The organism is Halobiforma nitratireducens JCM 10879 (genome assembly GCF_000337895.1).
Classification (GTDB): Archaea; Halobacteriota; Halobacteria; order Halobacteriales; family Natrialbaceae; genus Natronobacterium; species Natronobacterium nitratireducens.
The window spans coordinates 1-45701 of the sequence record NZ_AOMA01000182.1 but is presented as its reverse complement, the minus strand read 5'-3'; the positions used below and the strand labels follow the sequence as shown (position 1 = coordinate 45701).

Genomic DNA, 45701 nt, shown 5'->3' with positions numbered 1-45701 from the left:
CATCGGGTCGGAACCGCTCCCACGGCTGGAGCGTGATCTCTGCGGCGACCTCCGGCGTGGAGATCGCCTCGAGGAAGGAGTAATCCTCCCGCAGCTCCCGGTATTCGGGCAGGTATCGCCCGGCCTGGCGCATCATCCACACCGGGGGGCGTTCGGTGGGTTCGCCCCGTGCAGCCTTGCGGAACAGGTCGTTCATGCCCGCCCGTAAGCGAGGGGGTGGCCTAATAGTTGTGAAACCCACCGCGGTGGCCCTGCGGTGGGGCGACGAGCCTCGGACAGCCGTCGGTGGGTGCATATGTAGCCCCTACTTATTACTATCTGGTTACGCTGGTACGGCTGTAAAATACAGCCAGATTATATAGGTGGGGCCGGACACGTTCGTGGTGGAGACGATATCGCCACTGTGACCGGTGACGGAATCACCGACCCGCGGGAACGGGACGGATGTTTTTTGAGAGTGGCCGCGTACCCAGGCGTATGGGCTCGTACGAAACGCGGACGGTCGGACTGCTACGGCGGATACTCTGCAGTTCGATCCACGGCTATCTCGCGCTGGTTTTCGGCCTCGCGTCGATCGGACTGGTGTTTGGCTACGCGTCCGATTCGATGTACGGCGTCAGCCACGGGATCAACCTCATCGCATACTGGCACGTCCCGCTCGCGCTGGTCGGTGGACTCGCGTTGACGGTGACGTTCCTCGGCTGTGTCCTCTATCTCCTCACCGGCACGCGCTTCTGGGAACAGCTCGCCCACGGCTCCGCCGAACTCGGCTTCGTGTTCGCGACGCTAACGCTCGTCACCGGCAGCGCGTGGGGACGGGTCATCTGGAACACCTGGTGGGACTGGTCGGACATCCGGCTCGTCACGTTCCTGTTCGTCTGGTTCATCTACGCCGGCTACCTGATCATCTACTCGAGTGGCGGTGGAGCGGGCCGGGTCTCCCGGCTCGCGTCCGTCTACGGCGTCGTCGGGTTCATCACCGTCCCGATCTCCTACGCGTCGACGCGGCTGTGGACCGCTCGCCTCCACGCGCCGTCGATCGGCAACCCGGACGCGGAGGCCGCCATCACGGCCTCGGTCCTGTTCGTGTCGATGATCGGCGTCCTGTTTCTCTATCTGTACCTCCTGGGTGCCAGGGTTCGCCTGCACGAGCTGGCGACTCGCGTCGACTCGCTGAAAAACCGCACGCGGACGGAAACCTACAAACCGACGGAGGGTCAGTGATCAGCCATGGACTACCTGCTACTGTTCGCGTACGGCACGGTGTTCGGAGCCCTCGTCATCTACGTGTTCTACCTGCGAAACCGGCTCTCGGAGCTCGAACAGCGACTCGAGGACGTGACGACCGATCACGACTCGAGTCGACAGGACTGAGACCGGTTGCTAGCGATTTCTCGGTGCAACCGCGACCTGGAGTGGACCCACCGGAACTAACGTACAGGACACGAGACCGACGACGATTCGTCGGTTCTGCAACGGCGACGTCTCTTCCGATTACGTCGGTGAACCGTACCCCAGTCGACGGGACGGTCGTCGATCGGAGGCCTCGAGACGGCGGAGACGGCGGAGACGGCGGGACGGCGACGAGCTGTCACTCGCGTCTGAGGGTTCGCTGTGCCCACCCGGTCGCACCGTCCGGGAACGGGTCCGATCGTTCCTCCGGCTGGACAGTTCCTTCGCCGTCGACCGTTCGTGCGTACACGTCGTAGCTGTCCGGATCGCCGTCTTCCGGCTCGATCTCGTATAGCCACTGGCGCGTCGTGTCCGGCTCCGGAAGTGGGTCGCTCATCGTCGCGTCCTCCCAGCTGTCGCCGCCGTCGATCGACACTTCGACCGACTCGACGCCGCGAGCCCCAGCGTAGGCGTGCCCGACCAGCTGAATGCGACCGTCCTCGAGGCGGTTGATCCGGTCGACCTTGGTGACCGCGTTCACCGCTCCCATGCCGTGCCAGCCGCGTTCTTCCCAGTAGCCGCCTTCTTCGTCGTCGATGATCTCGATGTCCGTGAGCCACTTGACGTGGAGTTTGCCCCACCGGTCGGGGACGAGCAACCGCACGGGGTAGCCGTGACCGGCGGGAAGCTCCATCCCGTTCATCCCGAACGCGAGCACGGACTCCTCCAGGTCAGCGAGTGGGACCGAGTAGAAGTAGTCGTCGGCCCCCTCCAGCATCGCGTACGCTCCCTCGTCTTCGATGCCGGCGTCCTCGAGGATATCCGTCATCCGAACGCCGGTCCAGACGGCGGTGTCGAGCTCTTCACCGTCGATATCGTCGCTCAGACACCGGATCGCCTTGTATCGGTTGACGGTCTCGTACCCCCGGACATCGTCGTAGTCGAGTTCGAGTTCCTCCTCGACGAGCCCCGATACCGAGAGTGTCCAGGCGTCGGCGTCGATCGACGGTGGGCTCGGGTTGATATCGACCTGGTAGAACTCGCCGATCGCGGAGATCATGGGCTTGATGCCGTCCGCGTCCAGCCCGGCGTCGTGGGCCTCCGAGACCAGATGCTCCGCCTCGAGTCGGGTCGCACGCTCCTGTAGTTCCCGTTCGGTCCGCTGGGTCTGCTCCCGGCGGACGAGCCCGAGTCCGTGCGCGACGACGTTGTACCCGGCGACCACCGCGACCGCCTGAACGACCGACCGACGGTCGGGGCTCACGTCGGTGGTGTCACGACCCGAGGCCGACAGCAGATCGAACCCCGCAACAACGGCAGCGCCGACGATCGCCGGGAGCACGACGGCGCGTGCGACGCCGACGACCGGATAGGCCACCAGGAAGACGAGCACGGCCGAGACCGCAACGCCGACCGGCTCCCGTGAGGAGGGGCCCGCTCTCGTGCCCAGTCGATAGCCAGCAAGCGCCACCGCACCGACGATCACGGACAACAGCCCCCCGGAAAAGAGGAGACTCAACTCGAGTGCGAGGTCACCGAACCGTTGGATTATCGCGGAGACGAACCAGCCCGGCAACACCTCGAGGACGAGCCGGTTGAACGCGGAAACGAGGAACCGCTCGGAGGTCGCGTAGATACCGAACGACGTCGCGACCGCCGAGATACCTGCAGCAAGCAGCGTTACGACCGCGACGAGCCGGCGATCGGTCATCGGCGGACCACCCGAACCGACGGTCCCGTTCGAGCTGTCCGAACCGATCGGTCGACGCCGGGGATGGCTCCTCGAGCGGTCGTCGGTACGTCGATCCCGTCTGTCATGGCCAGTACTCGGGGACCCGCGTAATTAAAAACCCGCCTCGTTATCCCAGATCGGGAATCGATGGTATCGAATCGGAAAGAAAATATTTGCTCCCGGAAACCGATAGTTCGGTTTCAAAAATCGGTGGGGACGGCGTTCGGGTCGTTAGTTCTCGTCGTACTGGTCGTACCCGTCCTCGTCGTCTTCTCCGGTGTCGTCTTCACCGTCGGTCTCGTTCAGGTCGGTCTCGGCGTGTGCCCCGTGGAGGTCGGGCGTCTCGTTTTTCTCGGTCTCGGGGTGATCCTCGGGATGTTCGCCCTCGTGGGCCCGGACCGTCAGGTCGTCGGCCTCGAGTTCGTCGCCGTCGAAGTGTCCTTCGGCGACGACGACCCGGCCGTCGGACATGGTCTCGGGCATCTCGCCGTCGTAGGTTACCGACTTGGTGTAGTTACCGTCCGCGACGTCGAACGTAATCGGGCCGCTGTCGTCGACGCCGACCGCCTGCCCCTCGAGTTTGACGACGGTGTCGTCGTGCTCGTCGGATTCCGCGAGGTCGGTCGGGGTGACGAACTGGGCAGCCGACCCCATCGTCGTAGTCGCTAGGATCGCCAGGAGGACGACGATGCCGACGCCACCGACCACTACCTTTACATTCCGATCCATTACATGTCTCTTCCGGTCGTTGTTACATCAAACCTTCGCCAGTCACGACGCGGTAGGAACGTCGGTGGCGACGGCGTTCCGACGCGGTCGGATCGACCGGTCGGTATATTACTCTGTCGTCCGAACGACCGGTATGCGCGTGCCAGTGTCTCGACGACGATTCGTCGCGGCCGGGACGGGGACGATACTGGCGTCGGTCGGCCTCGCCGGCTGTCTCGACGGGGACGAGCCGACTGAAACCGACTCGACGCCGACCGATCCCGAAGGATCGGCTTCGGGGACGGCCCAGGACCAGCGCCAGAACCAGACCCACTGGGAGTGGTCGGGTTCGCTCCCGCTCGAGTCGGCCGTCCAGTACCACGACCCGAACTGTGGTTGTTGTGGCGAGTACGTAAGCTACCTCGAGAGCCACGGGATAGACGTTCGCGTCGAGTACCCCGACGACCTCGCCGCGACCAAGACGGAACTGGGCGTTCCGACCGACGTTCGGAGCTGTCACACGCTCGTGCTCGGCGAGGAAGACGACGCCGACTACCTCGTCGAAGGTCACGTCCCGCTCGAGGCGGTCGAAACGCTCCTGGAAGACGACCCGGACGTGCGAGGGATCGCAGCACCCGGAATGCCGAGACACTCCCCAGGGATGGGGCCCCGGGGGGACGAGCCGCTACAGATCTACGCGTTCGACGAGGACGGCGGCGAGGAGTATACGACCGTGTGATCGTCGCGGCGTCGGTAGCCCGTTTCTCAGTACAGCGCCGAGAGGAAGACTCGATCGAGCTCGAACAGCAGGGCGACCCCCGTCACGAGCAGGACGACGCCGACCGCACGTCGAACGACGTCCCGTCGCCCGAGCACGCCGAGGTGATCAGCGACAGATCGACCCGCGAGTTTGCCGCCGTAAGCGACGCCCAGCAGCGGGATCGCGAACCCGACGCCGTAGACGAACAGGAACGCGCCGCTCTCGACGGCAGCTCCGGTCGTCGCGGCGTACGCGAGGACGGCCCCCAGTACGGGACCGACGCAGGGAAGCCAGATCACGCCCAGCAAGAGGCCAAGCGAGAACGCCGACGCCAGGGGATGGCGCTGCTCGTCGAGCGCGCCGACGCGTTCGGTGGCGGTACTCGAGAGCCGCGAGGCGTAGCGTGAGTAGGCGCGATGCAGATCGTCGTCGACCATCACCGCACCGAAAGCGACGATGGCCAGAAACGCCGGTGCGCGCAGCGTGTCGGGCGAGAAGGACCCGAGCGCGCCGACGAGAACGCCCAGCGCGGTAAAGGAAAGCAGGCTTCCCGAGACGATCGCAACGGGCCGGAGCCGATGGCCCACGCTGCCCGACAGCAGCGGCGGGAGCAAAGGGAGACAACACGGCGTCAGAATCGTGGCCGCACCCGCGAGGAGAACGACTGACAGCGTCGGAAGCTCCATCGGGCGACAGTACGGAATTACAATGCTTAAGTCATGCGTCCGCCAAGCGTCGGGCAATGGCTTTCGTCTCCGTCTCCGGCGTGACAAAACGGTTCGGCACCCACGTCGGCGTCGATGACGTCTCTTTCGATCTCGAGGCCGGCGAGACGGCCGTCCTCTTCGGGGCCAACGGCGCGGGGAAGACGACGCTCATCCGGATGCTCGCGTCGCTGTCCCGTCCGACGGAAGGAGACATCGAGATCGGCTCCGAGCCGCTTGGCAGCGGCAACGCGGCGGTTCGCTCCCGGCTCGGCGTCGTCGCCCACGAGACGATGCTCTACGAGGAACTGACGGCACGTGAGAACCTCCGGCTGCACGCCCGACTGCACGGCGTCGACGCCGCCGTCTGTGACGAGCTCCTCGAGACCGTCGGGCTCGCTTCCCGCGGGGGCGAACGGGTCGCCGGCTTCTCGCATGGCATGAGCAAACGCGTCTCGCTTGCGCGTGCGCTCGTTCACGATCCCGATCTCCTGCTTTTCGACGAGCCCTACACCGGGCTCGACCAGACGTCACTGAAACGTGTCGCCGCGGTCCTCGAGGACCTCGAGGACCGGACCGTACTGGCCGCGACCCACGACCTCGAGCGGGGATACCGACTGGCGGATCGGGTGCTTTTCGTGAACGACGGTCGGCTCGTCGGCGACCTCGAGACGACGGCGTTCGACGACGCGGCAGAGGTACTCGAGGAGTACGAACGGCGCTGTACGGGCGGAGAGCCACGAGCGGTGACGAGTGGGAGGGCGGTCCCGACGCGGTCGACGGTTGCGGGGACGGGAACCGAACGCGCGAGCGGAACCAACACTGACGATCCAGGAGGATCGAACGACGGATGACCGGGATCGGGGACTACCTCCGGGTCGTCTACACGATCGCTCGCAAGGACCTGCTCGTCGAATCCCGTAGCAAGCAGACCACGAACGCCGCGTTCGTCTTCGCCTTGCTCATCATCGTCGTCTTCTCGTTCGTCTTCGGTGAGGAGGTCGGCTCCCGTGACGTCCTCGCGCGTGGTGCGCTGTGGCTCGCCGTCGTCTTCGGCGGCGCGGTCGGGATGAGCCACGCCGTCGCACTCGAGGGGAAAAACGAGGCCATCGCCGGCCTCCTGCTCGCGCCGGTCGATCGATCGGCGATCTATCTCGGGAAAGTTGCCAGCTCGACGGTGTTTATCACCGGGATCGGCCTGTTGAGCCTCGGGTTCGTCGTCGTCTTTCTCGATTACGCGTTCGATATGGCGACGTTGGCGACGGTGTTGCTGGTCGTCCCGCTGGCCGCGCTCGGGTTCAGTGCGGTCGGCGTGTTGCTGTCGATCCTCATGCTCCACTCCCAGTTGCAAGAGTCGTTGTTGCCGGTCTTGCTCGTGCCGCTGGTGATCCCGATCATCCTCTCGGGGACGGCCCTGACCGAACCGGGACTCTCGGAGGGGATGACGTCGGCATGGTTCCGAATCCTGCTCACCTACGACCTGCTCGTCCTCGTCGCGGGCTGGATGACCTTCGAGTACGTCGTCGAGGAGTGAGGGAAGAGGAAACCGGCTCTCGTTACCGGTCGCGTCGACTATCCGCCAGCGTCAGCGCCGTCATCCCGACGAGCATCAACGCGACACCCAGCCAGATCTGATTGGCAAGCGGATACGTGTCGATAGTGATCGACGCGCCGCGTTCGTCGATCGACCCGACGACGTACGTGTCGCCGGTAATCCCGCGCTCGATGACGGCGTCGTTGGTGTTCATCTCCGAACGGAGATACTCCTGTTCGGCGATCGTCCCCTCGGCGACGCGCTCGCCAGCCTCGTAGACTGCCACGTCGAGTTCGTGGGAGGTCATCCGTGGCGTGTGCACGTCTCGTGGCGGCTCCGACACCGAACCCATGTTGTCCGCATCGGTGTAGACGAACGCCTCGGCGTCGGCGGCCGCCGTCTCACCCTCGAAGACCGTCCCCCGAGCGATTACTTCCGTGCCTTCCTCGAACAGCGACTCGTCGGCACCTGCCAGCCAGACGCTCGAGTCCTCGAGCCGGGCAATCGTCGTGCCCTCGACCGAATCGATGGCAGTTATCTCCCCCCTGACGAGCGAGGCGTCCTCGTCGACGGTCAGTACCTCCTCGGGGCTGCGAGCGGCCTCCTCGATGGTCGGTACCTCGGCCGTCTCGTAGTTAGTCACGTGGACTTCGTACTCGCCGTCGGGAGTCTCTTCGACGATCGGCTCGGGGTTGTTCCCGGCGTCGTCGATCCCGACGACTGCGACCGACGCCGACGTCGCAAAGAGGTAGACGAAGGAGATGGCGACGATCAACACCGCCCCGCCGACGTGGATAAGGACGATCCCCGTCTCGCGGATCTTGAACGCCCGCGAGGGGACGCCACGAATCCGGTCGACGTACCGCCAAATCCAGCTCCCCGCGAAGAACGCGGTCGGTGGGACGATCGAGAGGACGCTGGCCGAGCCGACGATCCGGTAGACGAGCGGATCGTGGGCGGCAGGGTCGCTCAGATACCAGTTCGCCGACGGGGCGACAAACGCCGCGACGAGGGTCGCGACGGCGACGGCCGCGGTCGCGCCGATCGCGAGCTTACGCCGCCGGAGATCGAGCAGGGCGTACAGCCCGCCCGCGAGCAGCCCCAGTACCACGACGGGGTAGCTCCAGAGGTTGTAGTGGTCCTGGCCGACGCTGACCTCGACGCCGGTCGCAGCGTTTCGCAACACGGGGAAAGACAGCCCCCAGACCGAGATGAACGCGAGGACGGCAAAGGCGAGCACAGCGCCGTGGTAGACCGTCCGTCGGCTCAGCCACGGCTCGTCGGCAGCGCGTGACCTCTCCTCGGCCTCGAGGAACCAGTAGCCAAAGGGCAAGAGGATCGCCGCCGTCCCGGTGACCCCGAGCAGGAACAGGATGCCGGTCCCGATCCCACCCGCCGCAAACGAGTGGACGCTCCGGAAGACCCCGCTGCGGACGACCGTCGTCGCGAAGATGACCAGCGGAAAGATGATCGCCGCCGACGCCGGCGCGAAGATCGGGTACTCGCCGGTCTTGGCGTAGCGGTTGATCGAGTGTAGGGAGGCAGTCAGGGCGAGCCACGGGATCAAGACGGCGGTTTCGACGGGGTCCCACGACCAGAAACCGCCCCAGCCGAGGACGCCGTAGGCCCAGATGCCACCGAAGACGATCGCCGCGGTCAACAACAGCCACGAGACACGCAGCCACTGGCGCATGCTCCCGAGCCACTCGTCGAAGACGCTTCCCTCACCACGGAACAGCGAGACGAAGTGTGTGATCCCCAGTGCGAACGGGACGATCAACAGCGCGTACGCGGCGAAGGTGATCGGCGGGTGGATCGCCATCCAGGGATCGACCAGCAGCGGGTTCAGGCCGTCACCGTCCGGCGGCACGAACCCGGCAGGTGTGTCCGGGAACGCGACCTCGATTGGGGTGAAGGGGCTCTGGGCGACCAGCATCGTCGCGAAGACGGCGACGATCCCCAGCGAGATCGACTGGGCGAGGTTCGCTCCACGACCCCGGAACCGACTCGAGTACACGGTCCACGTGGCGACGACGGCAGTCAGGGTCGCCCAGAGGAGAATCGATCCCTCGTGGTTCGCGTACGGGCCCGTCAGGCGGTACAGCAGCGAGAGGTAGTCCGCCGAGTTTTGCCAGACGTACGCGTTGGTGTAGTCGCCGACGACGAACTGGTAGGTGAGGTACGTGTGAGCGACGACCAGCGAAAGCGTCGACGTTCCGGCCGCGACAAGCGTCACGGGGCGGAGGTCGTCGGTTCGATAGACGTAGCCGTACAACAGGAGGATGGCCGCGAGACTACTTGCGAACGCTGCAATCGCGATCAGCAGCGTTCCAGGTGTGAGTGTGTTCGGAATCATTGGTTCTGACAGTCAATCGGTCCCGACTTCCTATGCCGAATCAACCCCGGCCCGGAGCTCCTCCAGGAACCGGTCCTCCTCGACGTAGCCGCCGAGCCGTGACAGTTCGTCGCCGTCGGCGGTCATGATGACGTGCTGTGGCGGGTAGGCGGCCTCGTGTTCGGCAGCGAGCGATGCGCCTGGTCCTGGCTCGTCGAGGTTGATCGCGAGGAGCACGTACTCGTCGAGTTCGTCACGTATCTCGTCGTTCTGGTAGTGGTTGTCGTCGTACTCCTGACAGTAGGTACACCAGGTCGTCCAGTAGTAGACGAGCACGGGTTTGTCCTGCTCCTCGGCGACCGCGATCGCCTCGTCGGGGTCCTCGTGCCACTCGATCCCGCCCTGGTAGGTGTAGTCGTGATCGCTGAGAACCGGGGCTGCGTTCATCGAGTAGTAGCCAAACCCCAGTACGGCGATGAGCACGGCTATCGTGAGGAGTTTCCGGGGGGTCATTCGTCGGACGTATCGTCGTTCGGATCGATCGCTGAAAGAGTTATCGCTACTTCCCAAAAAAGGGACGACGAGCGCCTATTCGTTGAGTCGTCGCGTGTAGCCAACGAGCGCCGCAGCGGTCGCGATCGCAAGCGCGATGACTGCCGCGCCGATCGTCATACCGGGGATGCCGTCGTCTGCGTCGTCATCTCCGACTTCGTCGGCGTCCTCGTCGCGTTCTTCCTCGATGTCCTCGAATTCGGCGTCAGCGTCCATCGGGATCATCGATTCACCGCTCGGGTTCGGCAGTCGCGGCATCTCCTGGTCGGGGTACTCCCCGGTCAGGCTCGTGAGGAAGGCGGCGATGTCCTCGACTTCCTCGTCGGATGGATCTTCGTCGAGGTTACAGGCCGCCATCACGCGGATGGACTCCTCGAGGGTCGGCACCTGGCCGGTGTGCATGTACGGCGCGGTGTGTTCGACGTTGCGCAACGTCGGCACCTTGTACATGAACTCGTCGGCCTCGTCGTCAGTGACGCCCGCACGACCCGGGTTCTCCATCAGGTCGTACTCCTCGATGTACTCCTCACACTGTGGGTTGTCATCGAAGGTCGGGTGAGGCTGGTAGACGCCCTCACCGGACTCGGGTTCGTCCCACTGACCGCTGAACATCGGTCCGGAGTGACAGCTCTGACAGCCGAGTTCCTGGAACGACTCCATGCCGTCGAGTTGCTGATCAGTCATCGCGTCAGCGTCGCCCTCGACGTACTGGTCGTAGGAACTGTTCGGCGTCACGAGCGTGCGCTCGTAGGCCGCGATCGCATCGACGGTGTTCTCGAGGGTCACGAGATCCTCGGGATCGTCACCGTCGACTTCGTCACCGTAGACGTCTTCGTACTGCTCGACGTAGCCGTCGACCGCTCGGACGCGGTCGAGGGCTGCCTCGTGGTCGGGCATGCCCATCTCGACGTCGGCGACGATCGGCCCTTCGGCCTGCTCTGCGAGTGTGTCGGCACGGCCGTCCCAGAACTGGGTGTGGTGGAACCCGGAGTTCCAGACGGTCGGCGACGCGACCGGGCCGGTCTCACCGTGGACACCCATCGCGACGGGGCGGCTGTCGTCACCGCCTTCCATCACGTTGTGACAGGTGTTACACGAGATGGTCCCCGTCTCGGAAATACGGGGATCGAAGTAGAGTTGTTCGCCGAGCTCGATTTTCTCTTCAGTGTCGTCTTCACGTTCGATGTACTCGTAGCCCGGGTGTGATTCCTCGGTCGGAGGCTCTACCGGGAGGTCCTCCGCCTCGTCGTCCTCTTCGTCGTCTTCCTGAACCTGCGGGGCGACATCGCCCTCGATCACCGGTTCAGCGCTTTGCTCTTCCGTGGCATCCGCCGCAGCCACAGCCCCTGCACCAACGATCGCCAAGAGACTGACGGCTACGACTAGTAGCAGCTGTCGACTATACCCCATGCGGGTTCGATTTTTGCCGGCCACAGTATAAATATTCGGGGGGTTCCCATCGGCGTAGAACCCCAGCTGATTGGACAGTGAAGGAGATTTCGATGTTTTCGGTCATATGACGGGTGTTTAAATACTACGCCAGGGAAAACCGCGCGAGTGTCTCGGCCCTCGAGATTCGGGGCGCGAACGACCCAGAGAAAGCTTTAGGAACCGGTCGCCCGAAACGTCGGACATCGTGGCACCAGTCAACCGGACCGTCGGAGCCGTGCTCGTCGTCTGCGGTCTCGTCTTGCTCGCCGGCTGTGCCGGCGGCATCGGTTTCCTCGGGGACGATAGCGAAGGAACCGGCGTCGACGTCGACGCGCTCGAGGCAAACGTCGAGGCCGTCGAGAGCTACCACGTCGAAGTAGAACGGACGCTACAGGCAGCGATGGTCAACGAGACGACGACGATCGACGGTGCCGTCGACGTCACGGACCGGCAGGCCCACCTGACGATGGCGACCGAAACCCACGTCGGGGCCGATCCGCGAACGACCGAAACCGAGCAGTACGTCCTCGAAGACGTACGGTACACGAGCGACGGCGACGGCTGGGAGCGAACGGCGGACGGCACCTGGGAGGACACACATCGGCTCGGATCGGCGACCGACGCGTTCGAAAACGCGACGCTCGAACCGATCCGGTCCGAAACCGTCGACGGGGTCGAAACGACGATGTACGAACTCGATGTCCCCGAGGACCGCGAGACCGACCTCGCGGGAATCGATGAGTCGGGACACGTAGGGACCTCCCTCGAAGAATTCGTCTACTACGTCCTGATCGACACGGAGACGGACACTCTCTACGGAACCGACATGCGGATGGAGGTAAGCCAGGGCGGCGAGCCGGCAATCGTGACCGTCGAGACGACGTTTACCGACCACGACGAGGTCGAGGTATCGATCCCCGAGGAAGTAACTGCCGAGACCGACGGGGCGGCCGGGGACGGCGCTGACTGATCCGGGACCGCGGGCTGTCCGAGTGCGTTACCCGTCGGAATCGGTCGCCGACTCGTTTGTCGCCGGCTCGTCCGATCCGAGCCCGTCCTCCGGGAGTTCACCAGCCTCTTCTCGCTGCTGGGCCTGGTCGAACCGATCTTCGGAGAGCATCGCGGAGATAGACGGCGCGTCTAGCAGGTCCACCATCGCGAGCGGTTCACCCTCGACGAGCATGGTCCCCTCGCGCTCGACCGTATCGAGCACCGTCGCACCGACTTCGTCGATCCGGGTACTCGCGTCGTCGACCGCCGCCTCGATCAACTCCCGTTCGCGCTCCGCGAGTTGCCGCTCGGCCTCTTCTCGATCCAGTTCTCCCTCCTCGAGTGCGCTCGAAACCTCCTGCTGGGCCTCCCAGAGCCCGTCGGGGTCCGGTTGCACGATCAGCGTCACCGTGCGGGTTTCGCCGCTCGAGGCGGTCGCGGACGGTTCGTCGGCCGACGGGCCGTCACCGTCGTCGGCGTCACTGCCCAAATCCATACAGCCCGCGAGTCCCGCAGCACCGACGCCGCTTAGCGCGAGGAAGCGACGGCGGTTGGTGCTGCCGGAGCTGGGGTCGGAGTCGAGGTCGACACCAGCCACTCCGTCGAGGTCGCTATCCGAAGTCATCGTCCCGGCGTTCGGGCGTCACGGAAAAAACGTTCGTGGTTCTTCCACCGTTACGGTAATCGACCGTCACTCCCACTCGAACGGAGGTCACGCCTCGTCCGACGGCACCGCGTCGCTCGCGACGGCCGCTGCCATGCGGTCGCAGGCGACGAGCAGCCCACCGACGACGATTCCGATACCTGCACCGACGACGGTGCCTCCGACGACGATTCGTCCGACTGCGACCGTCCCAGTGTCGGTCGATCCGGGGCCCGACGCGACGAACCCGAGCACCAGTACCACGGTCAGATACACCAGCGCGATTCCAGCGCCCGCGCCGGCGGTCCAGCCGATGGTCCCCACCGAGCGTCGTGCCCGCGCGTCGGCGGAGTCGCCGCCAGGAGAAGCGACGACCTCGAGGTCCGCCGCCGCGACCAGCGCCAGCAGCCACAGGTAGCCAAACAGGAGCCCCGCCGTCGGCGTGTCGGTCCCGAGCAACGCCTCGGCGAGTCCGCCGTAGACGTGCCCGACGAGGACAGCCGAGACGACGACAAGCACGAGTGCCGACGTAGCGGTCGCCGTGACCTCGAGTGTACGCCAGCTAGAGGCCACGTGCGATCACCCCCGCGAGGACGACGACGGCGGCGAGACACCATCCCGTACCGGCGTACAGCCACCGGAGCCGGTCGTCGTCGGCATCGACGGCACACACCTCCAACCGCTCGTAGCGAACGACGGCGAACGTTCGGACAATCGAGCCGAGGACGAGAACGAGGAGGACGCCGAGTTTGAGCGTCAGCGCCGTCCCTCGAGTCGTCGTCGCGTCGGGAACGCCGAACGCGACGAGGTTACCCAGTCCGGTGAACACGAGCAGGCCTGCCGTTCCCCAGAACAACCCCTCGAACCACGACAACAGCGTCACCGAGACGTCGTCGGCGACGCGAAACGCCAGCCACAGCACGACGGACCCACCGAGCGCCATCGACGCGGCGAGAACGTGCAACGTCCGGACCAAGAGGTACTCCGAAACGGCCATTCGAGCGTGACGTTCGTGGGCCGACGACAAGTACGTGAGGTTTCCCGGCCCAGCGGACAACCACTCACCCACGGTTCTGGCGGACGGGTGGATACCGTTCGTAGACCGCGGGACGGTCACGTTCGATCGTACCGAACCGTTCGACACCAAAGTTCCGTACACTCCCGACGTTACAGGATCACCCAGTCACGACCGTTCGATCGAGTCGCTCGATTGCGACGAGAGGCTCGAACAGGTCTCAACGCACCGGTCCGACCTCGGACGATCTGACTGGCCGGCTTTCGACAGGCATACCAGTAACTATTCAGATGTACGCACCGACGTTCGAACAAGGGGTAGTCTATGGCGAAGAAAAGTGCCGACGACGCAAGCGAACTCTGTGGGTCTGTTTGCCTCCAGTTGTGCCTGCCGGACGACGAGTCCGCGGCGGACTTCCTCCGGCTGTTGGGTCGGAACGACACGGACGCTCGGGTAGAGTCGATCATCGAGACCGACGGCCCCGGTAACGCCGTCGTGCCGGTCGACCTCGGAGCCCTGACCGAGAAGCAACGCGAGATGATGGTCTTGGCCCTCGAGACCGGATACTACGAGCGCCCTCGTCGAACGAATCTCACGGAGTTAGCCGCCGAAACGGGGCTCTCGAAGTCGGGCGTCTCCGAGCGGCTAAACGCCGCAGAACGGAACCTCGTTCGCGAAACGTTCGGCCGGTTCGTCGAGACCGAGGTCTCGCCTCCGTGAATCGACGGGCGAGACGACGGACGATACCGAGCCACAGTCGTGAGAAAGACTGTTCTTGTGGTTCTGGACCGCGTCGACATCGTCAGCCCCGCCTGCCGCCGACGAGTCTCCCTCCACGACACACGGTCCGAACCTGGCTCGAGTGTGCCAGCCAGAAACTCGCCGGTTCGACTGTGATCCGTCCTGCCTCGCCCTGATTCTCGGATGGTCCCTTCGACTTTGCGTTTCGCTCCGTCTCGCCACTGGCGCTTGTTGTGGGATCGGCGGATTTCCAACATGCACGTTCATTTCTTTCCTCCTTCGCTCCGATTCGATAACTGGTCAGATTTTCTCCGCTGTCTACTTTGCTCCTCGCTTTCACCTACGAATCGCGATTAATCTCTTGCTCTCTGAACCGCCGATCCAAGAACCGAACTATCCGTAAACCTTCGTTTCCACAAACTCTTCGGCGAGAGGGCGGACGAACCTTCAGCTCTCGAGGGTACAGTTCGAAGGGACAAACGGCGACGAGCGAAACGACCCGAATCGCGACGAAGCGACAACGGCTGTCGTCCGACGGCGGTTAGTAGAACTCCCGGACGAGATCCATCGCGTCGTCGGGTGCACCTTCGGGGATTTCGGACATATCCTCGGTGACGCCGTGTTTCTCGTGGTACGGGACGGAGTTCTCGTCCTGGTACATCACGCCCTGATACTCCTTGTCGCTGTCGAGGATGACTTCCTTGGCAGCCTCGTAGTCGGTCGGGTCGTGGCCCTCTTCCTCGAGGTCGACGAGGTTGTCGCGGAAGTAGTCGTAGGTGTCGACATCGTTGAACGTGACACAGGGGCTGAAGACGTTGACGAAGCCGAACCCGTCGTGTTCGATGGCTTCCTGGACGATCTCCTGATGGCGCAGTGCGTCGGAGGCAAACGACTGGGCGATGAAGGACGCACCGGAAGCAAGCGCCAGGGCCAGCGGGTTGACCGGCGGCTGCTTAGGCCCTTCGGGCGTCGTCGAGGTCTCGAAGTCCGAGCGCGAGGTCGGCGAGGCCTGACCCTTGGTCAACCCGTAGATGCGGTTGTCCATGACGACGTAGGACATGTCGACGTTTCGCCGGACGGCGTGGACGAAGTGGCCGGCACCGATCGAGTAGCCGTCACCGTCGCCGCCGGCGACCATGACCTCGATGTCGGGACGAGCCATCTTGACGCCGGTGCCGACCGGCAGAGCGCGACCGTGGACGCCATGCAGCGCGTAGCTGTGCATGTAGGTCCCAATCTTGCCCGAACAGCCGATCCCAGCGACCACGAACGTGTTGTCGGGATCGTTGCCGGTTTCGGCCAGCGCTTTCATCATGCCGTTCATCGTCCCGAAGTCGCCGCATCCGGGACACCAGGTCGGCTGCTTGTCGGATTTGAAGTCGGTGAATCGAACGTCGGAGCTCATTGTGCAGACACCTCCACGGAGAGTTGTTCGGAAATCTCTTCGGCGAGTTCGTCCGCTTTGAAGCGGACGCCCGTGTACTTGTTAATGCGTTTCACACGGGTAAGTGCATCGTGTTCGAGGAGATCGGCGAACTGTCCGGTCGCGTTCGCCTCGACCACGATGACCTCGTTTGCCGCCTCGATCTCGTCGCTTAGGTCGGGACGCGGGAAGATGTACGGCACCGAGATGACGCGGACGTCTTCTTCGAGGTAGTCCAGTGCCTCGACGAGTGCGCCTTCGTTGGACCCCCAGGAGATGACGAGGTTGTCGGCGTCTTCGTCGCCGAACTCGCGGTAGTCCCAGTCCTCCCGTTTTTCCGCCGTCTCGACCTTTCGGAACCGTTTGTCGACCTGCTGGACGCGCTCGTCCTGGTCTTCGGTTCGCCGACCCAGTTCGTCGTGCTCGAGGCCGGTGCTCATGTGTGCACCTTCTTCCGTTCCCGGGATGGCACGCGGGCTGATGCCGTCGTCGGTGACGGCGTGAGCGCGGAACCGACCCTGGGCGTCGAGCCACTCGTCGACTTCGTCGTCGTCGTCGACGAGCTTGCCGCGGTCGATCTCGACTTCGTCCATGTCGAACGCTTCCGGCGGGAACGTCTGCTCGGTGACCGACATCGCGAGGTCGGAGACGAGGAAGACCGGCGTCTGATACTTCTCGGCGAGGTTGAACGCCTCGACGGTCTTCCAGAAGCACTCGGTGATCGAGGTGGGGGCGACGACGAACCGTGGCACTTCGCCGTGGCCACCGTACAGCGCCATGTTGAGGTCGCCTTGCTCCTGTTTGGTCGGCATCCCCGTGGAGGGACCGGAACGCTGCACGTCGGTGATGACAAGCGGCGTCTCGCTCTGGGCGACGAGCCCGAACGTCTCGGTCATCAGGTCGACCCCGGCACCCGAGGTCGCAGTCATCGCGCGGGCACCGCCCCGGGCAGCGCCAAGCGCCATGTTGATCGCGGAGAGTTCGTCCTCGGCCTGGACGACGTGACCGCCGTAGTCCTCGATCCGGCCGGTCAGATACTCCATGATGGAGGTTGCGGGCGTGATCGGGTAGCCGGCGTAGAACCGACAGCCAGCGGCGAGTGCTCCCATCCCGATCGCCTCGTTCCCGTTCAGGAGAACGTAGTCCTCGTCGGTCGTCTCGAGGTCGTAGCCGAGATCGACATCGTAGTTCTCGCGGACGTACTCCTGTCCCATGCGGGCGGCTTCCTTGTTGTTCTCGACGATCTTCGAGCCCTTGCCGCCGAAGCGCTTCTCGAGGGACTCGTCGAGATACTCGACATCGAAGCCGGTGATCTCACACGCCGCGCCGAGCGCGACGGTGTTGCGCATGATCGCGCCGCCGGCCTCCTCCGCGATGGACTTCAGCGGGACGTCGACACCCGTCACGCCGTCGGGAATATCGGCCTCCCAGGAGCGTTCGCCGTCGTAGATGACGGCACTTCCCTCGTGGAGTTCGTCGACGTTTTCGTCGATGGTTCGCTGGGTAAGCGCGACCAGGATGTCGAGTCGGTCCACGACGCTCTGGACCTGGTCGACCGACGTTCGAATCTTGTAGGCCGTGTACCCGCCACGGATTCGAGACGCGAAGTCTTTCGAGGTGAACACGTGCCGTCCGGCGCGGGAAAGCGCCTGGGCGAAAATCTTGCCAGTGGAGTCGATACCGTCCCCGGCCTCGCCTCCGATCGCCCAGTTGAGGTCCTCAGCCATGTTATCGAGAGGCTTGCCTCCACCCGCTAAAAAGGCTTCTGAAAGCCTATCCCCCTCCTCCCCGGTACTCGCGGTCGAGTCAAAGTTCACGTCTCGGCGCGGATCGAAGCCAGAACGGAACGCCTTTTCAGTTCCCTAGCCAACCGAACGACATGGAGATAGCCGGAACGCCAGTTACCGTCGAATCCGTACGCGAGGTCGGACCGGACACGGTCGCCCTCGAACTCGAGACGCCCGCGGAGTTCGACGCCCTTCCTGGGCAGTTCGTTCTGTTGCGGGCCGTGCCTGGTGGTGACGAAGACGAAAACGAAGCCGACGACGACACCGATGTCGTCGAGCGCCACTACACGCTCTCGTCGCCGTCGGTCGACGAGACGTTCGAACTCACGGTCGGCGTCGATCCAGACGGTGACCTCTCACCCTGGCTCGCGGCCCTCGAGGGCGGCGAGACGGTCCACGTCGACGGCCCCTACGGAGCGATCACGTACGAGCGTGACCGGGACGTCGTCGCCGTCGCGGGCGGTCCGGGCGTCGGCCCCGCGGTCTCGATCGCCGAAGCGGCACAGGACGCCGGTTACGACGCGACCGTCGTCTACCAGGACGACGAGCCCGCCCACGGGGAGCGACTCGAGGCGCTCGAGGAGGCCGGAGCCACAGTCTACGTCCTCGACGGTGACACAGAGGACGACCTGGCCGACGCGATCGACCGCCATCTCGAGGACGGACAGCTCTACGCGTTCGGGTTCGAGGACTTCGTCACGTTCGTCACTGCGGCGATCGAAGACGCCGGCGGCGATCCGGACGAGGCGTCGATCGAGAACTTCGGATAGCCCGGTTCCCTGCTCATACTGCCGGACAAAACAATGCCCCACACCGATCGCACTCGAGACGCCGTTGCGAAATACGACGGTCGTCGAGACGCGATTGGATGTGTACTGACTGTTGTCCAGTAGTATCAGCCGTCGAAAACGACGGCCGCCGCGCCGCAGTCGGGACACGTCTCTCGCTCGTCGGGGAACCCGGCATCACACTCGAGACAGCGATACTCGAGGTCGGCGTCAGGGGCCGTTTCCCCGTCGCTTTCGCCATCGGTTTTGTTGTCGGGTTCGGCCTCGGCTCTGTCTTCGGCATCGACCGTCTCCTCGCGTGCAGCCTCGGCCTCCTGCTTTACTCGCTCGACTTTCTCACCGAGGCGTTCGAACAGGCTCATACGTCGCTCCTGGGTGAGAGCCGTGATAAGGCTTGCCACCGCTTTCACCGAGTGGGCCGAGAGCCGTGAGAACATGGCGTCACGATCCGTGGGCACCTGGCCCACGGAACCCTTATGCGTGGGTGTCACCTCCCTTTAGAAGCAATGGCGAAAGGTAACGTTGATTTCTTCAACGACACAGGCGGTTACGGTTTCATTTCGACGGACGACGCGGACGACGACGTTTTCTTCCACATGGAGGACGTCGGTGGCCCGGACCTCGAAGAAGGACAGGACGTCGAGTTTAGCATCGAACAGGCCCCCAAGGGTCCCCGGGCGACCAACGTCACCCGACTGTAGCTCGGATCGAGTAGTTCGTTTCGAGTCGTTTTCTTCACTGGCGGTACGAGGCGGATGCCCGACCCTCGAGGTTGGAGAGCAAGCCGACACTTGACGAAACTGATCACGCTCGATGGCAATACTGACGCCCATATCGCACGAAAATGTCTAGTAGGTCATATCCGTGATTGCCAATCACGGATGGACGACCCACCACGACGCACTGTCAACATCAAACTCGATGGTCCCGAAGAGCGTCGTGGCGACCTCCATCAACCCAAGGTTCAACTTTGTCGAGTGGAGTCCCCGTCCTCGAGGAGCAACGAGCAAAGCGAGTGAGTAGCGTCAACGAGAGCGGAGCTCTCGTTCGCACAGCAGACCGCTTCGCGTTCCGAGGACGCAGTAGGGCGGAGAGGAAACGATACCTCGAACTGGTAAGGAACGTCAGCATTACTGGAGTATATCCATCGCGGGCAGAAGTCGCGGTGGATGGGCCACCAGTCAACTGGCCCTCAACTCAGGGGCTTGAACGTGAACGGTGAGGACACGCCATCCGAACGGGGTACCGTCTCAGTGCTCGACCAGTTCCAGCAGAATTCCGCCCGTGTCTTTGGGATGGAGAAACGCCACTGTATGTCCCCACGCACCCGACCGCGGCGTCTCGTCGATGAGCGCCACGTCGTGCTCGCGGGCCGTCTCGAGTGCGCTCTCGATGTCGTCAGTCGCCAGTGCAAGGTGGTGAATCCCCGCACCGTTGTCCTCGAGATACCGCGAAATCGTCCCCTCCGTGATCGGCTCGAGCAGTTCGAAGTAGCCGTCGCCGCAATCGAGAAAGACGACACGCATCCCGTCGAACACCTCTTCGTGGACGGTCTCGAGGCCGAACAGGTCACCGTACAGCTCGGCGAGTTCCGTGGCATCCTCGGTCGCGATGCCGGCGTGGTCGAAGTGCATGGTCGTTCATTCGGAGATGGGTCCTAAATACCGTGGGGTCGTTCGTCGACAGCAGGCTCGACCCGGGCCGCTCCGATCACCGACGGCAGCGCCGAAGTGATGGCAGAAGACTGGCGGCGGCTCCGATAGCGACGCGGCGTCCTCACCGCTCAGCGAAGCCCAAGCGTCGCCGCCAGTCGGTCCCAGACACCGTCCCCGAGGTCGGCGACAGCTGCCATCTCCTCCGCGGTGAGTTCGAAGTCGAACACCGCCGCGTTGGCTTCGATGTGTGCCAGGGTCGCGGTCTTCGGAATCGCCGCGACGGCCGGCTGCTGGACCAGCCAGCGCAACGCGACCTGCGCGGCCGACTTGTCGTAGCGGTCGCCGATCTCCGCGAGCCTGTCGTCGCCGGGGACGGCCCCCTCCGCCAGCGGACTGTACGCAGTCAGGCACACGTCGCGGCCGGCACAGTACTCGAGCAGCTCGCCTTGCTGGTGGTATGGGTGGTACTTCACCTGGTTCGCTACGATCGGGGTCTCGGAGATGTCGCGTGCTCGTTCGAGACCGCCGACCTCGAAGTTACTGACGCCGATGTGATCGACGACGCCCTCCGACTGGAGGTCGTTCATCGCACCGAGAGTCTCCTCGAGCGGCGCACGATCACTCGGCGCGTGCAACAGGAGCAGATCGACGGTCGCGACCCCGAGGCGGTCGAGGCTGGCCCGAGTCGAGGAGAGCACGTCCTCGCGGGCCGCGTTATCGGGGTGAACCTTCGTGACGACGAACACGTCATCACGGTCGACATCGCTTTCGGCGATCGCCTCCCCGACGGCCGTCTCGTTGTCGTACATCTGGGCGGTGTCGATATGGCGGTAGCCGACCTCGAGGGCGGTTTCGACGGCACGTTTACAGTCGTTACCGGTTATTCGTGCCGTTCCGAAGCCGAGCTTCGGGATTTCGGGGCCATCAGTGGGGACGGTTACCGCCGGCTCGTCCGGTCCCAGTACCATGCCGGGTGACTGGACCTCCGTCGGCTTGAACTCACGGGTAATCGCCACGCGACCGAGCACGGCCGCCCGTTCGGGTGGACCTTGGACGGCGAGGAACATTTGTTTCGTTTGGGAGGTAGAGTGTTCCTCGAGTCGGGACCATTTCAGTCCCACCACCCCCGGAAGTTCACGCCGTCGTTCGAACTGCGGGCAACCCCGTCCCGTCGTCATCAGTAGTAGCAATCATTTTATAATTGCGCTCGATTATACTATTGCCTATACTTATAGCACCGGTGCTGCCACTTACCAATATCTGCATAGAATATTCTGAGTCGACATTTGGAGAAATCTATCGGCCGATATCGGCCACTACTGATTTACGTCTTTCTCGGCAAACTGTCGTAGGAAGCATGACTAAATCTGAAACTGATGTGTTTTCGCGCCGATCGCTGCTTTCGGCTGGGGGAGCAGTTGCCGGTGCGGGGCTGCTTGCGGGCTGTTCCTCTGTCGAGAACTCGAGCGCGGACGGGGGTGACTCGCTCGAGGTCGTAGTCGGGTCGAAGAACTTCACCGAATCGATCCTCCTGAGCTACATGGCGTACGAGCTACTCGACGCGAACACCGACGCCAGCGTGGTCGACGAGACGAACTACGGCAACAACGCGGAGACGTGGGGCGCGTTCGAGGACGGCACCATCGACTTCTACTGGGACTACACCGGGACGCTGTGGCTCACGAACCCACCACAGAACGACGAGCCAGTTATCGGTCAGGAAGAACAGTACGAAGCCGTCAAAGAGGAGGCAGAGGCCGAACACGACCTCGAGGTGCTCGATATGGCTCCGTTCGAAAACACCTGGGCGCTCGTCACCCATCAGGAGACGATCGACGAGACCGGGATCGAGACGCTCAGCGATCTCGCGGCGTACGTCGACGACGGTAACTACGATCTGTCGGTCGCCGTGGAAGACGACTTCTACGGGCGAAACGACGGCTGGCCCGGGTTGGTCGATCACTACGACTTCGACGACGAAGCGCTCGCGGAGTGGGAGCAAGCAGACGGCGTCGTCGTCGTCAACGTCGGCCTGACCTACGACGAAGTCGAACTCGGTACCGCCGACATCGGTGTCGCCTACAGTACGAACGCACAACTCGCGACCTACGACCTCGAACTACTCGAGGACGACGAATACTTCTGGCCGGCGTATAACCCGATTCCGGTGATTTCCGAGGAGAAGAGTTCGCCGGACGTTCGGGACGAGCTAAACCGAATCGGCCCGGCCATCGGCGGTCCCGGAACGATGCAGGAACTGAACGCACGAGTCGACGTCGACGGCGAAGACCCCCAAGACGTCGCGACCTCGTTTCTCACCGAACAGGGGCTGATCTGAGCGATGAGCGACGAGAACGACTCCGCCGATGGCGGAACCGGCTCCGATGGCGTCGTCGATCGTATCCGGGCGTCGTACCTCGCAAAGTTCGCACTCGCGCTGTTGGTGATCATCGTCGTCATCAGCATCGCGGGCGTCTACGTCCACGGCGACGCGGCAAACACGCTCGACAGAGACGTCGAGGAGGGGCTGACCGTCGAGGCGGAGGCCGATGCCGCGCAGTTGGGCGAGTGGATCGAGAGCAACGAGTTGCCGACGCGGCTGATCTCCGACCATCCCTCGTTCGCTGAAGACCCAGACGCAGTCCAGGAGTATCTCGTCGGAGAGCAAGAATCACATCTCCCCGACCGCGTCGAGACGGTTCGTCTCGTCAACACTATCGACGAGGTCACCCTCGCAAGCACCGACGACTCCCAGATCGGCGAGAGCGTCAGCGACGAACCGTGGATCACACAGACGGCGTTCAGCGGCTACGACGACGTCGTCACCTCTGAGCCGTACACCGACGATGACGGCTCGACCGTCATCACGTTCATGAGTCCCGTCCCGCAGGAGCCGGGCTGGGTCCTCGTGATGACCGTCGACGCATCGGCGGTCGACGAGAACTTCGACAGTTCGGTCGAGGAGACGTTTACCGAGGTAATTCGGGCAACCGGCGGCTCCACGCAGGTCCTGTTCTCGAATCACGCCGACGCTGGCGACGGCGAACTCGGGTCGTACGTCCCCAACGCGACCCAGCGGGACATCCCGGAGCTCAGAGACGGCCTCGATGGAAACAGTGGCTTCCTCGAGGAGGCGACGAAACAGTCCGAACTCGAGGACGAACACGTCGCGGCGTACGCTCCAGTCGAGGGAAGCGACTGGGTCGTCATCACGCACGCGCCAAGCGAGAACGCCTACCAGCTAAGCAGCGACATCCAGCGTGGAATCTTGCTGTTCATCGGTCTCGCACTCGTCGGCGTCGTCTTCGTCGGCGGGACTATCGGCCGGAACACGGCGAAATCGATCACCACGCTGTCGGAGCAAGCCGAGCGGATCAGAGCCGGCGAGTACGACGTCGTCCTCGAGTCCGATCGACGGGACGAACTCGGCACGCTCTATCACTCGATCGACGACATGCGAGCATCGATGGTCGAGCAGATCGAGGAGTCCGAAGAGGCACGAAAGCGGGCCGAGCGCAAGACCGAGGAGGCCGAGCAAGCAAAAGAGACCGCAGAAGCGGCCCAGGAAGAGGCCGAAGCGGCTCGTCAGTCGGCCGAGGAACTCCTCGAACACCTCCAGACGAAAGCCAACGCGTACCGCGATGCGATGGAGGCGGCTGCAAACGGTGACCTGACCAGACGTGTCGATCCGAAGAGTCAGAACGAAGCGATGGAAGAGATCGGCACCGCGTACAACGAGATGATCGCCGAAATCGATCGCATGATCGACGAGGTAAGCGAGTTCGCCGAGGCGGTCGCCGCAGAGAGCCAGGACGTGACGGCCGGAAGCCAGGAAGTCCGTGACGCGAGCGAGCGAGTCGCCGAGTCGGTTCAGGAAATCTCAGAGGGGGCATCACAGCAACACGACGCACTCCAAAGCGCCGCCAACGAACTGAGCGATCTGTCGGCGACGACCGAGGAGATCGCCGCCTCCTCCGACGAGGTTGCGGACCTCGGAAAGCAGACGTCCGATGCGGCCGAATCCGGCCAGGAAGCGGCCTCGAAGGCTGCCTCGGCGATGGACGAGATCGACGAGAGTTCCGAGTTAGCCGTCTCGGAGATTCGCGACCTGGAGACCGAGGTCGCCCACATCGACGAGTTGATCAGTCAGATATCGACTATCGCGGACGATACGAGTCTCCTCGCGCTCAATGCGAACGTCCAGGCCGCCCGCGCCGAAGGGAACAGCAACGCCGGTCGCGGCTTCAGCGTCGTCGCACAGGAAGTCAAAGAGCTCTCGGGCGACGCGAAGGAAGCTGCCGACGAGATCGAACAGCGACTGGAGCGGATCAGGGCTCAGACCGAGACGTCGGTCGAGACCGTCGAGATGACGAGCGAACGGATCGACGACGCGATCGACCAGGTCGACGACGCAGTCGAAGAACTCGACCGGATCACACAGTACGCCGACGAGACGAACGTCGGCATTCAAGAGATTTCCGACGCGACGGACGATCAGGCCGCCTCGCTCGAAGAGGTCTCCTCGATGGTCGACGAGACCGCGACCATCAGCGAGGAAACGACGGCCGAGGCGGAGAACGTCGCTGCTGCCGCCGAAGAGCAGACGAGTTCGATGGCGAGCGTCTCCGACCGGACCAGGCAACTCGCCACGCAGGCGTCCGAACTCTCGGAACGGTTCGACGACCTCGAGACGACCGGGTCCGACACGGAGTGAGCCGGTTGCGGTAGCTTTCCCGGCGCAACCGCCATCGCCCGCCACCGCGGTTGCGTTTGAAACGACCGACAGTGATCCGTTCGCGGAGACAGGGCGGGTTCCGTGGCCTCTTCGGCCTTCGGGAATCGATCCGATCGGACTGGAGAACCGAACTCGAGGAGAAGACGGCGTGCTGGGCTGTTCCTACATCGCGCTCCCGGGCTGGTACTCGCCGAACTCCTCGCGAAGGACGCCACAGATCTCCCCGACCGTCGCGTACGCTTTCACGGCGTCGACGATGTACGGCATCAGGTTGTCGTCGCCGCGGGCCGCGTCCCGCAGTGCCTCGAGCGTGGCGTCGACGGCCTCGTCGTCGCGCTCTTCGCGGACGGACTCGAGGTGATCGATCTGGCGTCGTTCGTCCTCTTCGGTGACTTCCTGGACGTCCATCTCGGGTTCTTCGTCTTCCATCTCGAACTCGTTGACGCCGACGATGATGCGCTCTTTCTCTTCGATCTCCTTCTGGCGGTCGAAGGCGGTGTCCTGGATCTGTCGCTGGACCCACTGCTGTTCGACGGCCGCGAGCATGCCGCCGCGGGACTCGACTTCGTCTAAGATTTCGTAGGCTTCCTCCTCGACCTCGTCGGTCAGGGATTCGACGTAGTAGCTACCTGCCAGCGGGTCGATGGTGTCGGCTGCGCCCGATTCGTGGGCGAGGATCTGCTGGGTTCGGAGCGCGGTCCGGACGGATTCCTCGGTCGGCAGCGAGAGGGCCTCGTCTTTCCCGTTCGTGTGGAGCGACTGGGTGCCACCGAGTACCGCGGCCAGAGCCTGGTAGGCGACCCGGACGACGTTGTTCTCGATCTGCTGGGCGGTCAGCATCGAGCCGGCTGTCTGGGTGTGGAACTTGAGCTGTTTCGACTTGGGATCGTCGGCGTCGAACCGCTCTTCCATGATGTCGTGCCACATTCGACGGGCTGCGCGGAACTTCGCGACTTCCTCGAAGATGTTGTTGTGGCCGTTGAAAAAGAACGAGAGCTGGGGCGCGAACTCGTCGACATCGAGCCCGGCGTCGATCGCGGCCTCGACGTACTCGATGCCGTTGCCCAGCGTGAAAGCCAGCTCCTGGGCGGCCGTCGAGCCGGCCTCGCGGATGTGATAGCCCGAGATGGAGATCGTGTTGAACTTCGGAGTCTCAGCCGCGCAGAACTCGAAGATGTCCGTGATGATCCGCATGGACGGCTCCGGTGGGTAGATATAGGTGTTCCGGGCGATGTACTCCTTCAGGAGGTCGTTCTGGATCGTCCCACGGAGTTCCTCGCGGTCGACGCCCTGCTTGTCACCGACGGCGATGTACATCGCCAGCAGGACGGACGCGGGTGCGTTGATCGTCATCGAGGTCGAGACCTGGTCCAGCGGAATGCCGTCGAAGACGGTCTCCATGTCGTCCAGTGAATCGATGGCGACGCCTGCTTTCCCGACCTCGCCGGCGGCCATCTCGTCGTCCGAATCGTACCCCATCTGAGTCGGCAGGTCGAACGCCATCGAGAGCCCGGTCTGTCCCTGATCGAGCAGGTAGTGGTACCGTTCGTTGGTGTCTTCAGGCGTCGAGAACCCGGCGTACTGGCGCATCGTCCACAGCCGGCCCCGGTACCCCGTGGAGTACACCCCACGCGTATACGGTGGCTCGCCCGGATTCCCCAGGTCCTCCTCGTAGTCGAGGGCCCCGACGTCGTCAGGCGTGTAGAGCCGATCGACTTCCTGGCCGCCCGTATCCGTCGTGAACGTTTCGTTCCGTTCGCCGAAACGCTCGAGGACGGGCTCGACCTCCTCCTCGTGCCACTCCTCCTTACTGGCACGGATCTCCTCGAGTTCGTCGGAATCGAACATTATGATTACCGTGGACGGGAGGCGGCTTGAAGCTTGATGAACGCATCAGGCTTGCCCGCCTCCTGTAGTAGCCACTGCAAGCCAGTGGGCACCTGCTCGCCAGACGGATCGGCGATCAGTGTACAAATCGTTGCAGTTGTTACTATAGCGGAGGTGCCGTAACCGCGAGTCAGCGACTCAGTCGAATCGCTCGAGCGCGATAGCCCAGATAAAATACGGATAGTGACACGCCCATCCGAGCGGTGACTACCGTCCCGTATCGTACTTGTACGTCGCCGAATCGGAATCGATCCCGAAATCCTCGGCCGACTCCTCGTTCGATACCTCGTCTCGCCCTTCCGGCGCGCGCTTGAACGCCGCCCGGAGCCGGTCGGGCATCCGGAACCGATCCACCTCGAGGGCATACGGCACCGCCTCGGAATCGACGCCGTCACGCTTGGCCGACAGTCGGGTTTCCAGCGTGACCGGCAGGGCGGACTCCTCAATTCGGCGGAAGCCAAACTGTGCGAGGTAGCTCCCCTCCCCCGTGAGCGCGTAGACGGTGTCGAATCCTTCGTCGCTCGCGTACTCGATCAGTCGTTCGACGACGTGAGCGCCGACGCCCTGGCCACGCCACCCCTCGAGAACGCCGATGCTGGTGAGTTCACAGACCTCGTCCCGGTCGTCGTCCTCGGCCTTGTGGATGCGGATCCGACCGAACCCGGCCTTTTCGCCCGACTCCTCGTCGACCGCGAGGACGTAGTCCCGGGACCGGAAGGCCGTATCGTCGAGCCCCATCGACTCGATGTGATCGAGCAGCCAGACCTCGTCCCTGTTTTTCGCGTCCCGGACGTACATGGGTCGACGTAGGAGCCGTGCGGTCAAAAGGATTTGTGGGTTCTCGCCGCCGTATCGACGGTTCCCGTCCCGAATCGGCCGTCGAACCGTCGCCTCGCGTGTCTCGCCCGAGCGGGCGATCGTCGGGCCGTCTGGACCCCCGCTATCGAGTGGGTCGGTAGTTCACCGACGGTGGCTCCCTTCGCCGGCTCTCGAACGTTTACAAGTATGGGGTGAGTGCCGACGATATGGTCGATACAGTCGACGATCCACTCGAGGAGCTCGCGAACCTCCCGACCGTCGCCCACCCCGTCGTCTCCCCGGACGGGGACGAGGTCGCCCTCTACTACGATATCACTGGCCGGAACGAACTCCACGTACTGGACGCCGAGACGGGCGATCTCGAGCAGTGGTCCGACGGCGAAGTCCCCCGAAACGCCCGCTGGCATCTCCACTGGGGGGCGGACGGCGACCGCGTCTACTTCCACCGCGACGAGGGCGGCGACGAACAGAACGACGTCTACGCGCTCACTCGAGACGGCGAGGTCGAGTCCGTCGTCGAGATGGAGGGGCAGGTCGCGGTCCAAGACGTGGGCGAGGACGTTCTGCTCGTGGGCTCGAACCGGGACGGCCAGATGAACGTCTTCCGGCACGACCTCGAGGGCGGTGAGACGACGAAAGTGACCGACTACGAGCGTGCGGTGTGGACCTCTACACTCTCGCCGTCGGGTGACCGGATCGCGTACGCGACCAACGAGACCGACGACTTCGACAACCGCGACGTCTACGTCGCGAACGCCGACGGCTCCGACCCCCAAAACCTCGAGATCGGCGAGGTCGGTGCCGAAGCGGAGCCGGTCGACTGGGGACCGGATGGTGATCGATTACTCGTAAGCGACAACACACCGGACCTCGGGCGTGTTGGGGTCTACGACCTCTCGGACGACGCAGTCACCTGGCTCGGCGACGGCGAGTACGAGGAGTCGCCCGTGACGGTTCTACCGGACGGCGAACGCGTCCTCGCGCTTCGAATCCGGGACGCTGTCTCCGTTCCGATCCTGTACGACATAGAGAGCGGCGAGAGCCGAGAGCTCGACCTCCCCGAGGGCGTGACGACGTTCGGTCGAATCGGCCCGAACGAGGTCTGTCTCGACGGGAATCGACTGCTGCTCCAGCACACCGCGCCGACGAAGCGACCCGAACTGCTGGTGTACGACCTCGAGAGCGAGGGGCCACGCGCCTCGAATAGTCGAGCGGGGAGCGAAGCGACCCGCGAGAGCGACGACCACGAGACGCTGCTCGAGGCCGAGTACGGTCCCTTCGACCGGAACGACTTCGCCGACGCCGAGTACTTCACCGTCGACTCCGACGGCGTCCCCGAGACGTCCGCGGAGGCCGTCGATCACGACCCCGCCGACGAACTCGAGATCGGCTGTCTGCTGTACGACTCTGGCGAGCGGCCGTCGCCGCTCGTCGTCGTCCCCCACGGAGGACCGCGAGCCCGCGACGACAAGGCGTTTAACCTCTATACGCAGGTACTCGCCTCACAGGGGTTCTCGGTGCTGAAGGTCAACTACCGGGGCTCGACCGGCCGCGGTCGCGAGTTCGTCGAACGGCTGATCGAGGACTGGGGCGGTGCCGAACAGGGCGATGTCGCCACAGCAGTCGAACACGTCCTCGAGACGCGCGACTGGATCGACGAGGACCGCGTCGTCGTCTTCGGTGGCTCGTACGGCGGCTACTCCGCGTACTGGCAACTCGTCCAGTATCCCGACCTCTACGACGCCGGCATCGCCTGGATCGGGCTGACCGACCTCGAGGAGATGTACGAGACGACGATGCCCCACTACCGCGTCGAACTCATGGAGAAGTATCTCGGGACGCCCGAGGAGAACCCCGACCTCTACGAGGAGCGGTCGCCGATCACCTACGCCGAGAACCTCTCGGTACCGCTGCTGATGGTCCACGGCGTCAACGACAGCCGCGTCCCCGTCTCCCAGGCACGGCTGTTCCGGGATCGACTCGAGGAACTGGGCTACGAGGGCGGCGAAGGGAACGACTTCGAGTACGAGGAACTCGGCGAGGAAGGCCACGCCTCCACCGACCAGGACCAGAAGCTCCGAACCTTCCGGCTCCTGTCCGACTTCCTCGAGCGCAGAGTCGGCACGGAGAGCGCGGCGGCCGACGCTGACGACTGATCGTCGCGCTTTTCGCCGTTTTCGGGCTCGGGTTTCCAGTCTCGCGCAGCGACCGGAGCGCAGTCGTCTGGGGTGGCGACGAACAGCGGTTCAGGATCGATCGATCGGAGACGGGCAGTGACGAGCACAGACGAGTTCGACCGGCACGACCACCACTCGCTCGAGTCGAGTCCGGAGAACCTCGAAACCGCCACGAGTGAGAGTCGTGCTCACCTCGAGCGGCCGGCTATCGACCAGCGTCGGAAAGACCTCGCTGAGCCGCCCGTAGAGGAACGAACTGGGACTGTTCGCTGCTGCCGATGGCGCGATAACACAGAGTCTCCCCGCTGGGGCAAGCACCCGACGGACTTCCTCGAGGACGGCCACCCGGTGCTCGTCGTCGAACAGCTCGAGGGTGAAACTGACGAGCACGGCGTCGAAACTATCGGAATCGAACGGTAACGCTACCGCGTCGCCACAGACGACCGCGGTTGTCCCGTCTACGCCACCGCGCTCTCGAGCGAGACGGCACATCCGTTCTGCAACGTCGATACCGACGACGCCGCCGTCGGAGCCGACGGCGTTGCCCAGCGTGGCCAGTCCACGGCCGGTTCCACAGCCGATATCGAGCACGCGATCGTCCGCGGCGACCTCGAGGAGGTCGATACCCTGCCGTCGGAGACGACTGTGGAAGGGATCGACGAAGGAGTCGTAGTACCGACTGAGCGCGTTGTACCACGCTCTGCTCTCCTGTGAATCGTGAGTCCGTCTTTCCATTACTGGTCCGTTCGCTCGCCGGATCGGCTGGAGCGTCTCCGGAAGAGGATGAGGATGAGGAAGACGATGCCACCGGTAAGCAACCCACCGAGAAGCAACACGAGAACGATTAGGGAGGTGGGGATGGCGACGTTGGCGACCAGCACCGACGGTGCCACGCGAGGGCTGTTGATCGAGGGCATCAGCTATCCGTTCAGATGCATTGTACTTATACGCGCCTGATAGTTGGTTCGGTAGCAGCCAGGGGAGGGGCTGTCGTAGCGCACGTCTCGTTCCGACAACCGAGACACTGACCTGCCCCGGCTGTAGATCGTGGGTCGTCCCAGCGGCCGGTCGGAGAACCCGGTGAGGCCGGCCTGTGACCGCTTACTGGTCCCGTTACTGATCTCGTTTGGACTCTCGCTTTTCATCGAGGACGGTAACAGTCACTTCCCGTGAAGCGGGTCCGATCACGACCTCGGAGCCTGCGTACTCGAACCGAACGGTGACGGGGGCTGGTGACTCGAGGAGGGGGATCAGTGCCTCTGTATCGACGGCCTCGTACAGCGGTGGGAGAGCTGTCGGGTCGTAGCCTTCATGCGCCGCGATTCGATCGAGTGCCGTGACGAGTGTCGGGTGCATGGGTGGGGGCTTCAGTTACCGTGCTCTGTTGAATAGCGGTGTTGTCGTGGATCGTCGTCATATGAGCCGACATATGCGCTGCTCACGGCAGCGGTCTCAAATCGGCGTACTTCGCCTCGGCTCAGAGGGCGGTATTCAACACGGCACGTTAGCCAACCCTCCACTATCTCACAAGGCGTCATCAGTGGGGCCAATCTGAAGCCGGGGGTTCTGCTATGGATGAGAGCGTTATGTTATGGGGTGCGAAGAATGTCTAACTTGAATATGATCAATGGTCCAAAATATCAGTAGATTATCCCACTCAAAGCACGTTTGGGCTACTAATTTTAGCCTCAATAGTTATTGGAGCTGAACTTCATCTATATGACAAATCACTAAATGCGGAAGTAAATTCAGAAGGATATTCTGTCCATAAGTTATTCCCGAATTGTCGCCTAATGTATTGTCATGAAGCGCCGAACCGTTCTTTCGTCTACTGTCACTGGCTTTTGTCTCGTTGGGGTAGGTTATCTCTCGAACAATGATGAAGGTGGCTGTCCCGATAACGAAGCCGTAGAGATAGACTTAGAGGATGAATTATCCTATGTAGAATACAATCTCGACAAATTCCATAATGAGTCTCGCGGAATATATTTGATTACTGAAACTGACGATATTGACACCTATACAGACGATGATGTGTTGAACAGCGAAGATAGACAGTGGATCGAAGAGACCGATTTCTCGGAAAGTGTTGTTCTTGCACTACAGGTTATTTCATCGCGTGAATCCAGTGAGCCGTTAATTCACGGCGTGGAGCGAGAGTATCGAATAGAACAAGGAGAAGGCCGCAGTGATGAGACCTTTCATGTATATTCGTGTATTGCTCGCTCGGGAGATACTGACGACTCAGAGATATATGCTCGGCTGCTTCGCGTTCCTCACGGAGGGGAACCGCCAGATTCTGCTGGACTCACGCATTGGGAAGACAGTTCATTTTTCGAATCATAGATTCGCGCCTCGTACTCCGTTGCGGTTTTATTCGCTGATAGTTGAGCGTCGTCGATCACGAATCGAATCAGCACGCTGACAACGAGACGACCGCCGCAGCGACGACTCCCGTCGAGTCGATTGCAGGTCCGGTGTTCCTGCTCTCGGGCGGCGCGGATCGGATATAGGACTCCGCGAAACTCCACGAGATCGCTGCCGAGCGACTCGATCACCACGACTGTGACTACGAGCACCTGGTATATCCGGACGCAGGGCATGCTATCAGTACACCGTCTCTGTCGACGTCCAACCGCGAGCAGTCGCGACAGTTCGTCGTGGGCGGTACGGCGGACGGCGACGCCAGGGCGGACAGCAACCACTGGCCGCGCGTTCTCGAGACGCTCGAGTCGCTCCGGACGTGAGGTGTCCGCTTCGTATCTGTCGCGCCCGATGCGTTACGTTTAGCAGGTAGTTTGTGATAGCGATCGGAGATACTGATCGTCTCTGCACCACCTGCTCGTCTTGCAGTTATCGTCCGTCCGGCAGTCAAAAGGAGACTGTGCGAACCGTTCGATGACAGCTCGACGTGGGAACCGGAGACCGAGCGTGCTGTACCAACTACTGTTAAGGGACCCCACGTTCCATCGAACCAGTATGCTCCACGCCACTGGGCCGTTGCTCACCGTCGACGTCGGTGAGCGGACGGCGACCGAAACCGAGATCGACGAGCTGCTCGAGCGCTACGTCGGAGGGCGAGCCCTCGCGACGGCGCTCGCCCACGAGCGGATCCCGTTCGACGCCGATCCCTTCGGTCCCGAAAACCGGGCCTACCTCTCGACGGGACCGCTCCAGCAGTCCCAGATGTCGTTTACCGGTCGGATGAACATGACCGGCCTCTCGCCGCTAACCGACGGCTTGGCCTCGACCAACGCCGGTGGCTACCTCTCGCGGAACTTCGTCGAGACAGGTATCAGCGTCCTCGAGGTCGTCGGCGAGAGCGACGAACTGCTCGCCGTCCACGTCACCGACTCGGGCGTCGAGTTCGAGGCGGTCCCCGAACTCGAGGAGGCGACGGTACCGGAAGTGTCCGACTACGTGGAAGACGAGCACGACCTCGGTCCCGAGAACTGCATCGCGATCGGCCCGGCAGGCGAGAACCTGGTTCGGTTCGCGTCCGTGATGACTTTCGACTCGCGGGCGTTCGGTCGCGGCGGACTCGGTGCGATCCTGGGGGCGAAAAACGTCAAGTGTGTCACGTTCGAGGGCGATGCCGCGCCCGAACTCGAGGTCGAGATTCCGGACCCACCGGAGTCCGACATCCACCGGGAGGCGGCCACCTCGGACGACCGGATGCGACGGCAGGGGACCACCGGCGGCACGGAGTTTATCAACGACAACTTCTCCCTGCCGACGCGGTACTTCCGGGACGACGAGTTCGAGCACGCCGAGAACATCGGCGGCGACGCCGTCGAAGCGAAGAAGTACAAGAAGGGGGCCTGTTCGGCCTGTGCCTACGCCTGCAAACTGCCGACCAGAGACGAAGAGACGGGCATCGAGACGGAAGGCCCCGAGTTCGAGACCGTCTACTCGTTTGGTTCGATGCAGGGGGTCGACGACATCGTCGACGTGATGAAAAGCAACGAACTCTGTGACACTCTCGGCATGGACACCATCTCCGCAGGGGTCACGGTGGCGGCCTATCTCGACAGCGAAGAGGAGTTCGGGAACGCCGACCTCGCCCACGAAATCACCGAAAAGATCGCTTACCGCGAGGGGATCGGCGACCTCCTCGCCGAGGGCGTCGACCGCTGTCACGACGAGCTCGGCGTCGACAATTTGACGGTCAAGGGCATGGAGTTCGCCGCCCACGACGGGCGGGCCCTCCACGGCCAGGGCCTCTCCTATGCCGTCGCGAACCGCGGTGCTGACCACATGTACGGCGGGATGCTCTCTCTGGAGTACAGCGGCGAACTCGACCCACAGGGGACGCTTGGCAAGGCTGAGACGCTCGTCGAACAGGAAAACCACAACGCGTTCCGTGACACCGGCGTAGTCTGTTCGTTCGGTGGCGACTACGTCACCGAGGAGCGCCTCGAGACGCTCTTTTCAGCCGACTACGACGACCTGCTCGCGGTCGGCGCGAAGACGGTCGAACTCGAGCGACACTTCAACAACCAGCGTGGCTTCGACGAGGCCGACGATCGGCTTCCGTACGAGATTCCCGATCTCGACGAGGCACTCACGGAGTACTACGAGGCGCGTGGCTGGAACGACGACGGGACCGTCCCCGAGGAACCGAGACTCGAGGCGACTCCGGCGGACGACTGATCCCGCGGACCGTTTCAGCCGCCGTACACCGACGGAATCATCCGCACCACGGACTCCTCGTCGAGTTCCGTTTCGAGCCCCTCGAGGTGACCGACGTTCCGTTCGTCGACGGTGACGACCGTATCGCCCGCCAGCCCGTCACCGCTTTCGTCGAGGAGTTCGCCCTCGAGAGCGGGGTACGTCGCCTCGAGCTCTGCGAGGAGGTCGCCGGCCGTAACCGAGTCGGCGTCGATTTCGTAGGAGACGGTTTTGTCGCCGACGGCGTCCCGGAACGGTCCGAAGAAGAGACACTCGAGTTGCACGGTCGGCCGACGGTTCGACACGAACGGTCTTGTAGCCGACGGTTCGAGAGCGTCGGTCCAGCTCTCGACGCCCTCGAGTGCCCAGCAGACGGCCGCTTTCGCCGCTATCGTTATCGACCCCCATCGCCCTCGAGGAACGGGCCGGACGCCGGTTCCGTGGGCGACTCGAGTTCGCTTTCGGTGAGCCGTGCCGCCGTCTCACGGGCGATTTCCGCGGTGAAGTACGGATCGCGCTCCCCGCCGAAGACGAGCGTCGGCCGGCTCGAAGATGCAGGCTCTTCCGGTCGCTGGCCCGGAGCCGAGCCTGCAGGTCCCCGTCTTTTGCCGCCGAGCGTAGTAGTCACCAGCCGTTCGTTCATGTCAGACGCTCCCGAATCCGGTTCCGGTTCCGGTTCCGGTTCCGATTTCGATCCCGATCCCGACCCCGATCACGACCCCGGTCCCGGTCGTGACACCCCCCAGCCCGAATCCCTCTGGCTGGCGACGACGCCGACGACCGAGTACGAGCCGTTCGAGGGCGGTCTCGAGGTCGATGTGGCCGTCGTCGGCGGTGGCATCACTGGCCTCACCACAGCGATCGAACTGAAAGAGGCCGGTCGCGACGTGGCGCTGCTCGAGTCGGACCGCATCGTCGAGAGCACGACCGGCCACACGACGGCGAATCTCACGTCCCAGCACGGCTTGTTCTACGACTCGCTTTGCTCGCGGTTCGACGACCAGCGGGCACAGCAGTACGCAGACGCCAACGAGGCCGCGATCGACGAGGTCGAGCGGCGGATCGACGAGCACGGGATCGACTGTGATTTCCGGCGAACGGCTGCGTACACGTACGCGGCCGCGAGCGACGACCTCGAGGACGTTCGCGACGAGGTCGATGCGGCCCGCGGGCTCGGGCTGCCGGCCTCGTACGTCGAGGAAACGCCGTTGCCGTACGACGTTCCGGGCGCGGTCCGGTTCGACGAACAGGCGGCGTTCCATCCGCGAAAGTACTTGCTTTCGATCGCCGAACAGGTCGACGGTGACGGCAGCCACGTCTTCGAGAAGACCCGCGCGCTCGACATCGATCCGGGGGCACCCTGTCGCGTCGAGACGAACCGTGGTGAGGTCGTCGCCGACGATGTCGTCGTCGCCACACATTTCCCGTTTTTCGACCGGGCCGGCTACTTCTCGCGAATGCACCCCAAGCGTGCCTACCTACTCGCGGTCCGGATCGACGGGGACCCACCAGACGGAATGCACTACAGTACCGCATCGCCCTCGGCGACGATTCGGACGCAACCGGTTGGAAACGGCTGGAAAAGAGAAAGCGCAGGTGAGAACGAAGACGGCGGAACGGAGGTACTCCTCGTCGTTGGGGGCCAGAGCCACAAGCCGGGACTCGACGGCCCTCCAACGTCCGAACGATACCGCCGCTGCGAGGCGTTCGCTCGCGAGCGGTTCGACGTCGAGTCAGTCGAGTACCGCTGGTCGACGATGGATTACACGCCGGTGGATTCGGTGCCATTCGTCGGTCCCATCGATCCCGTCAGCGACCGCGTCTACGTCGGCACTGGGTTCAAGGGGTGGGGAATGACTGGCGGCACCGCTGCCGGAATGATCCTCGCGGACCTGATCATCGAGGGCTCGAGCCCGTGGGCCGACGTCTTCGACCCACAGCGGCTTCCAACGGCGGACGCCGCGAAGACGTTCGTCGAGGAGAACGCGACCGTCGGCGGGAACTTCGTCGGCGATCGGATCAAGTCGCTGCTCGCCTCGCTCGAGACGGACATCCCCGACCTCGGCCGAGACGAGGCCGAAGTCGTCCGCCGTGCCGGACGGCCGATGGGCATCTATCGCGACGGCGGTGGAACGGTACACGCCGTCTCGGCGATCTGTCCGCACATGGACTGTCTCGTCCGCTGGAACGACGCCGAACGGACCTGGGACTGTCCGTGTCACGGCTCGCGGTTCACTCACGAGGGAGACGTGCTATCGGGACCGGCGCTCGAGGGACTGCTATACCGGGAACTGTAGCTACCGTCTCGACGAGAGGCCATCGGGGGCGATACGGTTCGGCTCCGGAACGTCGGGCGCGTTCGAGACGGCGTACGCGCCACGGCCGTCGTGTCCGTCGAGTCTGTCGTCCCTGTCGTCCCCGTCGTCGGCTTCTCCGGTGGCCGGCTCAGCCCCGCTTCCAAGGACGATCACACCCTCGGCGAGCAGTGGTGCGAGCACGCCAGCGACGACGGCCCAGGGATCGGAGAGGGGCTCGTGAACGACGACTCGATCCTCGGTCTCGAGTCCGTATTCGTCGATCACGTCACGTGCGGCCGCGAGGGCCTCGTCGTGGGTGAGAGTGCGATCGCCGTCGGTGAGGAGGTCGGTGTCCGGCTCGATCGAGAGGGGCGGAAAGGCCGGGTTCTCGCTCCAGATGCCGGCCTCGAAGTTGTGAACGTCGGGCTCCTCGGGCTTGTCGCCGTAGCCGACGCGCTGGGCTCCCGCCGGGAGGTCGTACCGGCCGCTCTCGAGGTCGTCGACGGGCGCGACGAGGGCCCGAAAGCGGTCGTCGTCGGCCAGCTCCGTCGGCGGCTCGAATCGCGTACGGCCCTCGAGCAGCGTCGTCCCGAAAAACGCGAGCAGGGCCAGCGGGCCGTCGCCGACGACGCCGACGGTGACCCCCTTTCGAACGCCGGCGTGACGAAGGAAGTTCCCCGCTTTCCAGGAAGAGGTACAGAGCCAGTGGTAGTCGAACGGTTTCCCCGTCGCGTCTACCAGCGCCGTGCGGTCGTCGCGAAGTTCACGCGTCAGTAACTCGTCGACGGTCGCGGCGGTCATACCCCGCACTGGGTGCCGCGTCGAAAAAAGCCCGCCGATCGGTTCAGCACGGCCATCGTCAATGCCCGTCGTAGCGTGGGTTCCCCTAGTCGTCCGCCGCTGCTGGCTCGGCGTGATCGACGTCCGTCCCGAGACAGTCGAGGAGCTCGGCGAGCCACTCGGGATGGTCGGGCCAGGCCTGGGCCGTCACCAACGTGCCGTCGCGAGTCACGCCGTCTTCCCAGTCGGCTCCCGCGGATCGAACGTCGGCCTCGAGTGCTGGATACCCGGTACAGGTCCGGCCCTCGAGCACGTCCGCGGCCGTGAGGATCTGGAGCCCGTGACACAGCGCTGCCACTGGTTTGTCTTCCTCGAAGAAGTGACGAACGGTCTCGAGTACCTCGTCGTACGTCCGGAGATACTCCGGCGCGCGCCCGCCGGGAACGACGAGTGCGTCGTACTCGCTCGGTTCGACCGCGTCGAAGTCGTGGGTCAGTTCGAAACCGTGTCCCGGCTTCTCAGTGTAGGTCTGATCCCCCTCGAAGTCGTGGATCGCGGTCGGACAGATGTCGCCGGTCTCTTTCTCGGGACAGACCGCGTCCACGTGGTGTCCGACCATCTGGAGTGCCTGGAACGGGACCATCACTTCGTAGTCCTCGACGAAATCGCCGACGAGGAGCAGAATCTTTTTGTGTGTCATCGTCACGCGCTGTGTTCCACGACGCGAATCTTAAACGATATTCCGGACAACAGTGACAGTCACCGCTCACGAGCGGAGACGGGAGATCGAGACACGCGGTCGAAACGGAACTGAGCCGAACCGAACTGAGCCGATCGACGATGCGAGGAGACGACGTAGACTGGGACCAGCCCGACTCGAGGTGGCCTCCGAACGCGCTCAAAACGCCCGCTTGATCTTCTCGAAGAACCCTTCGTTGACGTCGATCTCGTCGCCGCCGGCCTCGGCGAAGGCCTCCAGCGCCTCGCGCTGTTCTTCGTTGAGGCTCTCGGGAGTGACGACCTGGACCTGCACGTAGAGATCACCCTGGCCACGGCCCCGCAGGCGGGGCATTCCCTTCCTCTCGAGACGGAACGTCTCGCCGCTTTGGGTTCCGGCGGGAATCTCGAACTCGGCAGCGCCGTCGAGCGTCGGCACTTCGACGGTGTCGCCGAACGTCGCCTGCGGGAACGAGATCGGGAGCCGGTAACGGAGATCGTCGCCCTCGCGTTCGAACTCCGCGTGTTCGCGGATCGAGACGTCGATCAGCAGATCGCCGCTCGGTCCGCCGTCGGGACTGGGCGCACCCTCACGCTCCATCCGCAAGGTCTGGCCGTCCTGGATGCCGGCCGGCACTTCGACGGTCAGGGTCGCCTCGTTGCGGACGTACCCCTCGCCGCGACAGTCGCCACAGGTTTCGGAGTAAATCGTCCCCTCACCCTCGCAGCGTCGACAGGTAGTAGTCTGCTGGACGCGGCCCAGCGGCGTCTGCTGGACCTGCCGCTTCTGTCCGCGACCCTGGCACTCGGGACAGGTCCGCGAGTCGGCGTCCGGCGGATGTCCCTCGCCGTTGCACGCGTCGCAAGCCTCGGGTCGTTCGATCGTGAACTGCTTTTCGACGCCCTCGAAGGCCTCCTCGAGGTCGATCTCGAGTTCGGTCCGGAGGTCCTGTCCCTTGCGCTGGCGGCGACGACCGCGACCGGCACCGCCGCCGAAGACCTGCTCGAAGATGTCGCCGAGACCGCCGCCCATCCCGCCACCGCCCATGCCGCCGAACGGGTCGCCGCCCATCCCGCCGGCACCAGCACCGCCCTGGCTGGCGTCGAAGCCGTGTTTTTCCGCCTGCTCGTAGCGATCGTGACCCATCCGGTCGTAGGCCTGGCGTTTCTCCTCGTCGGTCAGGACCTTCTTGGCCTTCTGTATCTTCTTGAACTTCTCCTCGGCGTCGGGGTCGTCGCTGACGTCCGGGTGGTATTCGGTGGCCTTCTCCCGGTAGGCCTGTTTGATCTCGTCGGTGGAGGCGTCGGAACTCACACCGAGCACGTCGTAGAAATCCTCGCTCATTCGTTGTCCATCGGTAGTCCGTTGAGCCACTTGAAACGAACGTTCGATGATCGACCCGTCGAAAGCGAACGGTCGAGCCGGCAAACGTCACGGAACGCCGTCCGGAACAGCCTCCAAGCAGTCGATCATCGAGTGGAACTCCGAGACTGGATTAGCGGGCACCCCAGCGGAAGATTCCACTGTAGTCGGGGAAGAGCCCGTCGACGCCAGCGTCGATGAGTTGTTCGGCCTCGTGCCAGGTGTCGACCGTATAGACGTTGACCGGGAGATCGCGGTCGTGTGCTTCGGCGACGATATCGATGTCAGTTTCGCCGTCGTACATCTCCTCATCGAACATCGTCGTGTCCTTGATCATCCCCATCGGCGGGTTGAGGGCAGCTAGATCGTACTTCTCGGCCATGTCGAGACCCTCCTGAATGGAGTACCACATGAGAAAGGCGACGGGGTAGTCGTGGTCGATCTCGTTTTCGAGGGCCCAAAGCGTCCCCTCCCAGAACGTCGACAGCAGGATCTCGTTGTCGTAGTCGTCGGCGATATCGACTACCGTCTGCAGCCACTCCCAGTGCTCGAGTTCTTCTTCCGGGTGATCGTAATCGTGTGGGTCGTCGCGGTCGTAGTGTTGCGGGTCCGTCGCACCCCACGCCCAGTTGAGTTCCTCGGCACCGACCTTGATGTCGATATTCACACCAACATCGGCCGGAATCGCTTCCATCGACTCTTCGAGGGAGGGGACCGTCTCACCGCTCCCGAGGACTTCCGCCGAGAAGACCTCTTCCGAGGGTAGATCGTAGACCTGGCCGTCGGTATCGGTCGTTTCACCCAGGTCACGGTCGTGGAACACTGCGATGTCGCCGTCGGCGGTCGGGTGCACGTCCAGTTCGATCCAATCCGCGCTGCGCCGGTCCGCACTGTCGTCGGGCTTGCCCTTGAGAGCCTCTTCGAAGGCACCGATCGTGTTTTCGGGGTAGATACCGGCGAACCCACGGTGTGCCATAATTGTGGCCCGACTTTCGTACTCCGATTCTTCGTCGGAGTCGTCGGTCGGTTCTTCGGTACCACCGTCGTCTGTCGTGTCGTCGTCGGTCGGATCGTCGGAGTTTTCCTCCGACTCCGTACATCCGGCAAGTGCACTACCAGCAGCTACCGCACCTGTTCCCGCCACGAATCGTCGACGATTGAGCATACTCGATGTGTTTTCCATCCCGGTACGGAATTTATACTTGATACGTATATATCTTTTTAATTTATAGATTGGTGGGTTAGTAACACGGGAACAAAATTGGAATAACTGAACTGTGTCAACGGGAGATGACTCAACGGCGAATAATACCCCCTCATATACAGATACAATAATATCGGCTTGAATCTACCAGTGGATGATCGAAAGTTCGCACAAATGGCATCATTTTTATACTTCTTGTCTGTGTCCACACTCTTGTCATATAGGGTGAAAGAGTCGGATACCGACAGTGGATGGGAAACCGGCTGCACTCCCCAGGGAACTCGGACGGTTACCAGTACGGACACGATCTGGCGGACAACGGGCTCAGCCACCAGCGACGAAAATACGAGAAGCGACGTGCCCGGTCAAGACCTGCGGGACGCACCTGACACACGGGAACAGCCGCTCGGTCAGCCGGAACGAGACCGGCGGAGCGAACCGATCGTGCGCCCCCTGAGCAACGACTCGTCGTAAATCCGGTAGAGACGGACGTCGTGTAATCGCCCTCGAGAGCGAGAGACGATATCCACGAGGTGACTGCAAAAGCGTGGAGCCCGAGTGACTGTCCGACTAACTCGACGAGGTCGTCGAGTACGACGCCGAACTACGACGGGATCGGCGGGTTACTCCTCGTCGTCTTCCTCGAAGTCGACGTCCTCGAAGTCGGCGTCGACGAACTCCTCGTCGTCGTCGGTGCCTGCAGCACCAGCACCGGCTCCTGGACCGGGGTTCGGGCCGCCGCCCATACCACCCATACCGCCGGGGCCGGCACCTGCTGCGCCGCCGGCACCCGCTGCGCCCTCGGCCTGCTGGTAGACCTGTTTACCGATCTCCTGTAGTTCCTGGCTCAGGTCTTCGGTCGCGGCTTCGATGTCTTCGGCGTCGGCCTCGTCGTCGTCGATCGTCTCCTCTACGTCGTCGACGGCCGCCTCGATCGACTCGCGCAGCTCGTCGTCGACCTGTTCGTCGTTCTCCTCCAGAAGTTTCTCGGCGCGCTGGATCGTCGCCTCGGCCGTGTTACGCGCCTCGATTCGTTCGCGGCGCTTCTGGTCTTCTTCGGCGTGTTCTTCGGCCTCTTGCTGCATGCGCTCGATCTCGTCGTCGGAGAGGCCAGCGCCACCCTCGATCGTGATCTCCTCGCTCTCGCCGGAGCCTTTGTCCTCGGCGGAGACGTTGACGATTCCGTTCTCGTCGATCGAGAACGTGACCTCGATCTGGGGCGTTCCGGCGGGTGCCGGCGGGATACCGGTCAGGTGGAACTCGCCGAGCAGTTCGTTCTCCTCGGCAATCTCACGTTCACCCTGGAAGACCCGTACCTGGACGGTCGTCTGGTTGTCCGCCGCGGTGGTGAAGATTTTCGACTCCTCGGTCGGGATGGTCGTGTTCTTCTCGATCAGGCGCTCGAAGAGGCCGCCTTTGACTTCGATACCCAGCGACAGGGGCGTCACGTCGAGCAGAACGATGTCGTCGACCTCGCCACCGAGAACGCCACCCTGGATCGCCGCGCCCAGCCCGACGGCCTCGTCGGGGTTGACGTTCTTTTGCGGTTCCTTGCCGGTGAGTTCCTGAACCTTCTCCTCGACCTGTGGCATTCGAGTCGAGCCACCGACCAGCAGTACTTCGTCGATGCCGTCTTTGTCGTAGCCGGCGTCCTCGAGTGCCTGCTCGGTCGGCTCGACGGTTCGCTCGATGAGGTCCTCGGTCAGGGACTCGAACTTCGCGCGGGTGAGGCTCTCTTCTAAGTGGATGGGGCCGTCGTCCGTCGCCGTAATGAACGGGAGGTTGATCTCGGTCTCCTTGCGCGAGGAGAGTTCGATCTTGGCCTCTTCGGCCGCGTCTTTCAGGCGCTGCAGTGCCTGCCGATCCTCGCGGAGGTCGATCCCGTGCTCGGACTCGAACTCGTCGGCGAGCCAGTCGATGATCGCCTCGTCCCAGTCGTCGCCACCGAGGTCGTTGTCACCGTTGGTGGCAACGACCTCGTAGACGCCGCCGCCCAGATCGAGGATGGAGACGTCGAACGTGCCACCCCCGAGGTCGTAGACGAGGACGGTCTGGTCGGACTCGTCGTCGAGACCGTAGGCCATCGACGCGGCCGTCGGTTCGTTGACGATGCGCTCGACCTCGAAGCCGGCGATCTCCCCGGCGTCTTTGGTGGCCTGGCGCTGGCGGTCCGAGAAGTACGCCGGAACCGTGATGACGGCCTTCTCGACCTCGTCACCGAGGTACTCCTCGGCGTCCCGTTTGATCTTCTGGAGGATCATCGCCGAGATTTCCTGGGGCGTATACTCCTCGTCGTCGATCTCGACGGTGTAGTCGTCTTCACCCATGTGGCGCTTGATCGACTGAATGGTGCGCTCGGGGTTCTGGACGGCCTGGTTTTTCGCCGGTTTCCCGACGAGTCGCTCGCCGTCTTCGGTGAAGGCAACGACGGAGGGCGTCGTCCGTTCGCCTTCGGCGTTTGCGATGATCTCCGGATCGCCGCCTTCCATCACCGCGAACGCGCTGTTCGTCGTCCCGAGGTCGATACCGAGAATCTTGTTGCTCGCCATTATGGAGTGGATTGTGCGCACTTTGGTTTAAACGTTACTAGCTCGAGTCAGGTCCCGAATAAAATTCGTCCCCGGAGAGAAGCGACCGGGGACGAACGTCCGTCGTCTCTCCCGGGCCGGTCTCCGGACTCGAGGGCGAGTGGGGAACAGAGAGTACAGGGGATCAAAACGGAACAAAGCCGACAGTGTATACGCTGTGAGCGTTTCGAGTGATCGAATCGAGTCCGGCGAACGAATAGCGAAAACGACCAAGCGAACACGAGCGCCGGCCGATCGGCGAGCAGTGAACGAAGCTACGCTTCGTCGGCTTCGTCGGCTTCGTCGGCTTCGTCGGCCTCGTCGGCGACTTCGCCGCCGAGTTCGATCGCTTCGCCCTCCGTTTCGCTCTCGTCGGCGTCGGCCTCGTCGCCGGCGTCGTTCGTGCCGGATTCGGCTTCGATCTCTGAACCGGCCTCGTTCCCGTCGCCGCCCGTTTCTCCCGACGAGTCGTCGCTGGCGTCGTCGGCCTCCGACTCGGGTTCAGATTCGGGTTTGCTCTCGCCCCCGCTCCCGCCCTCACTCTCGTCCTCTGTCGAGCTCGCGAGTTCGCCGTTCGATACGGTCACCTGCGCGTTCTGGATGACCTTGTCGCCCATCTCGTAACCCGGCGTGTAGACGTCGGCGATCGTTCCCTCCGGTTCCTCGCTGTCGACGTTCATCATCACTTCGTGGCGCTGCGGATCGACCTCGTCGCCCGGCTCGGGATCGACCTCGGTGACGTTCTCGTCCTCGAGGATGCGATCGAACTCCCGGAGGGTCATCTCGACACCATCACGCAGGCCCTCGGCGTCGCCGCTGTCCTCCTCCAGGGCACGTTTGAGGTTGTCCCGAACGTCGACGAGTCGCTCTACCAGGTCCTCGGTCGCGCGGTCTTTGATCTGTTGTTGGCGCTTCTTGGCCCGTTTCTTGTAGTTCTGGAAGTCCGCCTGCTTGCGCTTGAGGCGGCCCTTGAGGTCTTCGAGTTGCTCGTCGTACTCCTCGAGTCGCTCGTCGCGTTCCTCGATGGCTTCTTCGCGGGCCTCGAGTTCGGTCTGGAGCTCCTCGATCGTCTCGGCCTGTGATTCGACCCGTTCGGAGAGGTCCTCGAGTTCCTCGCGCTGGTGGGAAACGGTACCCGAGAGGTCGCGAGCCTGTTCGACGATCGAGTTGACCTTGCGGGCGAGTTCGTCGTCGTATTCGGTGACGCGGTCGAGCATGCGCTGTACGTCGGCACTCGTCTCGGGCGTGTGCTCGTCGCCGTCATCGGCGTCCTCGCGGTCGGCGGCCGATTCGTGTGCGGAGTCCGTCTCCGTGGTCGACACAGTGTCGTCAGCGTCACTGTCGTCGCGACTGTCCGCGTCGGCCGCTTCCGCGCCGTGGTCGCCGTTCGTCGGGTCGTCGTCACCGTCGCCGTCTGCCGACGACTGTCGTTCTGTCTTCGGTGCTCGCTTCTGGGTACGTTCCGGTTCCGACTCCCGCTCGTCGGCGCTCGTCTCGCCGTCGTCGGACTCCTCCTCGGACGGGACACCCTGGGCCGAAGGGTTCGTGCCCTCGTCTTCGCTCATGTTCGGGTCAACGAACAGCGGTAATAAAAGGGTTGAGGTCGTCGCCCGACTCCCCGGAGACGTGTGTCGTCGTCGGTATCTGGACGAGCCCCCCTGAGTTTCTGCCGGGTCGGTCCCCAGCGTTTCCGATCCGATCCGATCCACAGCCCCCGCGCTTCCGAGCCGACTGCTGGAGTTGGTCGAGCGCGATCGGCCGGGAGAGACAGGTTACTGTTCCGGTACTTCGACTACGACATCGCCACCGCTCGAGACAGTCACCAGACACTCCTGGTAGACGAACGTTACCTCGAGGAGACGTTCCCGGTCACGTGCGGAGGCGACGATGACTTCCAGGGCTTCCGTGTCGACGCTCTCGAACAGTGGCGGCATCTCGAGGCTGTCTCGGTCGGTGACCGCGGCGACAGTTTCGACGATGGAAACGACGACCGCGTCGGCTGTCGGCTCGAACTGCGCGTGGGCGATTTCCATTCCTGCGTCGTCCCCGGGTTCAGACGGCCAGAGTGTGCTGCTATCGGAATCGGAATCGGACTGCGTTAGGTTGTCGCTCATCGACTGGCTCTACGCGAGCCCGCGGGGTAAGAGACGACGCTGACTAGTCACTCAGCTTTGAACGTTGAAGTAGGATCGTGACGTAGGCGGTAGCGAACACGGATGATGCCGATTACGGACTTCTTGTCGTGCACGCGTGTATTCGACGAGTTCGAGTCGCTGTCACCCGCACAACGTCAG

45 protein-coding genes and 1 pseudogene are annotated in these 45701 nt (G+C 63.5%); 17 read left to right on the top strand and 29 right to left on the bottom strand.

Annotated features, from left to right (window positions below; genetic code table 11):
- Positions 1–196: uroporphyrinogen decarboxylase family protein (locus C446_RS16575; protein ID WP_006674281.1), on the bottom strand; the 196-nt coding region annotated here is incomplete at its 3' end.
- A 281-nt stretch (positions 197–477) separates the two neighbouring features.
- On the opposite strand from C446_RS16575, the gene C446_RS16570 reads away from it, so the two are divergent.
- Together C446_RS16570 and C446_RS16565 are read left to right on the top strand one after the other, a co-directional pair.
- A complete protein-coding gene (locus C446_RS16570) occupies positions 478–1224 on the top strand; it encodes a cytochrome c biogenesis protein (protein WP_006674280.1) in 747 nt (248 codons plus the stop codon).
- 6 nt (positions 1225–1230) lie between these two features.
- Positions 1231–1374: a CcmD family protein gene (locus C446_RS16565; RefSeq protein ID WP_006674279.1), complete on the top strand. Its 144-nt coding sequence runs from the start codon at positions 1231–1233 to the stop codon at positions 1372–1374.
- Positions 1375–1591: 217 nt separating this feature from the next.
- Here C446_RS16565 and C446_RS16560 read toward each other — a convergent pair whose 3' ends face one another.
- Positions 1592–3103 (bottom strand): molybdopterin-dependent oxidoreductase, encoded by a 1512-nt coding sequence (locus tag C446_RS16560; RefSeq protein WP_006674278.1) that lies wholly within the window; start codon positions 3101–3103, stop codon positions 1592–1594.
- A 252-nt stretch (positions 3104–3355) separates the two neighbouring features.
- Entirely contained in the window at positions 3356–3853 is a 498-nt protein-coding gene (locus C446_RS16555; protein WP_049920311.1) for a cytochrome c maturation protein CcmE domain-containing protein, read from the bottom strand.
- A 133-nt stretch (positions 3854–3986) separates the two neighbouring features.
- On the opposite strand from C446_RS16555, the gene C446_RS16550 reads away from it, so the two are divergent.
- Complete coding sequence (locus C446_RS16550; protein ID WP_049920316.1) at positions 3987–4571, top strand: DUF411 domain-containing protein; 585 nt, start codon at positions 3987–3989, stop codon at positions 4569–4571.
- Between the two features lie 26 nt (positions 4572–4597).
- On the opposite strand, the gene C446_RS16545 is transcribed toward C446_RS16550, so the two are convergent.
- On the bottom strand, positions 4598–5278 hold the full coding sequence (locus C446_RS16545; RefSeq protein WP_006674275.1) for a cytochrome c biogenesis CcdA family protein: 681 nt from the start codon (positions 5276–5278) through the stop codon (positions 4598–4600).
- 56 nt (positions 5279–5334) lie between these two features.
- Between C446_RS16545 and C446_RS16540 the strand changes: the two genes are divergently transcribed.
- Both C446_RS16540 and C446_RS16535 read left to right on the top strand, forming a co-directional pair.
- Positions 5335–6150: an ABC transporter ATP-binding protein gene (locus tag C446_RS16540; RefSeq protein WP_006674274.1), complete on the top strand. Its 816-nt coding sequence runs from the start codon at positions 5335–5337 to the stop codon at positions 6148–6150.
- On the top strand, positions 6147–6830 hold the full coding sequence (locus C446_RS16535; protein WP_006674273.1) for a heme exporter protein CcmB: 684 nt from the start codon (positions 6147–6149) through the stop codon (positions 6828–6830). The genes C446_RS16540 and C446_RS16535 overlap by 4 nt, the downstream gene beginning before the upstream one ends.
- Before the next feature lie 22 nt (positions 6831–6852).
- Here the strand turns inward: C446_RS16535 and ccsA are convergent, their stop codons facing one another.
- The 3 genes from ccsA to C446_RS16520 form a co-directional block, all read right to left on the bottom strand.
- Positions 6853–9186: a cytochrome c biogenesis protein CcsA gene (ccsA, locus tag C446_RS16530; RefSeq protein ID WP_006674272.1), complete on the bottom strand. Its 2334-nt coding sequence runs from the start codon at positions 9184–9186 to the stop codon at positions 6853–6855.
- Positions 9187–9216: 30 nt separating this feature from the next.
- Positions 9217–9678 (bottom strand): thioredoxin family protein, encoded by a 462-nt coding sequence (locus C446_RS16525; protein ID WP_006674271.1) that lies wholly within the window; start codon positions 9676–9678, stop codon positions 9217–9219.
- Positions 9679–9753: 75 nt separating this feature from the next.
- Positions 9754–11127 carry a cytochrome-c peroxidase gene (locus C446_RS16520; protein ID WP_049920310.1) on the bottom strand — a complete coding sequence of 458 codons (1374 nt, stop codon included), beginning with the start codon at positions 11125–11127 and terminating at the stop codon, positions 9754–9756.
- A gap of 226 nt (positions 11128–11353) precedes the next feature.
- On the opposite strand from C446_RS16520, the gene C446_RS16515 reads away from it, so the two are divergent.
- The gene (locus tag C446_RS16515; protein ID WP_006674269.1) at positions 11354–12118 is read left to right on the top strand and encodes a hypothetical protein; all 765 of its coding nucleotides are present in this window, start codon (positions 11354–11356) and stop codon (positions 12116–12118) included.
- Positions 12119–12145: 27 nt separating this feature from the next.
- On the opposite strand, the gene C446_RS16510 is transcribed toward C446_RS16515, so the two are convergent.
- The 3 genes from C446_RS16510 to C446_RS16500 all read right to left on the bottom strand — a co-directional run bounded on the left by C446_RS16510 (position 12146) and on the right by C446_RS16500 (position 13778).
- Positions 12146–12763, bottom strand: coding sequence for a hypothetical protein (locus tag C446_RS16510; protein WP_006674268.1), 618 nt, complete (start codon positions 12761–12763; stop codon positions 12146–12148).
- 87 nt (positions 12764–12850) lie between these two features.
- Positions 12851–13354, bottom strand: a complete 504-nt coding sequence (locus C446_RS16505) for a hypothetical protein (protein ID WP_006674267.1) — start codon at positions 13352–13354, stop codon at positions 12851–12853.
- Positions 13344–13778, bottom strand: coding sequence for a DUF2214 family protein (locus C446_RS16500; protein WP_006674266.1), 435 nt, complete (start codon positions 13776–13778; stop codon positions 13344–13346). The genes C446_RS16505 and C446_RS16500 overlap by 11 nt, the downstream gene beginning before the upstream one ends.
- 342 nt (positions 13779–14120) lie before the next feature.
- Here C446_RS16500 and C446_RS16495 point away from each other — a divergent pair, with 342 nt between their 5' ends.
- The gene (locus tag C446_RS16495) at positions 14121–14516 is read left to right on the top strand and encodes a helix-turn-helix domain-containing protein (RefSeq protein ID WP_006674265.1); all 396 of its coding nucleotides are present in this window, start codon (positions 14121–14123) and stop codon (positions 14514–14516) included.
- Between the two features lie 562 nt (positions 14517–15078).
- On the opposite strand, the gene C446_RS16490 is transcribed toward C446_RS16495, so the two are convergent.
- Together C446_RS16490 and C446_RS16485 are read right to left on the bottom strand one after the other, a co-directional pair.
- Positions 15079–15942 carry a 2-oxoacid:ferredoxin oxidoreductase subunit beta gene (locus C446_RS16490; RefSeq protein WP_006674264.1) on the bottom strand — a complete coding sequence of 288 codons (864 nt, stop codon included), beginning with the start codon at positions 15940–15942 and terminating at the stop codon, positions 15079–15081.
- Positions 15939–17687: a 2-oxoacid:acceptor oxidoreductase subunit alpha gene (locus C446_RS16485; protein ID WP_006674263.1), complete on the bottom strand. Its 1749-nt coding sequence runs from the start codon at positions 17685–17687 to the stop codon at positions 15939–15941. Before C446_RS16485 ends, C446_RS16490 begins: the two co-directional genes overlap by 4 nt.
- 152 nt (positions 17688–17839) lie before the next feature.
- Between C446_RS16485 and C446_RS16480 the strand changes: the two genes are divergently transcribed.
- Positions 17840–18517: a ferredoxin--NADP reductase gene (locus tag C446_RS16480; RefSeq protein WP_006674262.1), complete on the top strand. Its 678-nt coding sequence runs from the start codon at positions 17840–17842 to the stop codon at positions 18515–18517.
- Positions 18518–18642: 125 nt separating this feature from the next.
- Here C446_RS16480 and C446_RS16475 read toward each other — a convergent pair whose 3' ends face one another.
- Complete coding sequence (locus C446_RS16475) at positions 18643–18897, bottom strand: hypothetical protein (RefSeq protein ID WP_049920314.1); 255 nt, start codon at positions 18895–18897, stop codon at positions 18643–18645.
- Positions 18898–19041: 144 nt separating this feature from the next.
- Here C446_RS16475 and C446_RS16470 point away from each other — a divergent pair, with 144 nt between their 5' ends.
- Entirely contained in the window at positions 19042–19236 is a 195-nt protein-coding gene (locus C446_RS16470) for a cold-shock protein (protein WP_006674260.1), read from the top strand.
- Between the two features lie 549 nt (positions 19237–19785).
- On the opposite strand, the gene mce is transcribed toward C446_RS16470, so the two are convergent.
- Together mce and C446_RS16460 are read right to left on the bottom strand one after the other, a co-directional pair.
- Complete coding sequence (gene mce, locus C446_RS16465; protein WP_006674259.1) at positions 19786–20169, bottom strand: methylmalonyl-CoA epimerase; 384 nt, start codon at positions 20167–20169, stop codon at positions 19786–19788.
- 149 nt (positions 20170–20318) lie between these two features.
- Positions 20319–21158, bottom strand: a complete 840-nt coding sequence (locus C446_RS16460; protein ID WP_049920313.1) for an aldo/keto reductase — start codon at positions 21156–21158, stop codon at positions 20319–20321.
- Positions 21159–21547: 389 nt separating this feature from the next.
- Here C446_RS16460 and C446_RS16455 point away from each other — a divergent pair, with 389 nt between their 5' ends.
- Positions 21548–22528: an ABC transporter substrate-binding protein gene (locus C446_RS16455; protein WP_006674257.1), complete on the top strand. Its 981-nt coding sequence runs from the start codon at positions 21548–21550 to the stop codon at positions 22526–22528.
- Between the two features lie 3 nt (positions 22529–22531).
- Positions 22532–24904 (top strand): methyl-accepting chemotaxis protein, encoded by a 2373-nt coding sequence (locus C446_RS16450; protein ID WP_006674256.1) that lies wholly within the window; start codon positions 22532–22534, stop codon positions 24902–24904.
- 183 nt (positions 24905–25087) lie between these two features.
- Here C446_RS16450 and C446_RS16445 read toward each other — a convergent pair whose 3' ends face one another.
- Together C446_RS16445 and C446_RS16440 are read right to left on the bottom strand one after the other, a co-directional pair.
- Positions 25088–26773, bottom strand: a complete 1686-nt coding sequence (locus C446_RS16445) for an acyl-CoA mutase large subunit family protein (protein ID WP_006674255.1) — start codon at positions 26771–26773, stop codon at positions 25088–25090.
- Between the two features lie 246 nt (positions 26774–27019).
- Entirely contained in the window at positions 27020–27610 is a 591-nt protein-coding gene (locus tag C446_RS16440) for a GNAT family N-acetyltransferase (RefSeq protein WP_006674254.1), read from the bottom strand.
- Between the two features lie 227 nt (positions 27611–27837).
- Here C446_RS16440 and C446_RS16430 point away from each other — a divergent pair, with 227 nt between their 5' ends.
- Positions 27838–29787, top strand: coding sequence for a S9 family peptidase (locus C446_RS16430; RefSeq protein WP_006674252.1), 1950 nt, complete (start codon positions 27838–27840; stop codon positions 29785–29787).
- A 90-nt stretch (positions 29788–29877) separates the two neighbouring features.
- Here C446_RS16430 and C446_RS16425 read toward each other — a convergent pair whose 3' ends face one another.
- The 3 genes from C446_RS16425 to C446_RS16415 form a co-directional block, all read right to left on the bottom strand.
- Positions 29878–30543 carry a class I SAM-dependent methyltransferase gene (locus C446_RS16425; RefSeq protein ID WP_006674251.1) on the bottom strand — a complete coding sequence of 222 codons (666 nt, stop codon included), beginning with the start codon at positions 30541–30543 and terminating at the stop codon, positions 29878–29880.
- Entirely contained in the window at positions 30543–30725 is a 183-nt protein-coding gene (locus tag C446_RS16420; protein ID WP_006674250.1) for a hypothetical protein, read from the bottom strand. Before C446_RS16420 ends, C446_RS16425 begins: the two co-directional genes overlap by 1 nt.
- A gap of 196 nt (positions 30726–30921) precedes the next feature.
- A complete protein-coding gene (locus tag C446_RS16415) occupies positions 30922–31164 on the bottom strand; it encodes a HalOD1 output domain-containing protein (protein WP_006674249.1) in 243 nt (80 codons plus the stop codon).
- Positions 31165–31611: 447 nt separating this feature from the next.
- Between C446_RS16415 and C446_RS18930 the strand changes: the two genes are divergently transcribed.
- The 4 genes and pseudogenes from C446_RS18930 (at position 31612) to C446_RS16410 (ending at position 34461) form a co-directional block, all read left to right on the top strand.
- Entirely contained in the window at positions 31612–32154 is a 543-nt protein-coding gene (locus C446_RS18930; protein WP_152419466.1) for a hypothetical protein, read from the top strand.
- Between the two features lie 41 nt (positions 32155–32195).
- Complete coding sequence (locus tag C446_RS20325; protein WP_275039922.1) at positions 32196–32321, top strand: hypothetical protein; 126 nt, start codon at positions 32196–32198, stop codon at positions 32319–32321.
- A gap of 15 nt (positions 32322–32336) precedes the next feature.
- A pseudogene (locus C446_RS20495) lies at positions 32337–32555 on the top strand (acyl-CoA thioester hydrolase/BAAT C-terminal domain-containing protein); the annotation flags it as partial.
- Positions 32556–32787: 232 nt separating this feature from the next.
- Entirely contained in the window at positions 32788–34461 is a 1674-nt protein-coding gene (locus tag C446_RS16410; RefSeq protein ID WP_006674248.1) for an aldehyde ferredoxin oxidoreductase family protein, read from the top strand.
- 14 nt (positions 34462–34475) lie between these two features.
- On the opposite strand, the gene C446_RS16405 is transcribed toward C446_RS16410, so the two are convergent.
- Together C446_RS16405 and C446_RS16400 are read right to left on the bottom strand one after the other, a co-directional pair.
- A complete protein-coding gene (locus tag C446_RS16405) occupies positions 34476–34784 on the bottom strand; it encodes a ubiquitin-like small modifier protein 1 (protein ID WP_006674247.1) in 309 nt (102 codons plus the stop codon).
- A gap of 89 nt (positions 34785–34873) precedes the next feature.
- Positions 34874–35107, bottom strand: a complete 234-nt coding sequence (locus tag C446_RS16400) for an alpha/beta fold hydrolase (RefSeq protein ID WP_152419465.1) — start codon at positions 35105–35107, stop codon at positions 34874–34876.
- 13 nt (positions 35108–35120) lie between these two features.
- On the opposite strand from C446_RS16400, the gene C446_RS16395 reads away from it, so the two are divergent.
- Complete coding sequence (locus C446_RS16395) at positions 35121–36776, top strand: FAD-dependent oxidoreductase (protein WP_006674245.1); 1656 nt, start codon at positions 35121–35123, stop codon at positions 36774–36776.
- On the opposite strand, the gene C446_RS16390 is transcribed toward C446_RS16395, so the two are convergent.
- From C446_RS16390 to C446_RS16360, 7 genes are all read right to left on the bottom strand, one after another.
- On the bottom strand, positions 36777–37577 hold the full coding sequence (locus C446_RS16390) for a hypothetical protein (protein ID WP_006674244.1): 801 nt from the start codon (positions 37575–37577) through the stop codon (positions 36777–36779). It abuts the gene before it with no gap.
- Positions 37578–37662: 85 nt separating this feature from the next.
- Positions 37663–38256 carry a DJ-1/PfpI family protein gene (locus C446_RS16385; protein ID WP_049920309.1) on the bottom strand — a complete coding sequence of 198 codons (594 nt, stop codon included), beginning with the start codon at positions 38254–38256 and terminating at the stop codon, positions 37663–37665.
- Between the two features lie 198 nt (positions 38257–38454).
- Positions 38455–39618, bottom strand: coding sequence for a molecular chaperone DnaJ (gene dnaJ, locus C446_RS16380; protein ID WP_006674242.1), 1164 nt, complete (start codon positions 39616–39618; stop codon positions 38455–38457).
- A 151-nt stretch (positions 39619–39769) separates the two neighbouring features.
- Positions 39770–40780 carry a glycerophosphodiester phosphodiesterase gene (locus C446_RS16375; protein WP_239639527.1) on the bottom strand — a complete coding sequence of 337 codons (1011 nt, stop codon included), beginning with the start codon at positions 40778–40780 and terminating at the stop codon, positions 39770–39772.
- A 683-nt stretch (positions 40781–41463) separates the two neighbouring features.
- Positions 41464–43389, bottom strand: coding sequence for a molecular chaperone DnaK (dnaK, locus tag C446_RS16370; protein WP_006674240.1), 1926 nt, complete (start codon positions 43387–43389; stop codon positions 41464–41466).
- A gap of 293 nt (positions 43390–43682) precedes the next feature.
- Positions 43683–44972 (bottom strand): nucleotide exchange factor GrpE, encoded by a 1290-nt coding sequence (grpE, locus tag C446_RS16365; RefSeq protein WP_006674239.1) that lies wholly within the window; start codon positions 44970–44972, stop codon positions 43683–43685.
- A 207-nt stretch (positions 44973–45179) separates the two neighbouring features.
- Positions 45180–45521 carry a HalOD1 output domain-containing protein gene (locus C446_RS16360; RefSeq protein WP_049920308.1) on the bottom strand — a complete coding sequence of 114 codons (342 nt, stop codon included), beginning with the start codon at positions 45519–45521 and terminating at the stop codon, positions 45180–45182.
- Between the last annotated feature and the right edge of the window lie 180 nt (positions 45522–45701).

What these genes read in the sequence shown, in the direction of transcription:
- C446_RS16570 (WP_006674280.1), top strand. Translation starts at nt 478, where the DNA reads ATGGGCTCGTACGAAACGCGGACGGTCGGACTGCTACGGCGGATACTC.
- C446_RS16565 (WP_006674279.1), top strand. Translation starts at nt 1,231, where the DNA reads ATGGACTACCTGCTACTGTTCGCGTACGGCACGGTGTTCGGAGCCCTC.
- C446_RS16560 (WP_006674278.1), bottom strand. Translation starts at nt 3,103, where the DNA reads ATGACCGATCGCCGGCTCGTCGCGGTCGTAACGCTGCTTGCTGCAGGT.
- C446_RS16555 (WP_049920311.1), bottom strand. Translation starts at nt 3,853, where the DNA reads ATGGATCGGAATGTAAAGGTAGTGGTCGGTGGCGTCGGCATCGTCGTC.
- C446_RS16550 (WP_049920316.1), top strand. Translation starts at nt 3,987, where the DNA reads ATGCGCGTGCCAGTGTCTCGACGACGATTCGTCGCGGCCGGGACGGGG.
- C446_RS16545 (WP_006674275.1), bottom strand. Translation starts at nt 5,278, where the DNA reads ATGGAGCTTCCGACGCTGTCAGTCGTTCTCCTCGCGGGTGCGGCCACG.
- C446_RS16540 (WP_006674274.1), top strand. Translation starts at nt 5,335, where the DNA reads ATGGCTTTCGTCTCCGTCTCCGGCGTGACAAAACGGTTCGGCACCCAC.
- C446_RS16535 (WP_006674273.1), top strand. Translation starts at nt 6,147, where the DNA reads ATGACCGGGATCGGGGACTACCTCCGGGTCGTCTACACGATCGCTCGC.
- ccsA (WP_006674272.1), bottom strand. Translation starts at nt 9,186, where the DNA reads ATGATTCCGAACACACTCACACCTGGAACGCTGCTGATCGCGATTGCA.
- C446_RS16525 (WP_006674271.1), bottom strand. Translation starts at nt 9,678, where the DNA reads ATGACCCCCCGGAAACTCCTCACGATAGCCGTGCTCATCGCCGTACTG.
- C446_RS16520 (WP_049920310.1), bottom strand. Translation starts at nt 11,127, where the DNA reads ATGGGGTATAGTCGACAGCTGCTACTAGTCGTAGCCGTCAGTCTCTTG.
- C446_RS16510 (WP_006674268.1), bottom strand. Translation starts at nt 12,763, where the DNA reads ATGACTTCGGATAGCGACCTCGACGGAGTGGCTGGTGTCGACCTCGAC.
- C446_RS16500 (WP_006674266.1), bottom strand. Translation starts at nt 13,778, where the DNA reads ATGGCCGTTTCGGAGTACCTCTTGGTCCGGACGTTGCACGTTCTCGCC.
- C446_RS16495 (WP_006674265.1), top strand. Translation starts at nt 14,121, where the DNA reads ATGGCGAAGAAAAGTGCCGACGACGCAAGCGAACTCTGTGGGTCTGTT.
- C446_RS16490 (WP_006674264.1), bottom strand. Translation starts at nt 15,942, where the DNA reads ATGAGCTCCGACGTTCGATTCACCGACTTCAAATCCGACAAGCAGCCG.
- C446_RS16485 (WP_006674263.1), bottom strand. Translation starts at nt 17,687, where the DNA reads ATGGCTGAGGACCTCAACTGGGCGATCGGAGGCGAGGCCGGGGACGGT.
- C446_RS16480 (WP_006674262.1), top strand. Translation starts at nt 17,840, where the DNA reads ATGGAGATAGCCGGAACGCCAGTTACCGTCGAATCCGTACGCGAGGTC.
- C446_RS16475 (WP_049920314.1), bottom strand. Translation starts at nt 18,897, where the DNA reads ATGAGCCTGTTCGAACGCCTCGGTGAGAAAGTCGAGCGAGTAAAGCAG.
- C446_RS16470 (WP_006674260.1), top strand. Translation starts at nt 19,042, where the DNA reads ATGGCGAAAGGTAACGTTGATTTCTTCAACGACACAGGCGGTTACGGT.
- mce (WP_006674259.1), bottom strand. Translation starts at nt 20,169, where the DNA reads ATGCACTTCGACCACGCCGGCATCGCGACCGAGGATGCCACGGAACTC.
- C446_RS16460 (WP_049920313.1), bottom strand. Translation starts at nt 21,158, where the DNA reads ATGGTACTGGGACCGGACGAGCCGGCGGTAACCGTCCCCACTGATGGC.
- C446_RS16455 (WP_006674257.1), top strand. Translation starts at nt 21,548, where the DNA reads ATGACTAAATCTGAAACTGATGTGTTTTCGCGCCGATCGCTGCTTTCG.
- C446_RS16450 (WP_006674256.1), top strand. Translation starts at nt 22,532, where the DNA reads ATGAGCGACGAGAACGACTCCGCCGATGGCGGAACCGGCTCCGATGGC.
- C446_RS16445 (WP_006674255.1), bottom strand. Translation starts at nt 26,773, where the DNA reads ATGTTCGATTCCGACGAACTCGAGGAGATCCGTGCCAGTAAGGAGGAG.
- C446_RS16440 (WP_006674254.1), bottom strand. Translation starts at nt 27,610, where the DNA reads ATGTACGTCCGGGACGCGAAAAACAGGGACGAGGTCTGGCTGCTCGAT.
- C446_RS16430 (WP_006674252.1), top strand. Translation starts at nt 27,838, where the DNA reads ATGGTCGATACAGTCGACGATCCACTCGAGGAGCTCGCGAACCTCCCG.
- C446_RS16425 (WP_006674251.1), bottom strand. Translation starts at nt 30,543, where the DNA reads ATGGAAAGACGGACTCACGATTCACAGGAGAGCAGAGCGTGGTACAAC.
- C446_RS16420 (WP_006674250.1), bottom strand. Translation starts at nt 30,725, where the DNA reads ATGCCCTCGATCAACAGCCCTCGCGTGGCACCGTCGGTGCTGGTCGCC.
- C446_RS16415 (WP_006674249.1), bottom strand. Translation starts at nt 31,164, where the DNA reads ATGCACCCGACACTCGTCACGGCACTCGATCGAATCGCGGCGCATGAA.
- C446_RS18930 (WP_152419466.1), top strand. Translation starts at nt 31,612, where the DNA reads ATGAAGCGCCGAACCGTTCTTTCGTCTACTGTCACTGGCTTTTGTCTC.
- C446_RS16410 (WP_006674248.1), top strand. Translation starts at nt 32,788, where the DNA reads ATGCTCCACGCCACTGGGCCGTTGCTCACCGTCGACGTCGGTGAGCGG.
- C446_RS16395 (WP_006674245.1), top strand. Translation starts at nt 35,121, where the DNA reads ATGTCAGACGCTCCCGAATCCGGTTCCGGTTCCGGTTCCGGTTCCGAT.
- C446_RS16390 (WP_006674244.1), bottom strand. Translation starts at nt 37,577, where the DNA reads ATGACCGCCGCGACCGTCGACGAGTTACTGACGCGTGAACTTCGCGAC.
- C446_RS16385 (WP_049920309.1), bottom strand. Translation starts at nt 38,256, where the DNA reads ATGACACACAAAAAGATTCTGCTCCTCGTCGGCGATTTCGTCGAGGAC.
- dnaJ (WP_006674242.1), bottom strand. Translation starts at nt 39,618, where the DNA reads ATGAGCGAGGATTTCTACGACGTGCTCGGTGTGAGTTCCGACGCCTCC.
- dnaK (WP_006674240.1), bottom strand. Translation starts at nt 43,389, where the DNA reads ATGGCGAGCAACAAGATTCTCGGTATCGACCTCGGGACGACGAACAGC.
- grpE (WP_006674239.1), bottom strand. Translation starts at nt 44,972, where the DNA reads ATGAGCGAAGACGAGGGCACGAACCCTTCGGCCCAGGGTGTCCCGTCC.
- C446_RS16360 (WP_049920308.1), bottom strand. Translation starts at nt 45,521, where the DNA reads ATGAGCGACAACCTAACGCAGTCCGATTCCGATTCCGATAGCAGCACA.